We start from the raw sequence: 57671 nt of genomic DNA, 5'->3' as shown, positions 1-57671 counted from the left end.
CGTGGACGGCAGTGGATACCAGGAGCGTGAGCAGCGCGAGAATCTTCAACATGGGTCTTCCTTCACGGAATGCAGGATTCGCGCAAGAGCCTAACACTGGTCAGTAGGGCAGGAACATCTCAGGCGCGTCTGATGCCGCCTTCGCGAGCAAGCTCGCTCCTACAAGGATTGCGCAATCCCTGTAGGAGCGGGCTTGCCCGCGATGAGGCCCTGACGGGCAATGAAGATTCCGAAGTCAGTCGTTAATCAACTTCCCCACCCGAATCGGCTCACGCCCCGCCACCTTCGCCTGCCAACTGCCCGGCTGGGTGTAGCGCCCACGGTCGATGGCGAACAGCACGCCGCTGGTGCCGGCCTGCACGGTGGTGACCTTGTCGCTCAACGGGTCAACTACCTCGAACAGCGCATCGCCCTTTTCCACCCACTCCCCGGCCTCACGCAGGAAGCTGACCACGCCGTGATGCGGGGCGAACAGGTATTGGGTACCTTCGAATGGCATGCCTTCACAGCAGTCGGCCGGTGCCGCCGGCCAGATGCCGGAGATGAAACCCTGCTCGGCGAGGAACCCGAGAATGGCCTCGCAATTGGCCTGGGCCTGATCGACGCGGGTGTCTCCCATGCTGCCCAGCTCCAGCGTGGTCGCCAGGTTGGCCGGTGGAATCGCCGCCGTCGGGAACGCCCTGGCCAGGCGCAACCATGGCGAAGAACAGGATTCATCGAACGAACTGCCGCCGGAGTCTTCACACAACAGCGCCACGCCGGCCTTCAGGCGCGCCGCCAGAGATTGCCATTGCGGCCAGTGCTGCGGCAACGCGTAGATGTGGATCGCGGCGTCAAAGTCGCAATGCAGGTCGAGGGTGATGTCGGCGTCGCAGGCATGGCGCAGCAACAGACGGTGCATCGCCTCCAGCTGCGATGTCGCGGCCGGCAAACCGTCAAGGACCTGGCCCATGGCCTGGCGGATCAGCGCGATGTTGGCCTGGGCATCGCTGCCGAGACGATCACCGATCAACGCGGCCACCGGCGCACTGAGTTCGACGAACGAGCGGTTGAAGTTCTTGCCGCTGCCCAGCTCGAAGCGCCCCATGTGGCTGCCTTGCAGGTGCTGATCGAGGCCAATGGGATTGGCCACCGGCACCAGTTCGATCACAGCGTTCAATTGTCCCTGTTGTTCAAGTTCGGTCAGGCGTTTCTTCAACTCCCAGGCCGTGCGCATGCCCGGCAATTCGTCGGCGTGCAGGCTGGCCTGGATGTACACCTTGCGCGTCCCCGCGCCATAACGAAACACGCTGAGGGTGCGCTCGGTGCCCAGGTGGCTCCAGGGAAGTTTATGGTCGATGCGTTGCATGGGAAACTCCTACAGAACCTGTAGGAGCGAGCTTGCTCGCGATGGGCTCACCGGCGCCGCGTTTATCCAATGACAACGCGTCATCGTTAACGTCCATCGCGAGCAAGCTCGCTCCTACAGTTGGGATATGTGTCAGGCAGGATAGATCAGGAACACAAAAAAAATGGCAACCGCGCCAACGGTTGCCACTTTTTCAACCCGCTCGCTTACTCGCCGTAAACGTCAAACTTGAAGTACTTGTCCTGCACTTGCTTGTACTTGCCGTTGGCGCGGATTTCGGTGATGGCGGTGTTGAACTTGTCCGCCAGTTCCTTATCACCCTTGCGCACGGCAATGCCGGCGCCGCCACCGAAGTATTTCGGATCGTTGTACTCAGGGCCGACGAAGGCAAAACCTTTACCGGCATCGGTTTTCAGGAAACCGTCGTCCAGGTTGACCGAGTCGGCCAGCAACGCGTCAATGCGGCCGGAGACCATGTCCAGGTTGGCTTCCTGCTGGGAGCCGTAACGCACCAGGACAATCCCCGCCGGTTGCAATACTTCAGTGGCGAAGCGGTCGTGGGTACTGGCGCGCAGGACACCGACTTTCTTGCCCTTGAGCTCGGTCAGCGGGTCCTTGACGTCACTGCCTTCCTTCATCACGAAGCGCGCAGGGGTGTGGTAGTACTTGATGGTGAAATCGACGTTCTTCTTGCGGTCGTCAGTGATGGTCATGGACGACAGGATGGCGTCGATTTTCTTGACCTTCAGCGCAGGGATCAGGCCGTCGAACTCTTGCTCGACCCAGGTGCACTTGACTTTCATCTGCTCGCACAGCGCGTCGCCGATGTCCACGTCGAAACCGGTGAGTTTGCCATCAGGGGTTTTCATCGAGAATGGCGGGTAGCCGGCTTCGATGCCGATGCGGATCGGCTTGGCGTCATCAGCCACGGCGGTCAGGGACAACATCGACAGTGCCAGGGCACCGAACATCACTAGCTTCTTCATTTATAACTCCTGTGTGCGGAGGCTTTTATTGGCAGCTTCGATTGGCAGCGTTCGGTCATCGCTTTGTGAGCGGGAACCGAAGTGGCCGGCAGTCTAGAGCGGTGACAGGAGGGCAAATTACGCTGAGGCGACAAATATTTACAGAAAAATGGCGGCGGGATGGATGTATTGAGGTGCTCGCGCCATGACGGGGCAAAGTCTGTCAGACAAGTCGCGTTTTCAGCACAAACCTGCAGCGTTTGCGGCTGCATCCGACGGAATGAGCCGACTGGCGATGCTGGATGTTTTACGGCACATTGAGTGCCCTTGCGTCCCATCGAGACTAGCGTAATGCCCACGTTGAACCTGATCCAGCACCACCCCGCCGAAGGTCCGGGTGCCATCGCCATCTGGGCCGAATCCCGAGGGCTGACGCTGAAGGTGTTTCGCGCCGACCTCGGCCAATTGCCGCCCGTCAGCGCCGATCCCGTGATCCTCTTGGGCGGGCCTTATGAATCCAATGCCGGTCCGGCCTGGCTGGAAGCCGAACGGCAATGGCTCGCAGGCAGTCTCGATCAGGACGCGGCTGTGTTCGCCATTTGCCTGGGGGCACAGTTGCTGGCGTTGAGCCTGGGCGGGAATGTACGGCGGATGGACCGGACCGAAACCGGATGGACTACCGTGAGCTTTATCGATGGGCAAACGCTGAAGGTGCTGGAGTGGCACGAAGACGCCATCCACCTGCCGCCTGCCGCGCAGCTATTGGCCAGCAGCGAGCACTGTGTGCAGCAGATGTACCGCGCCGGGCCGACGCGGCTGGGGTTGCAGTTTCATCCGGAGTGGAATGCCGAATCGGTGGCCTTGCTCAATGCGCATTTTGGCGATGAGTCACCGTTGCCACGGGGTGAGCAGGAGACTGAGGCTTACGCAGCGGTGGCCAAGTGGTTGGAAGCGACACTGGATGAGTGGTGGGCGGCCGGAAATCAATAAAAAAGATCAAAAGATCGCAGGCTGCGCCAGCGCCTACAGGCACCGCAATCCAATGTAGGAGCTGGCGTAGCCTGCGATCTTTTTCGGTTACATCAACACTCGCAACCGACCACGCTGCTGGCTTGCCGCTGTACCCCGACACTCAACTCAAACCCTTCATCCAGCCACCCGGTCACGCCGCCAATCATCTCCTTGACCGGATACCCCAGGGCCGCCAGTTTCACCGCCGCCTTGTTGGCGCCGTTGCAATGAGGCCCGGCGCAATACACCACAAACAGGCTGTTTTTCGGATACCCGGCCAAACCTTCGGCGGTCAGCAAGCGACCGGGAAGGTTGATCGCTCCCGGCACATGCCCGCGTTCGAACGCCAGCGGGCCACGAACATCCACCAGAACGAAATCGACTGCACCGCCCTGCTGGCTGGCGTGGACGTCGGAACAATCGGTTTCGAAGGTCAGACGGTTGCTGAAATGCATCAGGGCGATGGCCGATGGGGCGGCGGGAATTTCGCGAACCAGGCTGGTCATGTTGTGTACTCCAAGGTATCGGTGGGTGCAGGAAGACTTTATCCGCCAGCCACTTGCGGCTAAAGTGGCGCATAAGACACTCACCGGGAACTTTCCGCCAAATGCACCCCACCCCAGGAACGGTCGCGATTCTGGCCTACGACGGCCTCTGCACGTTCGAGTTCGGCATTGCCGTGGAGATCTTCGGCCTGCCACGACCTGAATTCGATTTTCCGTGGTACGAGCATCATATCGTCGCGGTCGATCAAGGCCCGATGCGTGCCATGGGCGGCATCCAGGTCCTGGCCGATGGCGGCATGGAAATGCTCGCCGACGCGCGGACCATCATCATTCCCGGCTGGCGCGACCGCAGCGCCGCAGTGCCTGTGGAGTTGATCGCCGCACTGCGCCAGGCCCATGCGCGGGGGGCGCGGTTGCTGTCGATCTGCTCCGGTGTTTTCGTCCTCGCCGCCACGGGCTTGCTCGACGGGCGCGGCGCGACCACGCACTGGCGCTATACCTCAGAACTGGCCGAGCGGTTTCCCGGCATCCTGGTGGACCCGGACGTGTTATATGTCGATTCCGGCCAATTGATCACCTCCGCCGGCAGCGCGGCAGGCATCGATGCCTGCCTGCATCTGGTGGCACGGGATTTCGGCGCACAGGTGGCCAACTCCGTGGCCCGACGCCTGGTCACGTCGCCGCAACGCAGCGGTGGCCAGGCGCAATTCATTCCGACGCCGGTTAGTCCCACACCGCGCAGCGATCTTTCCCGCGTCATGCAGTGGGCACGTGAGCGTTTGCACGAGCCGCTGGAGGTGCGCGACCTGGCCAGCGAAGCCGCCATGAGCGAACGCACGTTCCTGCGCCGCTTCACCGAAGCCAGTGGCCAGTCACCAAAAACCTGGTTGCAGCACGAACGTCTGGGCCGCGCCCGCGAACTGCTGGAAAGCAGCGACCAGAACACCGAGCAGATAGCCGAACGTTGTGGTTATCGTTCGGTGGAAAGCTTCCGGGTGGCCTTTCGAACGGTGGTTGGCGTGCCGCCGTCGGTGTATCGGGAGCGGTTTGGGCGTGGGGGCAATGCTATTTCTTGAAGTGTTCTCAAGGGCCTCTTCGCGGGCAAGCCCGCTCCTACAGCGAAGGCGTCAGACCGGGCAATTCAGTGCTCAAGGCTTGCGCAATAAATAGGTATCCATGATCCAGCCATTGGCCAGCCTTGCAGCCTTGCGCACTCGTTGGATTTCATCCGCCACATCCTTGAGCTTGCCGCTGATCAGGATTTGATCCGGCGTCCCCAGATAGGCCCCCCAGTAAATCTCGGTGTCCTGATCCACCACCTGACGGTAAGCATCCTGAGCATCGAGCATCACCACCAGGCTGTCGGCATCGCTCACCTGCCCTGCCGCCAGACGCCGGCCCGTGGTGATTTCAACCGAGCGGCCAATCTGGTTGAGCGGCACCTTGTGCTGTGCCGCCAACGCCTGGACGCTGGTAATGCCGGGGATCACCTCGAACTCGAACGCACAGGCGCCTGAGACCTGGATCGCCTGCAAGATGCGAATGGTGCTGTCGTACAGCGCCGGATCGCCCCACACCAGAAAACCACCACTCTGGCCGTCGGACATTTCATCGTTGATCAGCCGTTCGAAGGTCTGCTGCCTGGCCAGGTTCAGGTCGTCGACACTGGTTTTGTAGTCCACTTCACCGCGCTCGCGCTCCGGGTTGTGGGCTTCGACAAAACGGTAAGCGTGGTGGGTGATGTAGCGTGAACAGATTTCGCGGCGCAAATCGATGAGTTTGTTCTTGCTCTCGCCCTTGTCCATGAGAAAAAAAACGTCGACCTGATTCAGCGCCTTCACCGCTTGCATTGTGATGTAGTCGGGATTGCCAGCACCGATACCGATGACCAGGAGCTTTTTCATCACAGCAAGTCCTCGGGCCCGGTGCCCGGCAAGCGCAGCCGCCAGCGGCCATGGAATCTCAACTCGACCGCCGACAGGGGTTCGACGTCGATCAGGCCGGACGATACGCCTTGCAACACCTGCGTGAGTGCGGCGCGGATGACGAAGGGATGGGTAATGGCAACGATGTGCCCTGGCGTCGACTGCAACGTGGTCAACCACGCGCCCACGCGCTCGCCCAGTTGCACCAGCGACTCGCCACCGTGGGGTGCCGAAGCCGGGTCGCCCAGCCAATGCTGGAGCGCTTCGGAATCGTTTTTTTGCAGATCGCCGATGCGCTCACCGCCCCAGCGCCCGAAGTCGCAGTCCTTCAACGCGTCAACAATCTCCGATGCGCTGCCGAACAGTTCAGCGGTTTGCCGAGTGCGCAACTCCGGGCCGCAGACGAGGCGTGGAGCGCCCTTGAACTGATTGCCACGGGAAAGCCTGAGCGCTTGCCAATCCATCTCCAAAGGCTCGTCCAGAGGAAAACGCGCCAATTTCTGTGCGACGGTTCGAGCATGACAAATCAGGGTTAAACGGGTCGCCTGCACCAGCAATCACTCTAAAGATGGAAAGGAACGACGGCGTCAGGTGACCGCCATCGCGCAATTGTGCCGCAACAAAGCAGCCCTGGGTGGTGTTTAATTTTCCTGCCTGAAACGGATCCTTCAGTCATTTCCTGCCAGGTTTTCTGTTATGGCTGACCGCAACCAAGGCAATCACCTACAAGACTTTACGACATCGGCGTAGTCCCTTGGTACAGGCACTTCGCCCCTTTTTCGGGCACGGCCAGACCACGCGAAAATTCACTAGACAGGCAGGACGCGATAATTAAATACTCCTTTCAACGGACTGTTAAAACATGTTCCACACTCATCCAGCAGGAGCCCGGATGCCCTTTCTCGAATACCCGATCAATGCGCCTGGCCAGGCATCGCCTGCGGCCGAATCGCCCGTTTCTTGTTTAACCCGGTCCATTCCAAAAAACATCTGACAAGAAAAAGAGTGGCGCCTGACAACGTTCAGACGACCACCGATTGAATATGTGGAAAAACCGACAGTGAAAGTCAGGTTAGGCTCAAACCGCCGAATCGTTTAATACAGGAGTGTCTCCATGCTGGTCTTGCGTCCAGTCGAGTCAGCCGACCTGCCCCAGTTGCAGAGGCTGGCTCGTGAAAGCCTCGTGGGCGTTACATCCCTGCCTGACGATAGCGAACGGTTGCGCGGAAAAATCCTCGATTCGTGTGCGTCGTTCGAAAAGGACGTTGATGTTCATGGCCCGGAAAACTATTTCTTTGTACTCGAAGACCTGACGACGCAGCACCTGGTCGGCTGCTCGGAAATCCTCGCCACGGCGGGGTTCAACGAGCCGTTCTACAGCCTGCGCAACCGGCACTTCACCAGTGCCTCGAGGGAACTGAACATCGAGCACGGCGTACCGGCCTTGTCGTTGTGTCACGATCTCAGTGGCCACACCTTGCTGCGGGGCTTCCATATCGATGCCGCGCGTGTGCGCAGCGCGCATTCCGAACTACTGTCGCGGGCGCGCCTGTTGTTCATCGCCACCCACGCCCGGCGTTTTTCCGAAACGGTGATCACCGAAATCGTCGGCTACAGCAGTGATGAAGGCCACTCGCCATTTTGGGATGCCGTGGGCAAGCATTTCTTCGACTTGCCCTACGTCGAGGCCGAACGGCTTTGCGGCCTGCAGAGCCGCACCTTTCTCGCCGAACTGATGCCGCAGTATCCGATTTACGTGCCCATGCTGCCCCAGGCAGCACAGGACTGTATCGGCAGCATCCACCCCGACGGCCAGGAAGCCTTCGATATCCTCGAGCGTGAAGGCTTCGAAACCAACAGCTACATCGATTTGTTCGATGGAGGCCCGACCCTGTATGCGCGCACGTCGGGCATTCGTTCCATCGCCCACAGCCAGTGCGCTATCACGCGGCCGGGACCTGTGATCGATGCCCGCGGCAGCTTTCTGGTGAGCAACGAGTCCTTGAAGGATTACCGAGCCATCGTCGCCGATCTTGATTACATCACCGGGCAACCCGTCACGCTGGACGCAGCCATGTGCAAGGCGCTGAAGGTGACCGAGGGCAGCCCGATCAGGCTGATCGCCCTGTGAATAGCCGCCCGCGACGTCACCGCCCGAGCACACACGAACAAGGAACAGCCGCATGATTGTCCGTCCGGTCCAGATCACCGATCTGCCCGCCCTGTTCACGCTGGTGCGTCAGGCCGTTCCGGGACTTACCAGCCTGCCGGCCGACGAAGAACGCCTGGCCCACCGGATCCGCTGGGCCCAACGCACTTTCGCCGGGCAGGTCGATCGGGCCGATGCCGATTATCTGTTCGTGCTCGAGGACGACGAGCAGCAAGTGGTGGGCGTCAGCGCCCTGACGGGTGGCGTCGGCCTGCGCGAGCCCTGGTACAACTACCGGGTCGGACTGACGGTCAGTGCGGCACCGGACCTGGGTATCGAGCGCCAGATCCCGACCCTGTTCCTGAGCAATGAATTGACCGGGCAATCGGAAGTCTGCTCGCTGTACCTGCGCCCCGATCAGCGCCAGGGAAGCAACGGCCGTTTGCTTTCGCTCGGGCGTTTGTTGTTTGTGGCCGAGTTTACGCAGCTGTTCGGCAACCGGCTCATCGCCGAGTTACGCGGCAGTGCCGACGAACAAGGTGGCTCGCCGTTCTGGGACAGCCTCGGCCGGCACTTTTTCAAGATGGACTTCAGCCACACCGATCACTTGTCCGGGCTGGGCAACAAATCGTTCATCGCCGAATTGATGCCGCGCCAGCCGCTGTACACCTGCCTGCTGACCGAACAGGCCCAGGCGGTGATCGGCAAGGCCCACCCGAATACCGGGCAGGCCCTGAAAATCCTCAGCGCCGAAGGGTTTGCCCACAAGGGCCACATCGATATCTTCGACGGCGGACCGGTCCTTGAAGCCCCGGTTTCCGGGATCCGCACCGTGCGCGATAGCCAACCGCTGTCACTGGCCATCGGCTCGCCGGACGATAAAGCGCCCCTCTGGCTGATCCACAATCGCCGCCTGGAAAGCTGCCGCATTACCTGCGCCCCGGCACGACAGGAGGGCAACAGCCTGGTGGTTGACCGCCTGACCGCCAAGCGCCTGCAACTGCAACCCGGCGACTCGGTGCGCGCCGTGCCGCTGCTTGACCAACGGCAACAAGCCGAGGCGGCGTGACTTTTCAGCTCCATCGTTGCGACGTCAATCTGCCTGACCCGGCAAATTCGTCATCATTCTCCTCCTGTGCGCGTGATAGCCTTTTATTTCTTCGGCGTTGACACTTTTGCTCAAGCCCCTCCATTCCATTGGTGGAACTCATATGTCCAGGCTTTCCCATCAAGATTTGCGCCGCAATTTTCGCCAATTGTTCGCCTCCGACACCTGCTACCACACAGCCTCGGTTTTCGACCCGATGTCGGCCCGCATCGCCGCCGACCTGGGCTTCGAAGTCGGGATCCTTGGTGGTTCGGTCGCCTCGTTGCAAGTGCTGGGCGCCCCTGACTTTGCCCTGATCACCCTCAGCGAATTCGCTGAACAGGCCACCCGCATCGGCCGTGTCGCCCAGTTGCCGGTGATTGCCGACGCCGACCACGGCTACGGCAACGCGCTCAACGTCATGCGCACCATCGTCGAACTCGAACGGGCCGGCGTCGCCGCGCTGACCATCGAAGACACCCTGCTGCCTGCGCAGTTTGGCCGCAAATCCACCGACCTGATCACGGTCGCCGAAGGTGTCGGCAAGATCCGCGCGGCACTGGAAGCCCGCTGCGATAAGGAAATGGCGATCATCGCCCGCACCCATGCGGGGATTGCGCCGGTGCAGGAAATCATCAGCCGCACCCGGCAATACCAGCGCGCCGGGGCCGACGGTATCTGCATGGTGGGCGTAAAGGACTTCGACCATCTGGAGCAGATCGCCGAGCACCTGAGCGTGCCGCTGATGCTGGTGACCTACGGCAACCCGCTGCTACGCGATGACAAGCGCCTGGCCGAACTGGGTGTGCGCGTGACCATCGACGGCCATGGCGCTTACTTCGCCGCGATCAAGGCGACCTACGACAGCCTGCGCGAGCAACGCCAGATACTCACCCAGACGTCGGACCTGAACGCCACCGAGCTGACTCACACCTACACGCAACCCGAGGAATACATCCGCTACGCGGAAGAGTTCATGAGCGTGAAGGAATGACGGTTTAAACCGACGCGCCGCCATCGCGAGCAAGCTCGCTCCCACAGTGGATTTTTGTTGAACACAAATTTTGTATTCACCCAAGATCCTTGTGGGAGCGGGCTTGCCCGCGAAGGGGTCAGCACATCCAACACCACTGCCGCCTGACACGCCGCTTTCGTCGGATCGCCGCCCGGAGCAAGCTCGCTCACACAGGTCTTGCGCTGGACAGTCACACCGAGTCGAGCAGTTCGCGATGGGGTTTGCCATTGCCGCAACAGATCACTCGATTACGCCCGCTGGTCTTGGCTTCGTATAGCGCATGGTCGGCGTCATTGAGCCAGAGCATCGCGTCGGCGTGGGCCGGGTTGAATGACGCCAGGCCAATGCTCAGGCTGACTTCCAGCGCCGGGTTCTGCTCGTCCCCCAAGGTGGCGAATCGATCGCGCAGGGCCTCCATGACGGCGGCGGCGCGGTTCAGGGGCAGGTCCGGAAGGATCACGCAGAACTCGTCACCGCCGTAGCGCCCTGCAACATCGGTCGCTCGCAGGCTGTGCCTGAGCATTTTGCTCAACTGACGCAGGACGATGTCACCGGCAACATGGCCGTAGGTATCGTTGATGGCTTTGAAATGGTCGATATCGATCAGCGCAATCGCCCCGCCTTTTTGCTGACGTTTGCAACGCTGGAACTCGACCTCCAGCTGGTCCTTCCAGGTGCCATGGTTCAGCAGGCCCGTCAGGCTGTCGGTGCGGCTCAGTGCCAGCAGTTCACGTTTCTGACGGCCGAGGGTATGGGCCTGGCGGAAGCAGATCCAGCCCAGCGCCAACGGATACAGGCACAGCAATGGCAAACAGGCATAGAGCTGCACCGGGCTGGTGGCAGGAATGAACGCCGGGGCGAACATCTGCAAGCCAACACCGACGCCCAGCACTTGCGCGGCCGTCCCGGCCAGCAGGAAGCGCAGGCCGCCGATGGCCACGTTGTTCATGGCCATCATGGAAATGGTGGTCGCGCTGGGCAGTGGATTGAAATGCATCGCGGCAATCCAGAAACCGCCGAGAAAGGCATCGATCAGCAGATTGCGGTGTTCGGCGTGATAAGGCGTCCTGGCCCGGCGCGTCCATTGGTAAGCCAGGTGCGGCCAGACCAGGCCGTTGAACCACATGAATCCCCAGACCCAGGGCGCAGGATCGAGTGGATACATCGCCACACTCACGCACACCAATCCCAGGGCCAACCCGAGGATTCGCGATGTATAGAGCCTCCTGGCCAATGAAACCCCCTTTCCTCCCGATTTTGCCATAGGGCCTCTGTGCCACTCGACGGAATGCGAAAACAGCCTGTGCCTGTGTGCTGGAGTCTATCAGGGTGAGATCAAATAGCCATCACCGACTGACAGGCTGAATATCGCGACATCACGCTCGTGTAAAAGCAAAAGCCTCGTCTCCAGAAACGGCTATACATGAAAGAAGGGTTGATCAATGACCATAAGAGGAGGCCCATGCAGACCTTTCAAGTATTGATCATCGGCAGCGGGTTTGGCGGCCAATGTGCTGCAATCAATCTGCTCAAGGCCGGCATCGACGATTTCCGCCTGCTGGAACGACGGGATTTCTTCGGCGGCACCTGGTGCCAGAACACCTATCCCGGCGCGGCAGTCGATGTGCCCTCGCCGCTTTACTCATTGTCTTTCGCCCCTTATCGCTGGACGCAAATGTTCGCCGGACAGGCCGAACTGCGCCGCTACACCCGCCATGTGGTGGAACACTTCGGCCTGCGGGACAAGGTAGAACTGAGCGCGAATGTCGAGCGCGTCGAATGGGACGACGCCAACAAACGCTGGACGCTGTACACCGCCGACAAAGGCACGTTTTGCGCGCAGTTCCTGATCAACGCTACCGGGCCGCTGAGTCAACCAGTGGTGCCGCACTTCGACGGACAGGAACGCTTTCAGGGCAAGACTTTTCACACCAACAACTGGGATCACGGCTACGACTACCGGCAAAAATCCGTGGCCATCGTCGGCAGCGGCGCCAGTGCGGCCCAGGTCATTCCGGCCATTGCCCCGGACGTCGGGCACTTGCATGTGTTCCAGCGCACGCCCCACTGGGTATTGCCCCGGGCTGATCGCAGGTTTGGCCGCTTCGAGCGCTGGCTGCTGGGGCTCAAACCCGCCTACAAGTTGCTGCGCTGGGGTATCTACTGGCAATTCGAAACCCGGGTGTTTGGCTTCAAGTATTCGAAGCCGGCGGTGCACATGGTCCAGCGCCAGGCCCTGCGTTTTCTCAAACACCAGGTGCCGGACACCGAACTGCGGCGCCAGCTGACGCCGGACTACACCATCGGCTGTAAACGGGTAATTCTGTCCAGCACGCTGTACCCGGCCCTGGCCCGTAGCAACGTGACGCTGCACAGCCGCGAACAAGGTATCGCGTCCATCGACGAAACCGGCATCGTTACCCTCGATGGCCAGCACATTGACCTGGACCTGATCGTCTGGTCCACCGGCTACGACGCCACCGACGGGGTGATTTGCTACCCGGTAACGGGCAAAAACGGCACATGTCTCAAGGAGGTCTGGGCGCAATACCCGCGGGCCTACCTTGGCACCGCCCTGCCCGACTTCCCCAACCTGTTCATCGTCACCGGGCCGAACACCGGCATCGGCCACACCTCGGCGCTATTCATCATCGAATCCCAGATGAACTACATCCTCGATTGCATTCGCACCTTGAAGACTCAAGGTTTACGCAGCATTGAAGTTCGCCATGAGGCGGAACGTACCTACACTGAAATGATCCACCGGGAAATGGAACGCACCGTGTGGAAGTCCGGTGGTTGCCACAGTTGGTATCAAAGCAGGAGCGGTCATGTGATTGCCATGTTTCCGGGGTTCAGCTTCAGCTTTCATCGCTTGACCCGAGCGCTGAAACCCGCCGATCACATTTTGTCCTGAGCAGATACAAGGGAGACGCGTGATGCTTTTGTTGTTCGTCGTTCTCGCAGTGTTCGTCGCCTGGAGCTGGCTGACCTACCCGGCCATCGGCTACTGGCTCTATGACTTGAACATGGCGGCCGAGGCCAAGTTGTACCGGCTGCACAAAATCGTCGTGCCCATCCCCGAGATGACCGTCTCGACCTGGCAAGGCGGACCGTACGAGGCCACCAGCAATGTGCTGATGCTCCATGGCTTCAGCGCCGACAAGAACCTCTGGCTGCGTTTCGCCCGGCACTTTGTCGGCAGCCACCGGGTGATCATCCCGGACATCGCCGGCCATGGCGAAACCGGCTTCAAGGCCGGCGGCGGCTATGACATCCCGCTACAGGCCAAGCGCATGATCCAGCTGCTGGACGTGTGCGGGGTGGAGAAAGTCCATGTCATCGGCAATTCCATGGGCGGCTACATGGCGGCATGGCTCGCGGCCACGTACCCCGAGCGCATTGTGTCCGTGGCGCTGATCGACCCGGCGGGTGTCACCGCGCCCGAGCCCAGTGACCTCGAGCGGCATTTGGCCAAGGGCCACAACCCGTTTCTGATTCACTCGCGCGAAGAATTCCAGCGCTTCTACGCCATGACCATGGCTTCGCCACCCTGGGTACCGAAGCTGGTTCTCGATGCCGTCGCCCAGCGCTATGAACAGTCCCGCGAGGAGCTGGAAGAAATCTTCCGCGAAATGCGCGCCAGTCCGCCGATGGAACCGCATCTGCCCGACATCACCGCCCCGGCCCTGTTGTTGTGGGGGCGCAAGGACCGGCTGATCGATGTCAGCAGCGTGGCGGTCTGGAGCAAGGGCATCGCCGACCTGCGCGTGCATATCTGGGACGCCGTCGGGCACATGCCCATGGTGGAAGCCCCCACCGGTTCGGCGCGACTGTATCGGGAGTTTTTGGCATCGCTGCGCTCGGAGAGCCCACAGGATCAACGACTGCACTAGGCATGCAGTCCTTTGCAGAATGAAGTTCGTCAGAAACTTCGTTTGTCGGCGTCGCGCAAGGCTGCGATCTTTCGTCCATCCTTTACGTCACCGCGCCAGGAATCCTGTTCATGAACCACCCGAACTTCGTCAGCCCTGACCTGATCCGCCAACGCTTCTCCAAAGCGATGTCCGACATGTATCGCGAGGAAGTGCCGTTGTACGGCGCGTTGATGGAATTGGTGGAACAGACCAACCGCCGCGTGCTGGACAGCGACTCGCAAGTCGCACAACAGCTCACGAGCACCGGCGAAATCGAGCGCCTGGACCTGGAGCGTCATGGGGCGATCCGCGTCGGTACGGCCGCTGAACTGGCGACTCTCGCCCGCCTGTTCGCGGTGATGGGCATGCAACCGGTGGGTTACTACGACCTGACACCGGCCGGCGTGCCGGTGCATTCCACGGCTTTTCGCGCGGTGCATGAAGCATCGTTGCAGGTCAGCCCGTTTCGGGTATTCACCTCGCTGTTGCGCCTGGAATTGATCGAAGACCCGGAGCTGCGAGCGTTCGCCCAGTCGATGCTCGACCAGCGCTCGATCTTCACCCCCACGGCCCTCTCCCTCATCGAACGTGCCGAATCCCGGGGTGGCCTGACCGAGCAGGAAGCCCTGGCGTTCGTCGAACAGGCCCTGGAGACGTTTCGCTGGCACCACAGCGCCACCGTCACTGCCGAGCAGTATCGACAACTCAGCGCCCAGCATCGTCTGATCGCCGATGTGGTGGCGTTCAAGGGCCCGCACATCAACCACCTGACACCACGGACCCTGGACATCGACATCGTCCAGGCGCAAATGCCGGCCCATGGCATCACCCCCAAGGCAGTGATCGAAGGCCCGCCCCGCCGCCAATGCCCGATCCTGTTGCGCCAGACCAGTTTCAAGGCCCTGGACGAGCCGATTGCCTTCACCGATCAAAACCAGGCTCGCGGCAGTCACAGCGCCCGTTTCGGCGAAATCGAACAGCGCGGTGCCGCCCTCACGCCCAAAGGCCGGGCACTGTACGACCGCTTGCTCAATGCCGCGCGGGACGAACTCAAGGACTTCCCCAACGAAGCCAACGCCGAGCGTTACAACGCGCTCATGGCGCAGCACTTCAACGAATTCCCTGACACCTGGGAAGACATGCGCCAACAGGGCCTGGCTTACTTCCGCTACTTCGTGACGGAACAAGGCCTGGCGGCGGGTAACCTGACAAACGTCGCCCTGGAAGACCTGCTCGGCAGCGGTTGCCTGCGGGTTGAACCGCTGGTGTACGAAGACTTCCTGCCGGTCAGCGCGGCGGGGATTTTCCAGTCGAACCTTGGGGATGCGGCGCAGACCCGTTACGGCGTGCACTCCAACCAGCAAGCCTTCGAACAGGCTCTGGGGCGGCCGACGATCGATGAACTGGAGCTGTATGCCGACAGCCAGCGGCGTTCGATCGAGCAGTGTTTCGCGGCGTTGGCCGATGTTGTTCAAGTCAATAACAAACATGACTGAACGATGTCTCACCGTTCAATAAAAAACGGGCGACCTGTTGGTCACCCGCTTTTTATATCCGAAACTTTCAATACAGCAAAAAAGTGTTCGCCCAGTGCACTGGCCTCGGCAATCCATGCACTGGTAAAGAGCCCTGCACTGGGCGAACGGAAAGTATTTTAGTAGAAGTGGCTAAATATGTCCGTGCGGTAAAGATGAAATTTATCGACACCATATGTAATAAAATGTCGATATAAATCCTATCCCGCACCGAGCCACAAACTCACCAGTTCGACCATACGAGTTGATTATTCCTATACAAAACCTGCACAAAAACAATCAACCCGTTCAGAGCCAATATCAGTGCCTGCTGGTCACCGTCAATACATCGGTATAAACCACATTCACGCTTTGCCCGACTTTCAAGTCCTTGAGTTTGGCCTGGACCTCGGGTCGTTTGACGTCGACGGTCTTGGACTGGCCTTCCGGGTTTTCGAAGGTCACCTTGTGCTTTTTCACGTCAATGTGGGTGATTTTCAACTGCACTTTCACCTGACGATAAGCTTCGCCACCGGGGTTGGCGCTACCTGGCGCTGCGCGCATTTCACCGGTGGCTTCGGCGGTGCCCGGCAGGCCTTTGTCGACATCGGTGTCGAGGTAGGCCGCAACGGCGCTGGTAACCCGGATATCGACCGTATCGCCGACCTTGAGGTTTTTGAGGTTTTTCGCCTTGTCGGTCAGTTGCACAGGGAACTCATTACCCTGCGGACCTTTAAGGACCACGGAATGATTCGCGGTATCAACCGAAACGACTGTGGTGGTGACCTGATCAGCCACCACGACTTCGGACAGCGGAATATCGGCGGCAACTGCGCCAAAACTGGCGGCAGACAGCAAGGTTGCGAGGGTGATGGCTTTGGTCAGTGCGTGGCGTTTCATAGACAGTACTTTCCCTGTGATTGATGGCAACAAACGGCGTTGAAACCGGGCTCAACGCCATGTGTGCGATGAGCATAGACGCTGTTCGGCGAGTGGTCGCCGCGGGCCTCTGATTTTCGTGGCTAGTACCCGGTCATTTCCAGATATCCGATCCCTGCATGGCTGCCACTGAGGCGCACCGGGCCTTCCCAATACGCAATGCGCAAGTCCATCCAGGCCTGGGGATTGAGCGCGGTGATGGCGATATCGAGGTGTCTGGCGGGGATCTTGATCGACCAGCGCACGGGCATCTCGCGTCCTGCCACGCGCGCGGTGTCTTGTGGCGTGAGGCTGATGTCGCTGGCGTGCAGCATTTGTGTCTGGCCCCGGGCGTCGATCCAGGTGCCGATGAGGTAAGGCTCGCCGTCCTTTTGCCGCATGCGATACAGCATCACCTGCTCGCCGCTGTCCAGGTGCAGGGAGAACCAGTCCCAACCGGTCTGATTGCCTGTCAGGGGCTGGCTGCTCCATTCGCGGTCAAGCCAGGCCGGGCCACTGACCTGAAAGGTTTGGCCGTCGATGTCCAGCGTACCGCTGGCCTGGAAAAACGGCTGGCTGTAGTAATACGAGGCCTGACCCTGCTCGGATTTCCTGCTGAATCCCTGGTCCCCCTGAAGCACCAGCGGACCTGTCGAGGTCAACCGCAACCGGTAGCTGAAACGCCGGTCACGAGCACTGAGTTGCAGATCGGCTAAAGGGTCGTCGGCAGTCGCCTGACTGCGCAACTGCCAGTCGTCGATCCACGCATTGAACGGCGTGAGGCTGACACCGGCCTGACCGACGCCACCACGGGCATAGCGTTCAGCCGCGTGATGCACCGTCGCCGACGTCACCGCCGCGTGACCGAGCCAGATCGTCTGATTCTGCCAACCCGCCACCTCGGGGGTGGCATTCAAGGCACTGCGGAACAACGTCCATTGCGCGCCGAACTCATGCCCCTGATCGTCCTTCAGGTTGGCCGTGACGTACCACCATTCGATGCGAAAGCCGTCGTGCGGGCCGTGATCCGCCGGGAAGCTGAACACCCGACCGGGCACCACCTTGGTGAACGCAGCGGCCTGGTTGCCCAGCCCGGCAAAACCCTTTTCTACCGGTGCCGGTTGATCGCAACCGCTCGCCAGCAGCGCCAGGAGCAACACGCCGAGCTTAATCTTCATGGGCGAACGTCCGCAGCAGGTCCGCCGGTTGCGTGCGGTACAAACGGTACAACGGCCAGGCCGAAGCCAGCAGCGTCGCCACCAGCGCCAGCCCCATCAATTGCAACAGTTGCCATGGAAACACCCGCAACGGCAGGCGCCAGCCAAAGGCCTGCACGTTGATCACCGTGTCCAGGCACCACGCCAGGGCGATGCCCAGCGGCAACGCCAGCACCAGGGTCAGCAGCGCCAGCAACCAGGTTTGCCCGAGGTTGAGCAACATCAAATGCCGACGTGTCACCCCCAGTGCCCACAGCGGCGCCAGTTGCCCGAGACGGCTCTGGCTTTGGGTCAACAGACTGATGAACAGCGCCACCCCGGCCACGCACAGCGTCAGGCTATTGAGCGCGGCGGTGGCGGCAAAAGTGCGTTCGAAGACTTGCGTGGACCAACCCTTGAGCCGCGCCTGATCGACGATGCGGCTGTCGTCGAGGGTAAAACGCGCCTGTAACGCCGCGACGAACGCAGGGATCGACGCCGGCTCGATGCGCAGGTTGAAGCGGCTCGGTGCCAATTGCGGCCAGCCGCGCAGCAGTTGATGGATATTGACCAGAATGTGGCCCTTGGGATTGCCGTAGTCGGCGTAGATCCCGACGATCCGTGGCGACCACGGGCCGGTTGGCGTCGGCAGCGTCAGGTGATCGCCGAGCTGCACGCGCAGGCGCCGGGCCAGTTGCTCGCTGAGCATCACCGCATCGTCCTTGGCCAGCCGCTCCCAAGGGGTGTCGCCCAAAGCTTCGAGCAGCGGCCAGTGCTGGCGATAGGTCGGATGGTCGATGATCCCGGACAGGTCCGTCGGCCAGCCCTGCAACTGGATCGAAACCTGCCAGTTGGGCAGCACCGCCGCCAGTTGCGGTTGCTGGTCGAGCCAGCTGTGCAGCTCCCGGGCCTGGGCCGGGTTCTGGGGATTGAGGTAAAGCTCGGCCGTCAGCCGTTGTTCGAGCCAGTCGCTGAAGGTCTGGCGAAAGCCTGCGGTCATGCTGCCGGCACCGATGTTCGCCGCCATGGCCAGCAGCAGCGCCATCAACGCCAGGCTCAGGGCCGGCAGTTGTTGACGGCAATCGGCGACAAACCACTGGCCGAGCACCGAGCGACTGCGCTGCGAACCGAGACTGAGCAGCGAACTGAGCACCACCGGCAGTGCCAGTGCGGCACCGATCAACAGCGCCGCCATCAATACGAAGCCAATGACCAGGCTGTCGCCGAAAATCAACGCCAGCAGCGCAATCACCCCGGCCATTGCTGCCACCCCGCCCTGGCGTCGCAACCAGCGGGCATGGGCCTGATGCCAGGCCTGCGGGTCGGCCAGCGCCAGCAAGGGCAAGCGCGCCGCCCGCAGCAGGCTGCTGGCACCGGCCAGCAACGCGCCGACCAGGCTCAAGCCGATACCGCTGAACCACCACGACAGGCTTAGGCTCAACTGCCCCGCCACTTCGGCGCCGTACAAGCCACGCAGGCTGGCGGCGACATCGGGCAACAGCACGCCGGCCAGCAGGTAGCCGCTGACCACCCCGGCCACACCGCCGATCAGGGCCAATCCACCCAATTCGACGGCGAGACAAGCGATCAGCATCCGCGCACTCACACCGCAGGCACGCAGGGTCCGGAGCAGGCTTCGCCGTTGCTCCAGCGCCAGCCCGATGGCGGCGTGCACGATAAACAGGCCGACAACGAACGACAGTACCCCCAGGGCATCGAGGTTCAGGTGAAAGCTTTCGGTCAGGCGCGCCAGGTTGTTTTCTTCATCGGCGCTCTTGAGTTGCAGCTGCCCCTTGAGCGAATCCGGTAGCGGCGCAGTGAAGTCCTTCGGCAACAGCAGACGCGACAACTGATCCGGCAACCCCAGAATCTGCTGGGCAAAACCGATGTCCACCAGCAGCACACCGGGCGCCATATCAGCCTGCACATGCAACGGCGGCAGTGCCGCGCCAGCCAGGTTCAAGGGCCGGTCACCCTCACGCAAATCCAGTGCCTGCAAGGTTTGCGACGATATCCAGGTAGTGCCCGGCGGGCTGAAAAAATCGACCACCTGTTCAATCGCCAGCGCCTGCCCGGCCACCGCCGCGCCCGCCGGCAGCGACACCGGCTCGATGCCCATCAACTGCAAGCGCTGCTCTTCATGGCCCTTGAGCGTGACTCGCCCTTGCAGTACCGGTGACACCGGCCACCCCGCTCGGCGCAGATCGATAAACCATTGCTGTGGGAACGTGCCGCCGCCGGGCGCACTGAGGCTGGCCTGAGGTTCGCCACCGATCAACCGACTGGCGCGGGCATAACTGTCGCGGGCCTGGCTGTTGAGTGCCTGGACGCCGGTCAACAGACTGGTGGCCAGCCACAACCCGGTCAGCACACTGAAAAACTGTACCGGGTGCTGCCGCCAGTGGCTGAGCAGGGCGCGCAGGGTTTCGCCGAAAATGCGCATGTCAGCGCGCCCCCACACCGGCAAGACGACCACCGCACAGCAGCGCTTTTTCCGCCAGCCGCGCCGCCACGCCGGGACTGTGGGTGACCATCAACAGGCTGGTGGGACTGTCGTCGAGCAATTCCAGCAGCAACTGCAACACCTCGGCGCCGGTGGTTTCATCGAGGCTGCCGGTGGGCTCGTCGGCCAGCAGCAGTTGCGGGCGCGACGCCAGCGCCCGCCCCAGCGCGACCCGTTGCTGCTGGCCGCCGGACAGTTGCTCCGGGTAGCGCCGCAGCAGCTCGCCCAAGCCCAGGCGCTGCACCAGGTGCGCCTGCCAGTGTGGGTCATGGCGCCCGGCCAGACGCGCCTGAATCGCCAGGTTGTCTTCGACCCGCAGGCTGCCGATCAGGTTGAATTGCTGGAACACCAGGCCGATTTCCGTACGGCGCCAGTTCGCCAGTTGCCCTTCATTCATCTGTTCCAGACGATGCTCGCCACTGCGGATGCTGCCGCGATCGATCCTGTCCAGCCCGGCGATCAGGTGCAGCAAGGTGCTTTTGCCACTGCCCGACTCACCCATCAGCGCCAGGCTGCTGCCGGGCCTGAGCGTCAGGTCGACGCCTTGCAGCACCGGCAGCGGCCCCTGCGGTGTGGCGTAGCTTTTGAACACGCCATGGACTTCAAGCATGGGTCAACCTGCTGGATATGCCTGGTCCAAGGATAGCGGCCCTGAATGTTTTTTGTCCGTTGCTGATGATCGCCCTGCCCGAGCCCCGCCCTACCCTCGAAGCTGGTCTGACCATAACGATAAAAACGGAGACGCCATGCCTCGTTTCACCTTGAGCCCTCGTGGGCTGCTCGCTTGCCTGATCACTGCCTGCCTTGCGCAATCGGTGGTCGCCGCCGACGGACCGGTCGCGGCCAGCCCGCAAACCACGGCCAGTAACGCCGCCGTGCTGCAACAACTGCCCTTCACCGACCGCACCGACTACGAGTCGGTCACCAAGGGCCTGATCGCGCCGTTCAAGGGCCAGGTCAAGGACGCCTCGGGCAAGGTCATCTGGGATATCCAGGCCTATGACTTCCTCGCCAGGGATCAGGCCCCGGAGTCGGTCAACCCGAGCCTCTGGCGCCTGGCCCAACTCAGCGCCCATGCCGGACTGTTCGAAGTCAGCCCTCGACTGTATCAAGTGCGCGGCCTTGACCTCGCCAACATGACCATCATCGAAGGCGATGACGGGCTGATCATCATCGACCCGCTGACCATGGCCGAAACCGCCAGGGCAGCACTGGACCTGTACTACCAGAACCGTCCGCACAAACCGGTGGTGGCGGTGATCTACAGCCACACCCACGTCGACCACTTCGGTGGCGTGCGCGGGGTCATCGACGAAGCCGACGTCAAAGCCGGCAAGGTCAAGGTGTTCGCCCCCGCCGGGTTCATGGAACACGTGATGAGCGAGAACGTCTACGCCGGCAACGCCATGAGCCGCCGCGCGCAGTTCCAGTTCGGCAGCCTGCTGCCCCGGGGCGAAAAAGGCCAGGTCGATGCCGGCCTGGGCAAAAGCACGCCGAGCGGCGGCACCGTCACCCTGATCCCGCCCACCGACCTGATCGACAAGGAACTGGAAACCCGCACCATCGCCGGCCTCGACGTGGAGTTCCAGTTGACCCCGGGCACCGAAGCACCGGCGGAAATGAACCTGTACCTGCCGCAGTTGCGCGCCTTGTGCATGGCAGAAAACGCCACGCAAATGATGCACAACATCCTCACCCCGCGCGGCGCGCAAGTGCGCGACGCCAAGGCCTGGGCCGAGTACCTGGACAGCAGCCTGGCGCGTTACGGTGACAAGAGCGATGTGTTGTTCGCCCAGCACAACTGGCCGACCTGGGGCGGCGAACGCATCCGCACCTTCCTCGCCGACCAGCGCGACATGTACGCCTTCCTCAACGACCGCACCCTGCACTTGCTGAATCAGGGCCTGACGTCGCTGGAAATCGCCGATTCGATCAAGAAATTGCCTGGCACCCTCGACCAGAAGTGGTACACCCGTGGCTACTACGGCTCGCTGAGTTTCAACACCCGCGCGGTGTATCAGCGCTACATGGGTTTCTATGACGGTAACCCGGCCAACCTCAATCCACTGCCACCGGTAGAAACGGCCAGGCGTTCGGTCGAAGCCATGGGCGGCGACGCGGCCGTGCTGGGGAAAATGCAGGCGGCAATGGCCAAGGGTGAATACCGCTGGGCCGCGCAACTGGGCAATCAGTTGCTGTTCGCCAACCCGGACAACGGCGATGCGCGCAAAGCCCAGGCCCAGACGCTGGAGCAAATGGGCTATCAAAGTGAAAACGCCACCTGGCGCAACATGTACCTGACCGGTGCCATGGAACTGCGCGATGGCGTGCCACCCCAAGCGGGCACGTCGGTATCGGTGGACATGGTTCGGGCGATGAGCCCGCAGATGTTCTTCGACTTCCTGGCGGTTCGCCTGGACAGTGAAAAGGCTGTAGGCCATGACCTGACCCTGAACTGGACCTTCGAGGATCAGAACAAGGACTTCAACCTGACCCTGCGCAATGGTGTGCTGACCCACCGTGCCGGGCTCAATCCTCAGGCGGACGCCAGCGTGACCATGAGCAAGGCCACCCTGGAACAGATCAGCCTCAAGCAACTGGATATCCCGGCGGCGATCCAGAAAGGCCTGATCAAGTTGCAAGGCAATGGCAAGAAGCTTGGGGAGTTGATGAGCAGCCTCGATACCTTCGCGCCGCAGTTCAATATCGTCACGCCTTGAACCGGTGACGCGGCAAACCGCGTCGCCTCTATCTCGAGCAGGTCGGATCGCCGCACCGTCGCTCCCACACTGGATCTGTGTCATTCACAAATACTGTGAACAGCCTGGATCCCTTGTGGGAGCGACTGACGGGTCTTATTTGGCGGTAAATTTGGTGTAGCTATTGATCAGGTTGCGATAGTTCGGCAAGCGCTCAGACAGCAGGTTGGCCAGGCCTTCCATGTCGTTACGCCAGTCGCCTTGCAGCTCGCAGGCCACAGAGAACCAGTTCAGCAGGTGCGCACCGGCGGCCGACATGCGTGCCCAGGCCGCTTGCTGCACGGTGGTGTTGAAGGTGCCGGAAGCATCGGTCACCACAAACACCTCAAAGCCTTCGGCAATGGCCGACAGGGTCGGGAACGCCACGCATACGTCGGTCACCACACCGGCGATGATCAGTTGCTTGCGTCCGGTGGCCTTGATCGCCTTGACGAAGTCTTCGTTGTCCCAGGCGTTGATCTGGCCCGGGCGTGCAATGAACGGCGCGTCCGGGAACTGCGCCTTGAGCTCCGGCACGATCGGACCGTTCGGACCGCTGTCGAAACTGGTGGTTAGAATGGTCGGCAATTTGAAGAACTTGGCGATGTCACCCAAGGCCAGCACGTTGTTCTTGAACTCGTTGGGCGAGAAATCCTGCACCAGCGAGATCAGACCGGTCTGGTGGTCGACCAGCAATACCACGGCATCGTCTTTGTTCAGGCGCTTGTAAGGTACGTTGCTCATTGGAAACTCCTTGGTGGATGGTTGTCGCAGTCAACGCCGACCTGTTGGGCCGGCGCTTTTTTAAATGGGTCAGAAGGCAAAACACGAGCAGCCAAAGGCGCCCCAGAAACCGGCGAAATCGCTGACCGGCGCGTTCGACAGGCGCGCCCGTTCATGACTGTGGGAATGCACCGCGCACGGGCCGCTGCAATGGTGAACCTGGGCCTGCATCGGCGACGTCGGGCGCCAGTGGCCCGGGACCTTCACCACCGGCGACCAGTCCGGCAGCACCGGTACGCTGGCCGGCCCGAGCTTCTCGAAGTCACCGGCGCCGTACACCACCTTGCCGCCGACCACGGTCAGCACCGACTCGATCCACTTGATCGCCTCTTCGTCGACGCTGAAAAAGTCCGCGCTGAGGGCCGCGACGTCGGCCAATTGCCCGACCTTGATCTGGCCTTTCTTGCCTTGCTCCGACGAGAACCAGGCGCTGCCATGGGTGAACAGTTCCAGTGCAGTCAGGCGCGAAAGGCCTTCGGCGTGCAACTCCATGCCGCCGACGGTGCGACCGCTGACCATCCAGTACAGCGAGGTCCACGGGTTGTAGCTCGACACCCGGGTCGCGTCGGTACCGGCACCGACCGGTACGCCCTCGGCCAGCATGCGTTTGATCGGCGGCGTGGCTTCGGCCGCTTTGGCGCCGTAACGCTCAACGAAGTATTCACCCTGGAACGCCATGCGATCCTGAATTGCGATGCCGCCGCCCAACGCCCTCACCCGCTCGATGTTCTGCGGAGTGATGGTTTCGGCGTGGTCGAAAAACCACGGCAAGCCGTTGAACGGAATGTCGCGATTGACCTTCTCGAACACGTCGAGCATGCGGCTGATGGATTCGTTGTAGGTAGCGTGCAAGCGGAATGGCCAGCGTTGCTCAACGAGATGGCGCACCACTGGCTCCAGTTCCGCTTCCATGGTTTGCGGCAGGTCCGGGCGCGGTTCAAGGAAGTCTTCGAAGTCCGCCGCCGAGAACACCAGCATTTCCCCGGCACCGTTGTGCCGCAGGTAATCGTCGCCCTGGTGCAGCTTCACGCTGCCGGTCCAGTTCTTGAAGTCGGTCAACTCTTCCTTGGGTTTTTGGGTGAACAGGTTGTAGGCGATGCGCACGGTCAGTTGCTCATCCTTCGCCAACTGTTCGATCACCTGGTAATCGTCCGGGTAATTCTGGAAACCGCCGCCGGCATCGATGGCACTGGTCAGGCCCAGGCGATTGAGTTCGCGCATGAACTGGCGGGTCGAGTTGACCTGGTACTCCAGCGGCAGCTTCGGCCCCTTGGCCAAGGTCGAGTACAGAATCATCGCGTTGGGCCGCGCCACCAGCATGCCGGTCGGCTCGCCATTGGTGTCACGCACGATCTCGCCACCCGGCGGGTTCGGCGTGTCGCGGGTGTAACCGGCTACGCGCAACGCGGCGCGGTTGAGCAAGGCGCGGTCGTACAGGTGCAGGACGAACACCGGTGTGTCCGGTGCGGCCTGATTGAGCTCTGCAAGCGTTGGCATACGTTTCTCGGCGAACTGGAATTCGTTCCAGCCACCGACCACCCGCACCCACTGCGGAGTCGGCGTGCGGTCAGCCTGATCCTTGAGCATGCGCAAGGCATCGGCCAGTGACGGCACACCTTCCCAACGCAGTTCCAGGTTGTAGTTCAAGCCACCACGGATCAGGTGCAAGTGCGAGTCGTTGAGCCCGGGAACCACACAACGGCCCTTGAGGTCGATCACCTGGGTGGTCGAACCACGCAGGGCCATGGCCTGGGCATCGCTGCCCACCACGACAAAACGACCGTCGCTGATCGCCACGGCGCTGGCGAGCGGTTTTTCGCGGTCAACGGTGTGGAATTGACCATTGAACAGAATCAGATCGGCGTTCATCACGGTTCCTCGTGCAAAGTAGCGGGAGACAGCCAGGGCGCAAACAGACGCGTCGCCATGGGCATGAAGATGTAAACCACCGACAGCACGATGGTCAGGGTGATCAGGAACGTGGCAACCACGTAGTTGGAGAGCAAGGCGTTGAGCCGCAACAACGGCCCCCAGAGCAGCGGCACCAGCAAGGTGTGCGGCAGGATCACCAGCAGCGTCACCACTGCTTGCTTCCAGCGCGGCGGTGGCGTCCCGGCTTCGGCCTGGGGCGAAAACCAGAACTCGTTGACCGGATTGACTTCGGTCTGGTCGCCATCGGCGAGCATCGGCGCGGCTTCGTCGACCAGTGCCTGGCGTTGCGGTGAATCGAGCCAGTTCTGCATCGCTTCGGTCGAGCAAAAACGCAGCACGCAGGTGTAGGTATCGAGGCCGGTGTGCTTGCCACGCACCACATCCACGCCCAAGTGCCCGACGTTCTGTGCGGCCACCTTGACGATGTTGCGCAGCCAGGCTTCATAAGGCACTTCGAAACCGGCCTTGACCCGGTGTTTGACGATCAGGGTCACCACCTCATCAGGCCCGGGACTTGCCGGCTCACGGCGATTGGATTCAGACATAACGCAAGGCTCCGGCGAAACGGACATTGAGCGCCAGCCGTCCCGGCCCGGCGATGAAAATGCTGGTGAAGACAATCAGCAACAGCCAGCCGAACTGGCCTTCGAAGAGGGTCCACTGCGGATGCACGATCAACATCGACACCCACAGCACAAACAGAATAGGCAAACATGCCAGACGCGCCAGCAACCCGCCGACGATCAGCAGCGGGCACACGACCTCGGCGAAAATCGCCAGCACCAGCGTCAGGTTCGCGCCCAGGTGGAAAGGGTCTTCGATGTTTTGCAACTCGGCACTGTAGTGCAGCAGCTTGGGCAAACCGTGCACCCACAACAGGAACAGCCCGCCGCTGACCCGCAGGAACAGCAGCCCCCAGTCTTGCGCCCGATCATCGCGTCGCGAAGCGTCCATGGCCTACCCGCACAAATGAAAAAACACCGGCGCCGATGCGCCGGGACTGGATTCGATAGTGCCGGGACGGGGGCAGGAAAAATTGAATGTACGTGCTCTGTTTGCGGGAAGACCGAGATCGACCAAACGACATGGAACCCTGTGGGAGCGAGCTTGCTCCCACAGGTTTATTTGTTGTTGCCTCTACCGGGTTATTCCTGCGGGTCGAGATTATCCAGCGCCCGATTCACCGCCAGCTCACCAAGCATGATGATCTGCGCAATCCCCAGCAGCGCGTTGCGATGAGGGCTTTGCAGAAATCCCGCAAGGTCACTGGCCATGATGCTGGCCGAGGCCAGGGATTCGCAGGCGTGGGCCAATAGCGTTTCGGTATTGATGTCGGGGGCGATGACAAACATCGTGCTGGGTTTGTGCGATGGAGCCGGATCTTTCGGGGGATTGAGGTAGTGATCCAGTGCGCGGTCGGCGGCTTCGTGGAGCTTTCTGGAGTCGAGCGAATCGTAGGGGGAAACGTCGTCGGATTGCGGGGGATTCGGGGTTGGTTTGAACATGGCGGAGCTCCTTTATACCTGGTAAAACCACCAAAACCCGTCGCTAAACAAGTAAGGGTGGCAGCTGTACGCAGGTTAGCGAACCGGGAGGTATAAGACCCGGCAGACCCGAAGGTCTCCCGCGCACAGCCACCATGTCGAAAATTGCAAACACACGAATATGTGCAATAGAGACTGGAGCCTTGTTGCGCTTATACCTGGTCGGGTCGCTAAACCCGGTCGCTGAAGTTACAGCGACAGGGAAACGATAAAGACCGAGTACAAGACTCACAAGCCGGCGGATTCTGGCGTAGTTGTAGGCAACGACGCAAGGCGGTGTGGCTTTCAGGAATAGAGGCTGACGGCTTTTAAACAGGGCTGTCAGAACGCGGCACATTCCCTGTGGGAGCGAGCTTGCTCGCGATGGCGGCATTACATCCGGCATTGGTGTTGACTGATCCACCGCTATCGCGAGCAGGCTCGCTCCTACAGTGGATCAGCGTATGTCTGTGAGAGATTGGTCGGCTGGCAGGCCGCCTTCGCTGGCAAGCCAGCTCCTACAGTTGATCGGCGTACACAGACGCTTCTCACCACTCATCAGGCCGAGCGTTAGCTCGCCTGCAGCTCTTGATCTTGATCCACCCGCCCCCTCGGMAGGCTGAGYGGAGGTGTTCATCCGGGGATGGGCGCGCAGCGCCGTTCGACGCAGTCGAACTCATTGCATGTAGGTCGAAGCGAAGCCGACCGGAGGGCAATGCCCCCGGATGAATACCGGAGCGAAGGAACGCCGAGCCTTAGCGAGGGGCCGTACGTTCGGGGCGAGCGTTTTTTTGGTTACTTTTTTTAGGCGCTTGTAAAAAAAGTGACTCGCCGTCAGGGCGAAACCGCCAGCCGCCGTTACCGAAAAAACGGATATGTACTCAATCAAAAAAGCAGCCTGGTCGGCCCATAGGCCGCCAAGGTCTACAGCTACGGAATATCCAAAGTCACCGACATGAACTGACTGATCCGCGACCGCAACCACCGCTCCGCCGGATCATTGTCATGCACCCCGCTCCAGGCCATCGACAACTGCGCCGCCTCAATCTCGAACGGCGGATCCTCGGCCCGCAACCCACACCCCTCGACCAACGCACACGCCGCATAATCCGGCACAGTGGCAATCATCTCGGTCCCGGCGAGCAACGCCCGCAACCCACTGAACTGCGGCACCCCCAGCACCACACGACGACTACGCCCGACCTTCGCCAGATCCAGATCGATATTGCCGCTCAAGTCCCCCGAGAACGACACCATCGCATGGGGCCGCTCGCAGTACTCATCCAGGGTCAGCGTCCCCGGCCGGGTGTCGCCGCGCAGCACCTTGCAGGGAATATCGCGCAGCTTCTTGCGCTTGGCATTGGCCGGCAGATCCGTGGTGTAACTCACACCCACCGAGATTTCCCCCGACGCCAGCAGCGCCGGCATCAACAGATAATTGGCCCGCCGCACGACCACGACGATGCCCGGTGCTTCCTCTTGCAACTGACGCAGCAACGGCGGAAACAAACCAAACTCGGCATCGTCCGACAGACCGATGCGGAACACATCGCAACTGGTCTCCGGATCGAATTCCTTGGCCCGGCTGACCGCGCCGGAAATGGTGTCCATCGCCGGCTGCAACTCCTTGAGAATCGCCAACGCACGCGCCGTCGGTTCCATGCCGCGACCGTTGCGCAACAGCAACGGGTCGTCGAACAGATCGCGCAAACGCCCCAACGCGGCGCTCACCGCCGGCTGACCCATGAACAGTTTTTCGGCGACGCGGGTCAGGTTCTTTTCGAACATCAGGGCTTCGAAAATCACCAGCAGGTTCATGTCGACGCGACGCAGATCGTTACGGTTCATAGGCTCGGGTTCCTTGTGTGGTCGGCCAGGCGCGAGAACTGCCGACTTTACTCGATCAACGGCACGTTCGCCGCTCGTTTGTACGGTCCGTATTCCACCGGCACCCACTGGAAATGCTTGCCTTCGGCGGTGATATGACCGATGCCGGGGAATGGCAGGTGCGCCGCCGTCACCCAGGTCTTGCTGGTGGCAGCGGCACTGAACACCTGGTTGCGGCTTTTGATCGCATGCTGGCTGTCGACGTCGAAACCGATCGATACCTCAGGGTGCAGGAATTGCACAGCGAGGTTGTGCACCAGGTCGCCCATGAACAGGATGCTTTGCCCTTGCGAGGTGAAACGGTACGTGGTGCTGCCCGGCGTGTGTCCGGCTTCCAGTTGCGCCTCGACCACGCCCGGCAGCGGCGACTGGCCGGGGGTGAAGGTCTTGAATCGGCCGGCGGCCACGTAAGGTGCAATGGAATCCTGGGCGATTTTGAAGTAGCCCTTGGCCGCTTCCGGTGCCTTGGCCAACGCCTGCGGGTCGAGCCAGTAGTCGGCTTCGGCCTTGGCCGCGTACACCGTGGCATTGGCGAACACCGGTTGCTGCTGGCCATCCACCAGACCGCAGACGTGATCCAGGTGCAGGTGGGTGATCAGGATGGCGTCCACCTGCTCGGGCTTGTAGCCGGCCGCTTGAAGGTTGGCCGGGAGCTGGCCGGCGGTAGGACCGATACACTGCCCTGCCCCGGTATCAATCAGGACAAGCTGTTTACCGGTGTTGACCAGAAAGGCGTTGAAGGCGGTCTGCACACCCGGGGTTTCAATCGAACGACGGGCCAACAGCGCGCGGATCTGGCTCTGGCTCATGCCTTGCAACAGCTTCGGCGACAGGTCGTTATAGCCGTCGAACAGCGCCGTCACTTCATAATCCCCCAGTGCCAGCCGGAAGTAACCGGGTACTTGCGTGCCCACCTGCGCAGGCGCCTGGGCCAGCGCGTTGGCGGATATCAGAACCAGGCCGATGGTGCCCAGCGTTCCCTGCCATGTCCGTTTCATCTGTTCACCTTTTCAAACCAATCGGCGGTCCGTTGTGGCCCGCTCCATATTGCGCATCTTGTGCCCATCAACGTCGCCCGCACTTGCAACGATGTGCTGTGTTCACAACCTCGGGCATGGAATTAACAACGTTTAACTCGTCAGCCACAGCGGGCGCCGCCAACAATGAAGCCCTCAGCGCAGAACTGTTTTTCCAGAGTAACGGTGCTGATCGCTCAAACCGGGCGCCAGTGCTTTTCCTCCCCCGACCGGACAATGGCCATGGCTTCCCCACAGCACACCACCGCCCGCGCACTTGCCAGCGAACCACGCAAGACCCACACCGGCGGCCTCAGCCCGCAGCGCGAACGGCTGGTCAAACAACTGATCCTCGAACGCCTGGGCGACAGCCTGGAAGTCACTGAACTGGCACAGGCCTGCGCCCTCTCGCGCAGTCACTTCTCCCGCGCGTTCAAGTGCAGCACCGGCCTCTCGCCCCAGGACTGGATTCGCCAGCAGCGCATTGTCCTGGCCAAGCAATTGATCCAGTACACCGACATGAGCCTTACGCAGATCAGCCTTGAATGCGGCTTCTGCGATCAGGCGCACTTCTGCCACATCTTCACCCGCAGCGAAGGCATCAATCCGTTTGCGTGGCGCAGTCAGGTGGTGCATGGCCTTAAAAGCAAAAGATCGCAGCCTTCGCCAGCTCCTACGGGCATGCACGCAACCCTGTAGGAGCTGGCGAAGCCTGCGATCTTTTGATCCGGCTTTTTAACCTTTCAAGAACGCCAACAGATCCGCGTTGAGCTGATCCTTGTGGGTGTCCGTCAAACCGTGAGGGGCGCCCGGGTAAATCTTCAGGGTTGAGCCCTTCACCAGCCTGGCGGAGGCGACGCCCGCCGCTTCGTACGGCACGACCTGATCCGCGTCGCCATGCACCACCAGGGTCGGCACGTCGAACTTCTTCAGGTCTTCGGTGAAGTCGGTTTCCGAGAACGCCTTGATGCAGTCATAGGCGTTCTTGTGGCCGGCCATCATGCCCTGCATCCAGAACCAGTCGATCATGCCCTGGGACGGTTGCGCGTCAGGTTTGTTGAAGCCGAAGAACGGGCCGCTGGCGAGGTCGATGTACAGCTGCGAACGGTCGGCCAGCGAGGCCTGGCGGATGCCGTCGAACACGTCCAGCGGCAGGCCGCCGGGGTTGGCTTCGGTCTTGAGCATCAGCGGTGGCACCGCGGAAATCAGCCCGGCCTTGGCCACGCGCCCGGTGCCGTGGCGACCGATGTAACGTGCCACCTCGCCACCGCCGGTGGAGAAGCCGAACAGCACGGCGTTTTGCAGATCGAGCAGCTCGATCAACTGCGCCAGATCGTCGGCGTAATGGTCCATGTCATTGCCCGACCACGGCTGGCTGGAACGCCCATGACCGCGACGGTCGTGGGCGATGACCCGGTAGCCCCTGGAGGCCAGGAAAATCATCTGCGACTCCCAGCTGTCGGCGTTCAGCGGCCAGCCGTGACTGAAGACAATCGGCTGACCGGTGCCCCAGTCCTTGTAGTAGATCTCGACGCCGTCGCGGGTAGTGAAGGTGCTCATGGGTGATGCCTCCTTAACGAGGGTTGGGGTGTGAATCAAACCGGTAGCGGGTTCATGCGATCCGCCAGGCGCGCCACACGCTCGCCCAGGTGCGCGGCGGTGCAGCGATCCTCGGGCGGAGGGGCATCGTCGGGGGATTGTTCGACATTCGACTGGGCCATGGCGCCCAGTGAGCTGCCCAGGCGATTGAGTTGGCCGTTGAACGCGCCGGTGCTGGAACGCGCCGGCAGCAGGTCGAGGCCGACCCAGATCATCGAGTGCTGGGCGGCGAATACGGCCATTTGCAACAAGGTGCTGAGTTTGTCGCCGCACAGGCAGCCGGAATTGGTGAAACCGGCCGCGAGTTTGTCGCGCCAGGGCTGGGCCAGGTAGAACGCCGCCGTGGCCTCCATGAATGCCTTGAAGGCCGCCGAGGCGCTGCCCATGTAGGTCGGCGCGCCGAAGATGATGGCGTCGGCGTTGTGCAGCCGCTCCCAGTGCTCGTCCACGTCCTCGACCGGAATCAACTGGCAGGTGCTGCCCAGATGCCGTTCCACGCCCCCGGCCACGGCTTCGGCCATGACCCGGGTGTGCCCGTAGCCACTGTGATAGACCACCACCACGTTGCTCATTGCTCTGTCCTTGCGATGGATTGAATCCCTTTGTAGGAGCGAGCTTGCTCGCGATGGTGTGTCAGCCGCATTGGTGTCGATTGATACTCCATCGCGAGCAAGCTCGCTCCTACAGGAAGAGAGTTTTGGGCTAGACCGGACGCGCGACGAGTTAAACGTTGTTAAATTTCCATGGCGCGCAAAAAGCCTCGGCAACTGCTGTCCGTCTGTCGCGCCCAATGATCACGGGACCGACAGCCATTGGCCGATACGTTAGAGTCAATGCCTGCCCCTTCAGTCACCCGGGCGGCGCATTGCGCTGGGTAAAAAACCTGAGGAATATGCTCGAAAACCGCGTATTAGACGGATGCAGCAGGAGCGACTCGTTGACCCTTTCCCCCGAACAGGCTGTTCATTTCGGCCCCTACCGGGTCTACCCCGGACAACGCCTGGTGATGGAGGCCGACCAGCCCTTGCGCCTGGGGCGGCGCGCCATGGACATTCTGTTGATCCTGCTTGAGCACGCCGGCAACGTGGTCAGCAAGCAGCAGCTGATCGCCCGGGTCTGGCCCAGCAGCGTGGTCGAAGACATCAACCTGCGGGTGCACATGGCCGCGTTGCGCAAGGCGCTCGGCGACGGTCAGGCCGGCCAGCGCTACATCGTCACCGTGGCCCAGCGCGGGTACAGTTTCGTCGCACCGCATTCACTCGAGCAGGCCGAGCAAGCGCCGGAGCCCGCACGTACCGCGTCGAGCCGGCATAACCTGCCGGTGCGCCGCACGCGCATGATCGGCCGGCAGACCCTGGTCGACAACCTGATGGAGCAACTGCCCCGCCAGCGCTTCATCACCCTCCTCGGCCCCGGCGGCATCGGCAAGACCACCGTAGCCCTGCGGGTCGCCGAACAAATGATCGGTCGCTACCGGGATGGCATACACCTGCTGGACCTGGCCCCGATCAACTGCCCGCTGATGATTGACGGTCATCTGGCGACGCTACTCGAACTGGCCCTGCACGACGACGCTCCCCGGAGCGGACTTGCAGACTCTCTGCGCGATCGCCACATGCTGCTGATCATCGACAACTGCGAACACTTGGTCGACGCCATTGCCCAGCTCAGCGAAGACATTCTGCGCAGTGCGCCGCACGTGCACATCCTCGCCACCAGCCGCGAGAGCCTGCGGGCCGAAGGGGAATTCGTCCAGCGTCTGGAGTCACTCGACTGCCCGCCGCCCATCGCCGTCCTCGACCGCGCCCAGGCCATGACCTTTTCCGCCCTGCAACTGTTTGTCGAGCGGGCCATGGCCAGTCATGACAGCTTTGAACTGACTGATGATGAACTGCCGCTGCTGATAGACATTTGCCATCGACTGGACGGCATACCGCTGGCCATCGAACTGGCAGCGGCGCAAGTCGGCAACTTCGGATTGCACGGCTTGCTGGCGCAGTTGCAAAGCAGCTTCCGGTTGCTGAACCAGTCCTGCCAGACGCCCCTGGCACGCCATCAGACCTTGCGTGCAACATTGGACTGGAGCTTTGAACTGCTCACTGCCTGCGAAAAGACCTGCCTGCGCCGACTGAGTGTGTTTTGCGCTGGCTTCACCCTGGAGTCGGCAGCGGCGGTGATTGTCGGCGAACATATAGAACCGCGCGAGGTGTTCGGTTCAATCACGCAACTGGTCGCCAAGTCGTTGCTGAACGTGGAAGTGGGCGACGAAGACGTGTACTACCGTCTGCTCGACACCACCCGCGGCTACGCCCAGGAAAAACTTGCGCAAACCGCCGACCTGCCCGGCACGCGGGAACGCCATGCCGAGCGCTGCCTGGTGCTGATGCAACAGGCGCAGGACGACTGGGAGAAAACCTCGACCGACCTGTGGATCGAGCGCTATGGCCGGGCTCTGGAGGACATCCGTGCGGCCCTCGATTGGGGTTTGCACGCGCAAGGGCCGCAGGCACTGGCGATACGCCTGGCCGCGAAGTCCACTCCCCTGTGGCAGGAGTTGTCACTGCTCAAGGAACACGGCGGTTATGTGCGCAAGGCCCTGGCCTTGCTCGAGCAGTCACCCGAGCCTTGCCCGCGCCTGAAGATGGCCCTCATGCTGGCCCTGGGCAGCGCCTGTTATCACGCGCAGGGGGGTACCGACGAAACCGTCGGCGCCTTCGTCAGCGCCCACCGCCTGGCCCGACAGTGCAACGATGTGGCTGGCCAGTTACTGGCGATTTCCGGTCACCTGGCGGTCAATCTCTGTTGCGGTCATTACCGGATGGCCCAGGAGCAGAGCCGACAATTCGATCAACTGGGGCTGCATGACGACGCCCTGATGTCCCTGAGCATGCATCGATTGCGGGTACTGGCCCTGCACTTCTGCGGCGACCAGCATCAGGCTCGGGAGCATGCCGAACAGGTGCTGCAACGCATGGCCCACAGCGGTCATCTCAACCGTTTCACCCATGGTTTCGGCGTGCAATACGACCAGAGCGTTGCGGCGCTGACCATCCACGCGCGCATCCTCTGGCTGCAAGGCCAACCGGAGCAGGCCTGGCGCGCGGCCCGGCAGGCACTGGACATCGCATTGCAGATCAACCACGGCACATCGATCTGCTACACCCTGGCGCTCTCCGGCTGCCTGATCGCTTACTACAACGGCGACACCCGCAGCGCCCGCGAACTCCTGCGCCTGCTCCTGGAACAGGCGCAGAAACACTCGGTTCCACTGTTCTATCACTGGGCGCAACACTACGCGCAGGTTATCGGCGGCACCGATGTTCGACCGACCGGCCGCCAAAGTGTCGGTTTGATCAAAGACATCATGGTCACGCTGGATACGGCATACGTCGACGATGGTTTGCTCGAACGCGCGCAAAACGGTGCGTCGGGCTGGAGCACGGCAGAGATTCTGCGGGCCAGGGCCAAGACATTGCTGGCAACGGATTGCCCGGTCAAAGCCGCGACGGCCGAAACCGTGCTGCTCAAGGCACTCAACGTAGCCAGGACTCAGGGTGCACTGGCCTGGGAATTGCGCAGCGCCACCTCACTGGCGCAACTGTGGCAGCGCCAGGGCCGCCATCAACAGGCGCATGAACTGCTGGCACCGATCTACCAGCGCTTCACCGAAGGTTTTGCCACGCCAGACCTGATCACGGTTCGCCGACTACTCGACGAGTTGCAATGCCACCTGCCCGTCTGAAGGCCAGCGCGCTTGACTGATGTAGCCGGCATAACGCATTTCAAGGGCGCGCAAATCGCCACTGAGTTCGAGTTTTTCCAGTGCGTAGGTGCGGGTGGTATTGAGGAAGCGGTAACGGGTCACACCGCCGCCCTGCTCCTGGGACAGCAGCGACTTGAGAGCGAGGTTCTCCATCGCCTCGATCAGCTCGGCCACCGGCAGCACGTCGCAGCTGATCACGCCAATCGCTGCGTCCTGGGTAAACGCCATTTTGAACACCGCCAGACGCTGCAACACGGTTTGCTCCACGGCAGTCAACCGTTCGTAGCTCCAGTCCAGAGCGGCTTTGAGGGTCTGATGTCGGGGAACGGCTGTGCGGCGGCCCTGAGTCAGCAGCTGAAAACAGTTGTCGAGTTGCGCTTGCAACCCCACCAGCGCCAACGCATCGATTTGCGCCGCGGCCAGTTCAATCGCCAGCGGCAGGCCGTCGAGGCGTCGGCAGATATCCCGTACGGTCCTGAGGTCTTGTTCGCGCAGGGTGAACCCGTGCAATCGAGCCCGGGCACGGCTGACGAACAACTGCACCGCCGAATAGCCCATGACCTCGGCGACGCTGCGCAGCCCTGACGCCGGCGGCACCGCCAGCGGTGGCAGACGCAATACGGTTTCGCCAGACGCCTTGAGTGGCTCGCGGCTGGTGGCGAGGATCGACAGCCGGGGCATCGAGTGCAGCAGTGTTTCGATCAACGTCTGGCAGCGTTCGAGCAGGTGTTCGCAATTGTCGAGCACCAACAAGGCATGCCGCTGCGCCAGCGTCTCCAGCGTGGTGCCGACCTTCAGTTCAAGGGTTCGAGTGAGGTGATCAGTCACTTGCGCCGGGTCATCGATCGCCGCCAGGTCCACCAGCCACACGCCATGCCGATAGTGCTGCAACAACAGTTCGGCCACGCGTAGCGCCACGGTGGTCTTGCCGATCCCGCAAGGCCCGACCAGGGTCATGAATCGGCGCACCGGCAACTGCCGCACCAGACTGCCGACAACCGCATCGCGCCCGGTAATCGACGTGAGCCGCGCCGGCAGGTTGTGCAGGAGCTTTTGTACGGTCCCGCTCGGGAACGCTACAGGCTCTGGCGAAAGCTGCACCGGGGCGACAAAACTGTAGCCGCGCTGGGGAATGTTGACGATGTAGCACAGGCCGTTCTGCCCATCGCCCAGGGCACGACGCAGGGCGGCAATGTGCACCCGCAGGTTGATCTCTTCGACCACGGAGCGCGGCCAGACCTGCGCAATCAACTCTTCCTTGCTGACCACTGAACCTGCGTGCTCGACCAGCACCTGCAACACGTCAAGGGCACGGCCGCCCAGGCGCAGCGGTCGATCGCCCTCCAGCACCAGTCGCTGACTGAGGTGGAAAGCGTAGGGCCCGAATTGCAGCACCGCTTCGCTGTTTATATCTCTGAGGCTGTTCATGGGCCGTCACCCGCTGGAAACCTGGCTTCCAGCCCAGGCCCCGCACCGTCCTTGCAATGAGTTCAGCGGTATCTTGGCAGGCCTCGGTGACGGTACAACTGCCACGGGGGGAGCGTCACGGCCATTGCGGTGCGCACGACGGACATGCGCGCTAGCTGAACTGCTCGCGGTATTGGGTCGGGGTCAGGCCGAGCTTTTCACTGAACAGAAAACGCATGTGCCGCACACTGCCGAAGCCACTTTTGAACGCCACGGTCTTGAGCGGCAACTCGGTGGTTTCCAGCAGGTTCCTGGCGCAATCGATGCGCGCGCTTTGCAGAAACTCCATCGGCGTCATGTTCACTTCCCGGGCGAACACCCTGGCGAAGTGGCGCGGGCTCATGTTGGCCAGACCCGCCATGCGCTCGATGCTGTAGGTTTCATCGAGATGTTCAAGCACATGGTTCTGCACCCGGGTAATCGCCGTTTCGTGAGGCGCCACCGCCGCCATCAACGGGCTGAACTGCGCCTGTCCGCCCTGGCGCTTCATCACCACCAGCAACACCTTGGCCACGTCCTGGGCGACTTTTTTGCCATGGTCCTGGGCAACCACCGACAAGGCCAGGTCGATCCCGGCAGTGACGCCACCGGAGGTGATCAGGTTACGGTCCTGGACGAAGATCTGATCGGTCTCGACGGTCGCCTTCGGAAAGCCCTTGATCAGCCGTTCGGTGTAGTGCCAGTGGGTGGTGACGCGATAGCCGTCGAGCAAACCCGCATGGCCCAACACGAACGCGCCGGTGCAGATCGAGCCATAAGCGGCGGACCGGCTGATGTTGTGCCTGAGCCAGTCGAGCAATGGCGGATGCCGTTCGTTGTAGGCACCGGGGCCACCGGGCACCAATAGCAAATCAAAACCTTCGCAGGCCTGATCGATGTGCAGGTCAGCGTGCACGCTCACGCCATTGGACGCCCGCAGTGCGCCGTGCTCGGTGCCGATGGTCGACAGCACATAGTGATCGTCGGGTTTCAGATAACGATTGGCGATGGAAAACACTTCCATGGGCCCGGCCATATCGAGCAGGAGAAAGTCGGGAAACAGCACCATTGCCACGGTTTTCATGGATTGGAATTCACTGGGATCAAATCAGGAAGCATTGACTGACATTGAAACCTGTGGGATCGCCGCACCGCCGCTCCCACAGGTTTGGTCGTCGGGAGTTAGGGCGAATTATGCCTCAAACACCGGCGATTCATTTCACAAAAAACCGTCAACCACAACGAGACAGTATTTCAATTTCTACCTACTTATTGCATCAACCAGTAACCATTAACCTTCTCCTCAGTCGGACGAATTCACGTCCCCACAGGAGATTTCATCATGCTGACTCTTCGCAAAGCCTCGGATCGCGGCCTGGCCAATCACGGCTGGTTGAAGTCGTTCCATACCTTTTCCTTCGCCAGCTATCGCAACCCGAAAGAGCAGGGTTTTTCTGATCTGTTGGTGATCAACGACGACCGCGTTGCCGCCGGTAAAGGCTTCGGCCAGCACCCGCATCGCGACATGGAGATTTTCTCCTATGTGCTTGAAGGTGCCCTGGAACACAAGGACACCCTGGGCACCGGTTCGGTGATCCGCCCCGGCGACGTGCAACTGATGAGCGCAGGCAGCGGCGTGGCCCACAGTGAGTTCAACCACTCCAGCACCCGGCCGGTGCACTTTCTGCAGATCTGGATCGTGCCCGATGTCAGTGGCGCCAAACCGCGTTATCAGCAAGAGCACTTCAGCCCCCAGAAAAAACGTGGGCGCCTGCAACTGATCATCTCGCCGGACGGCGCCAAGGGTTCGTTGAAGGTGCGTCAGGACGCACGGGTGTATGCCGGACTGATCGACGGCAAGGAAAGCGCCACCCTGGAACTCGCCGCCAACCGCTACGCCTATGTACACGTGGCCCGGGGCAGCGTCGAACTCAACGGAGTGTTGTTGCAGGAGGGCGACGGTGTGCGGGTTCGTGATGAACAGGCACTGACCTTGAGCAACGGCGTGGATGCTGAAGTATTGGTCTTCGACTTGCGCCCACAGGAACTGCCGGAAATGCCATGACAAAACCCTGTGGGAGCGAGCTTGCTCGCGATAGCGGAGTGTCAGACGACATCAATGTTGAATGACACAACGCCATCGCGAGCAAGCTCGCTCCCACAGGATTTGTGTTGTCTGGAATTATTCACCAGTCCCGGCAAACCCCGCGACAATCTCATCGATCACCGCCCGGACCCGGGCCGTATGCCGCAGGTCGGCATGGGTCACCAGCCAGATGTCATAGGGCAACGGCCGCGAGCGCTCCGGCCACAACCTGACCAGCCCCTCCTTCTCCCCGATGTACACCGGAATTTCCCCGACCCCTATTCCCGCAGCAATCGATCGACGTACCAGCAGGCTGGAACTGAGGCTCGCGACAATCCGCCCGCGCGCCACCGGTTCCGAGACCAGCGTCAGGTCCTTGTTGCCCTGCAAGTACGGTTGATACACCACCAGGTCATGCCCGGCGAACGCCGATCCGGGCTCCGGCACGCCGAGGGCATCGACATAAGCTTGCGAGGCGAACAGACCCACCGGCCAGCGGGCGATTCGGCGAGCGATCAGGTCCGGGTTGTCCGGTCGGGTGTTGCGTACGGCGATGTCCGCCTCGCGTTTGGCCAGGCTGAGGATCTGCGTGGTGGCGTCCAGTTGCACCCGTACATCCGGGTGTTGTCGATGCAGACGAGCGATCGCCGGGATCAGGAAATCGATCGCCAGGGAGTCGGTGGTGCTGACGCGAACCGTGCCGGTCAGGCGATCGTCCAGGCCCTGGATCTGGCGTTCCAGCTCCAGCGCCGAATGCTCCATTTTCTCTACGGCCTTGAGTGCCGCTTCGCCGACAACCGTCAGCGCATAACCTTCGGAGGTACGCAGGAACAAGGTCGCACTCAATGACTTTTCCAGCGCCGTGATGCGCCGGCCGACCGTGGCCTGGTCGACCCCCAACACCCGCGCCGCACCACGCAACGTCGATTCACGGCAAACCGCGAGAAATACCCGGGCGTCATCCCAATTCACAGCGCTCTCCTGATGATGCATTTGCGCATCAGCATAGCGCGTAATCGCTTCATTAATGCTTCGAAGAAGCTCGCTATGCTGAAGGCCTGAGTTCCCCACAGGACAATGCACATGCACCGCTCATCTGCTCCCCTTACTCCTGCACCCAGTGCGATCTGGCTGCCGATCTTCGCCGGCCTCTGCGCCAGCCTGGTCAGCATCGGCCTGGCGCGTTTCGCCTACACGCCGTTGATTCCCTCACTGATCCAGGCCCACTGGTTTTCCGCCAGCGACGTGGTGTACCTCGGCGCCGCCAATCTGGTGGGTTACCTGATCGGCGCACTGATTGGTCATCCACTGGCACGCCGGACCTCGAACAAAACCGCCCTGCGCCTGATGATGCTGGCAGTGACGCTGGCGTTTTTCGCCTGTGGTTTTCCGTTGTCGATGAGCTGGTTCTTCGGCTGGCGCCTGCTGTCGGGGATCGCCGGTGGCGCGATCATGGTGTTGGTGGCGGGAACCGTATTGCCTCACGTACCGGCGACCCGCAGGGGCCTGGCCAGCGGTGCGATATTCCTTGGCATCGGCTTGGGCATCGCCGGCTCGGGGACGCTCGTGCCGCCGCTGCTGAGCCTCGGCTTGCAGCAAACCTGGTTCGGCCTTGGCGTGTTGGCCCTGGTCCTCACCGCCGCCAGTTGGTTTGGCTGGCCAACCGCTGCGCACCTGGTCGCCGCTGCGCCGTCGGATACCTCGTCGCCTGCCCCCGCCGACCCGAGCGTTTACCTGCTGTTCGCCCAATACGCGTTCATGGCCACCGGACTGGTGCCGGCCATGGTGTTCCTGGTGGATTACGTCGCCCGCGGGCTCAATGCCGGGGCGCATGTCGGCGCGCTGATCTGGGTGATGTATGGCCTTGGCGCGATTGTCGGGCCAGTGAGCTACGGTTTTCTGGCCGACCAACTGGGCGCGAAAACAGGGATCCGCATCGTGCTGGTCATACAGGCGTTGGCGGTTGGCCTTTTATCGATCAGCAGTTCGTTCGCGGCCCTGGCTTTACTGGCGGTGATCCTCGGCTCCTTCCCGCCCGGCATCGTGCCGCTGGCGTTGGCCCGGGTGCATGAATTGATCCCCAACCATCACCAACAGCAGATTGCCTGGAGCCGCGCCACCGTGTCGTTCGCGACGTTCCAGGCCCTCTCGGGGTTTGCTTATTCGGCGCTGTTCAACGCCAGTGGTGGCCATCATGCCTTGATGTTCGTGATTGCCGCCGGGGCCATTGTGGTAGCGCTATTGCTGGAACTCGGCAGCCGATTGCTCAGTCGTTCGAGCGAATCATTGACACTCGATACAGGTATTTGAAATGACACTGCCCCAGACCATGACCCTGATCGAAATCACCGAACCCGGTGGCCCTGAAGTCCTGCAACCGCGCCAGGTGCCTGTGCCCGTTGCAGGGGCCGGTGAAATACTGATCCGCGTGCACGCCGCCGGGGTCAATCGCCCGGACGCGCTGCAACGGGCCGGCAAGTACCCGATGAAACCCGGCATGAACCCGAACCCAGGGCTGGAAGTAGCCGGCGAAGTGATGGCGATTGGCGCGGGCGTCAGCGAATTTGCCCTGGGCGACAAGGTCTGTGCCCTGACCAATGGCGGCGGATACGCACAATACTGCGTGGTCCCGGCCAGTCAGGCGCTGCCGATCCCCGCAGGCATGGACTGGCTGCAGGCGGCGGCCGTCCCGGAAACCTACTTTACGGTTTGGGCCAATCTGTTCGGCCTTGGCGATGCCCGTCAGGGTCAGCGCGCCTTGATCCACGGTGGTACCAGCGGCATCGGCACTACCGCGTTGATGCTGTGCCGCGAGCTCGGCATCGAAGCGTTCGCCACCGCCGGCAGCGAAGAAAAATGCGCCGCGATTCGCCAATTGGGCGCCGAGGCGATCAACTATCGCGACCAGGACTTTGTGCAGGTCATCGCGGAAAAAACCGCAGGCCAGGGCGTCAACGTGATTCTCGACATCATGGGTGGCTCGTACCTCAACAACAATGTAGCCGCCCTGGCCATGGAAGGTCGCCTGGTGATGCTCGGTTTCCTCGGTGGAGCTCACGCCAGGGACGTCGATTTGCTGGCGATCATGGCCAAACGCGCCGTCGTCACCGGCTCCCTGTTGCGCTCGAGGACTCAGGATGAGAAAGCCGCCATCGCCCGCCAACTGCACGAACACGTATGGCCCGTGCTGAGTGCCGGTCGCTGCCTGCCGATGATCGACCGGGTTTACCCGCTCACCGAAGCGGCACAGGCCCACGCCCGGATGGAAGCGGGTGATCACATCGGCAAGATTGTCCTGCGCGTGGACTGATTCCAAGCCAACTCCCGAAGATAACTATTGCGTGTCAACGATGGTCGGAAAAGTCCCCCTGACCCAGGGCCACATCTGTTAAAACCCGTGTTTCACGTTCTGTTGGACCGTCCAATGCCTGCTCCCCTCCTCGCTCACCTACGCCGACGCTGGTTGTGCATGGCCGTGCTGGCCGTCGGCTTGCCGGTGAGTTGTGGGGCGCTCAGATATAAAGAGCGCGAGTTGCTGTTCCGCATCGAACCGGGCACGGCAGGCTGGTATCGCGGCCTGCCGCGATGCGCCGTCAATCCTCTACCTGCATGGTTTGCGCTGGAACCTTACGGGCCAGGCGTTTCGCATCGAGCAATTGCGGGCCTTGAGCTATTTGGTGCTGACCATCGATTACCGTGGCCTCGGTCAGAGCAAAGGGGATGTGCCCTCCTAAGATAGAGGTCGTGGGTTCAAATCCTGCCTAGTGCACCATATAGCACTAGATTTAAATCCCAAAAAGCTCGCCCTGTTCAGGCTTACTTGTTTCTGGCTATCCAGCCCAGCGAAAAAACCTCGAACCAAAACCAACACCCAAGCCTGGCCGCGCATGGGTGAAAGCGAAATCGACCGAGGCATTTTTGTAACTCGCGTCGATGCTGAACGCACCGCCCCTCATCAACCCATCAATCGCTACATTGGCGCATAACTCACAAACCACATGCCCCGGTAGATTGCTCACCGGAGCATAGGTTTTTTGCAATCGACCGCACCGCGAGCTGTTTACAGCTTTACTGACCTGCTCGCAGCTCGCAGGCTGCGGTAAATCTCTCACTATTCCTATCTTTGCAGTAGCAAGATAGAGGCCTTCCAAAAGCTAACTGATGAGCTCCACAAGCACATCCGTCGACCACTTCTGCTCTGAGTTCTGTACTTTGGCTGTTTCTATTACTTTAGCCATGTGCATAAGTTGATCTTGGGCCTCGAGATCAAAGTTAAACCACATGTCGGTATGGGAACGGAAACGCACTTGCCAATAGGCAATGCCTTGGTCGAATCTGATCCTCAGAGACCGGCCGTCTTCAAATTCCAGATCAAGCCTACGCCGGTGAGGGACATCACGATTCGAAGCCTCAACAACGAGTTCAACTGACTGGCCGGCCATTACAGAAAGCCACTTACTGACAAAAAACTCAAAGTTATCCTGCCTTGACCAGTCATCGTAGACCTTACGCCCCTGTGGTCGCCCGGACTTAAACAACGTACAGATTTGTACCTCAGCACCAGCAGAAATACGTGTTTTAAGATACTTGAGGACCGTACCCAGAATCGTGATAACGGCAGGATTCTGGATATAACGATCTGAATACTTCACCCTGCAAATGGTTGCACTTTCCAGCACCCCTGCAATTTGCTGATTTTTGGAGAGCAGCGCCCAGAAGCGATCACCAAACGACTGCAGCGGCCCATTGAGCTCCTCCTGAATCGGCAAATCAAAGATCACCCCATTTCCAGAGGGCGGGCTCACTACACTTGCCAGGTCAAATGCACTCCAACTGAGCGCAGGTTGAGATCGCGAGATCACCACCAGTGCGTCACTCTGATGCCAACTACTACCCGGAATCGTAGCCACAGTTGCCCTGGAAGCGAGCGTCACAATCTCACCTCCTTTGAAAGCCTGCACAACGATATGAGCCTCATCGTCAGGCGCACGACAACCGATACTTACGCCAAGAAGTGACAGGCGTTGTAAATCCTGCAGGAGATCTACATCGGTAATTGCCGGAGGTACTAGGAGCTCGACGGTCAAACTGTCAGTCAACACATAGTTCTGAATTGCTTTGCGAAACTGGGGAGCTAGGAGGTCCCACTCATCAGGATCTCCCGAGGCTACAAGGGTGATTTTTTCTACGCCTTCATTGATTAGTCGGCGCAGAACACTCTCAATATTGCCCGGTGAATATTGGCCATCGATTAAGGAAAGCTTGTCTTCGATAGGCAGGCCAACGTAGTGGTTGAAGTCATCACCCAGCCATTCAAGTGCAAGCTTGCGATCCAATTTGTCGTGGTCATGGCGAGTCTGGGAATCCAATAGGCATTCACTGCAACCGCTTTCACAATGAGAACAATGCAGCGTTTCAACCATCTTTCGCAGGAGGGATTCAATATGGAGGGGGGCACTTGAAGCAAACCCCGCTCCGCCGCTGATCACATCATAAAGCTGCAATACTCTGATTGACTGGCCATTTTCCAGCTTGCTTGGCCGGGTTGCATAGCCAAGCTCAGAAGCCGAAATGCCGAGTATTTCGGAAAGAGCAGATCGCAGCGCAACGGCCAAAGTCATTGAAACACAGCGCCCCAACTCGGTATCTGAAATGTACTCTCCACGCACGGGATGATGCAGCATCAACTCAAATACATCAGTGAGGGATGTAACGCCAAGGCTTACGTTGGGAACAATGCTCCCACTCCCCTGGCAAGGCAGCCTCTTGTTGCTCTGATCTTTATCCTCTTTGGTCGGCCGAGGTGGAAAGTGGTCACCAGTTGGAGACAGACCTTGTGGAAACTCATCAGCAGTCAGCATTGACTCGGCTCGACCGCAGCTCATACAAAGTGCAAAACCAGCACCGTTTTCACCCGAGCTATGGTGGAAAACTTGACCATCCGTGCCATAGGCCATCTTACCTACCACTGGATTTGGCAACGGCGTCTTGCCCGCCTTCACAAAAACCCAGGCAGATTCAACTGGTACAAACTTCTGATGCTGGATGTTGTTCGAGGCTTCCTGATAAGCATCTGTAACGAAACCAGAGGGCTGCAGTACCTTGCGGATATTTGATGGTTTGATGAGGGAAAGGCATTCGCTGTTAGTACAAATTAATTCATCAGTTTTGACTAACCCCTCCTCATAACCTAGCCCACCACAGACGTCGCAACGCCAGGCAAAGTCCATTTTCTGAGCTTCTTTGGTATCTGCATTAAGATTATGCCAATGCAGCGAGACACCAGCGGATCGGAAGACACGACCGTCTAGGACGATCTCTGCCCCCGGCGCATACTCACGAATGGCAATCGATAGGTTGCGAGAGGGAAGCCCCTTGTAGCGCGACACATTGTCTTCACGGTCGCGCTTTACCTTGCTTTCAGCTCCTTTCTCGCGAATGTAATCTTCAATTGTAAAATTATCGAAGCTAACGACATCCGTGGGGAATCCATACCCTGGCAGGAAAGTGCGAGCAGAGAGATCACGTAGCAGGTACTCCTTGCAGTGACGACTCTTCTCAACTTGAAGGCGTTTCATGTAAGGGCTATTTGGCTTCGCCTGCTGCTCTTCTGAAAGCAAATAGCGGTAGCTTGCCAACCAACGATTCTGCAAACTTTTTAACTGTTCCATTGATCGCCGACGAAGCTGATCCGGAGCCACTCCTGCCAGAGCAGTACCTTTCACCAATTGCGACAGTGCGTCATCAATGCTCGAAACGGCCAGCCCTAGCGCCTCTAACAAGCGATCACACTGCGAGTTCCCGTTCTCATCGGCATAGAACCACTGCGCATTGAGATTGGTTTTTTCGGTTTGAGTAGGGCCAACGACATTGCAGAGGTAGTCCGCCAACAGCAATGAGTTCACATGCCGCTGGACAAGCCGGGCAGAGTTCAAAGCAACGGCCGGGGCCGGAATCTTTGTCTCAAAAGGCCAGCTGGGATTGGCAAAAACCTGCTGATCGTGCGGATTGTTTTTACAGAGCGTGTAAGCGAGTGCTCTGGACTCTTTACTTCGACCCGCTCGGCCGGCACGCTGAAGATAATTAGCCGGATGTGGCGGCACATTGTTCATAACCACAGCGGAAATACCGCCAATATCTACGCCCATCTCCATGGTGGTTGAACAATTCAGGACATTGATCTGCCCCTTTTTGAACATCTCCTCATAGGAGCCGAGGCGCTCGGAGGACTGCTGGGCCGAATGCTCCGCCGTACGATAATAGAATCCGCCCTCCACAGACCTATCATTGATATCTGTCCATAGATTACGAGCGCGCAACTCCGAAACCTCATGATCAGCGGCTACCTGCGTTCTGATTTTCGTCAATCCGGGTGCATAGTCTTCCTGGGAGCGATCAAGCTCCCAAATACTAGGTAACTCTACTACTTCAGATGAAAAGCTCTTGCGCTGTTCATCGGTCAACTGGGAAAAATCCAGGTGAGTGGGTAGGTACGGCGTGAATCCTTTGAAGGTGGTATCGAGCAATTTATTAGTAATAGGGCAAACGTATGCTCTGTCAACCAACGAAAACAGCATGTGCTCTCTAGGCAAGAAGTAGCGGTTCTCATCAGACTTCAGTGCTGATCCTGGCTTAGTCAACTGCAACCAGGCGGCCCTTAACCAGGCATTGACCAAGTCAACATCAGACGTGTTTGCTGGGCTCAAGTCGGCACCTAGCAGCAGCAACTTAATCAGGCGCTGGGAGTAATTGCCATTACGAATCTGCGGCCAGCGTTTTACTCGAGTCTCGTCTAGCTCTTTTGATTCTGGATTGCGTAGAGTTTTGGCAGAAAAACGGCTTCCGATCCAGCCCTTCCACTCCTCAGTCATAACGATGAAGCTGTTTTCTCGAACATGGAAGTCCAGTGCAACTTTCAAAAAGTCACGCCAATCTTCCAACTTCAGGCCCTTCTGCACCCAATAGGTTGGTGTGTCTTGGATTTTATCCAACCCGAGATAGACGACCTTCACCAACCCCTGAGTTTCCAGACTATTCTGACGTTTTGGACGACGCATAAACTCACGAAACAGCAGCATCTCGGCCAGTTTTTGCGGACCATCCGACTCTTTGAAAATTTCTGGCTTTTGATATTTATTGGCAAGCAACATAGGACCTTTCTCTTGCAGATCAGCCCGTTGCTTGAGCTCATTTACAAGCTCTGGCCACGCCAGCGAAACTAGCGACGGCTTTATCTTTGCCCCACTGAGTGAGGCAAGCGCTGCAGTAAGACGTGCCACCTTTTCCTCGGCGGCCCTGACCTCCTCCTTGATATCGAGACTGCGATACAGCTCCACCTCTTCCTGTGCTTTATTGATTAGCTGCTTCAGCACTTCAGGTTCAATGTTGCTTGATACCGTGTGGGAGTTGCCGTAGCTCTTTTGATGCCAGCTCAAGATCTCTACAACAAGTCCGCGCAGTCTGCTGCGCTCAGCTTCCTGCTGCATACGCACAGCCATACGCGCTGTTCCCTGCCGGCTATCAGTGAACGTAATGAGCCTACGCCCCCTTCCCGGTAGCGACTGAGGCCCATATTCCGGTTTATGGTCTTCGTCCTGATAGTCTTGGCAGTACTCAAGAACTGTCGGTACGGCATTAGTCACATAAAAAGGTGCGCCCAACATAGCGCGTCGAAATGGAAAAGCCCCCTGAAACCCTTTGTAGCCACAACATTTACGGCTGCAAACAGTATCTTGATCATTCAACCGCAGTTTCACACGCTCACCAGAAACAACCGAAAACGACCCCGCATACTTGTCGAACTCACACGCGAGGTATGCTTTACCGTCATTTTCAGCGGCCCCCAGTACTAAAGGAATCTTACTCAGCAACTGCCCATCTGGGCCGACGCCAGCGTCCTCCTCACTAGGTGTTTCAACCTGCAGTGAAAACTCATCCCCACTTGAACTGTCCCACTGGAACAGTTTGCCTCCTTTATCCCGCGCCAGCAGATGGGGCTCATTGCAGTCGTTGCAGAACGCTAACTCGAAAACCGGACTACCACAGGTGCAGGTTTGCCGCTGAATGGCATATACGTAGCCAAAAGGCCAATTTTCTTGCAACGGAGTTTTCAGCTTGGCCGAGCAGCACCTATCAAAACAGGCCCAAAGACCATGAGTGGTGCGTTGGAAAAAGTGAGCACGCAGTTTCAAGAACGCTGGATCAGACTCATTGGGGCGAGTCCCGGAGCAAAGATCCAGCCAGCGCAAAATCTCGTTCTGCGTTGGCAACCAGCCCCCCTCCCGACTCATATGGCTGACAATCTCGGTCAGCTTCATCGGCTTAGGGGCTTCCACTAGAAAGCCTCTCAGAGCGCGAGCCTCGGGAGAGTGCACAAGAGCCTCATAACGGGCGGGATGAATCTCCGGCTCGTCCTCGTTTACTGCCGGCATGGACTCCAGTTTTTCCAGAGAAATTTCTATGTGCTGACAAAGCTCAAGGTCAGGTATGACTCGTTGACCACCCCAGACATCAATCTGAGTGACCGGAACGCCTGAAAGATCCGAGAGGAACTGCTTCAGCTGCTCCGCTGCATCATCGCCGGCAATAGTTGCCGACGTGGCCACAAAACGGACATCCTCGGGCGTAACACCAAAGGCCGTCATCACACGTCTCAACTGCAGAGCCAACTCAGCAGCTTGGGATCCTACATAGCTGTGGGCCTCATCTAAGACAATCCACCGTAAAGACTTCTGATCTCTGGATTTCCGCACGATGGGGGCATCAACCTGCCGCACCATCATGTACTCAAGCATTGTACCGTTGGTAACCAGTATCGGCGCGGGCTGCTCTCGCATGAGCTCGCGCGACAGGATCTCGTTGGGTTTCAGGCTTTGCTCAGTGCGTACCTTGGCCTGCAGTTCTTCAGTGTTCCCGTTGTACAAACAGTAACGAATCCCAGAACCAAAGCTTTGCGTCCAAGCATTCAGGCGTTCTCGTTGCGAGTTAATCAGTGCGTTAAGTGGATAGAGAAACAATGCTCGCACACCAACCAGAGGCTTGTTGCCAGCATCGCGGTACTCCCGGTAAAGATCGTCTAGCACAGGAACCATAAAGCATTCAGTCTTACCCGAACCGGTACCACTAGTGACAACCACGGAATGCTTCCTTTGCAGCAAGGAGCGCCAACTGGCTAGCTGGTGCGTGAATGGTTTCCAGGTCTCTCCAAACCGGTAACGCCCGTTTGCCTTACCATCAAGCGAGGCGACAATCTCCTTGCTCAGCAACTGTTCCTGGGTTGCCAGCTGCGCCATCGTGAAAGACGACTCCTCCCAGCCGAAGGTCTGCTCGAACAATGGTGGAGCCAGGAATGAACCTTCCTTGCCACATTCCGAGCGCATGAGATCACCTAGATGCTCACGCAGCCCCGGATCAGTAATACTCAGAACACTTAAGGTTGATTCTGTTGTGCGAGACAGTGCTTGTTCGACAAGGGCGGAAAAATACTTATCCATTGATTGGTACTGCCTTATGCATGTCCATAACACTGTTCAACAAGCAATATTGATAAATTGAGTTGAACCACTTTGAGTCGAAATCACGGACCTGGCGTAAAAAAAAGATCGCCTCAACACTATTATCAAAAACATCGGAGAATCGCGCCTTGCCACTGGCAACAGCCGCTGCGAAAACAGGCAGATAGACCACCGCATTGCGGTAATCCATTTCCAGTCTGAAAGAAATCACCGAATCAGTCTGTCTGTTGTGCCAGCGCTCCAATCTTTTGCCGCCAAACTCCGGCCAAGTGGCTTCACTGCGGTCACGCATCAACTCAAGATACCAATCCTGAAGAACACTCTTGAAGGCTTCTAGAGGAACATGGATCTCGGGACCTACTGGTTTGCCTGATAGGTAACGTTGCACGCTCTCACCATACGTAGGGAAAGTTTCGCCCAATCTAGAAAACATCCTGCTGATCAATGCTCCTACGGCTTCATCGGCAACGCCCTTATCCTTTAGGAAGGCACCAAATTGCTTGGCAGCCTGATGAATTTCGGCAACAGGTAGAAACTCCCAAAAAATGGGGAACTCTGCCTCAATCCGGTCAAGAAACTTCGGATTCATTTCAAACTTGAAAAGCGCCATCGACAAGGCACGGGTATGGCCGACAAGCGATTTCCAGACCTCGAATGTAGCTAGCGGAAGATAGTCGTAGCCCTCATACAGGGCTCGCAAAAACTGCCAACCACTGTGCATTGGATTAACCGCCATAGCATCCAGAACGGATGTAAAGGAACTGGTTGGCGAGGCATGATCAAAAGTCAGCACCGCTTTCTGCAGGCTCTGAACCTCGTAGCTCTGTGGCAGCAGCTCCCACCCGCCGGCAATAAAAAGAGGCCGGAATGACATGGATGACGCTGATTTAGGGACGACCAGCCAAGGGCCATTCTTTTCAACCAATGCGGGCAGCTCAAACTCCCCGGTTGGCACACCCTCGCTAGCGCGTGAGTGGAGGGGAACAGCACCGCGCATAGGCTCATGAAGTAACATCAAAACAGGTTCCGGCAGCACTGCATCGCAATCGTGCAGATTGCTAGCGCTCAACACCTGCCGGTCTCGCTCCAGCCGCATCTCAGTCGAATACTTACGAACTCGAAAATTGGCATCCTGGCCGTGACCGAATACTCGCAAACCTACAACCTGATCAATGCCGGACTGCAGTGAAAGCAAATCAACAATCTGTTCTCGGATACTGAACAGACTGATTTCCAGGGGTTTCTCAGTAGCGATATAGGACCAGCTGTAACAGGCGTTCTTGGCGGTACTACCTTGGAGGGTCAACTCAAGCCCAAACTTAGTTGGAGCGCCGTTGCGGGCAAACAGATAAATACGAGCGCCCAGCAGGTCATCAACACAAACATCGCGCTTTAGGTTTTTTTCATTGCAGTCAAAAGCCAGGCAACCGGAATTGGGAAACGGTAGTTCAATCTCAATCGGATCAGACAGCAAGCTTGCCGTTACTGAAAAACGCAAACTGATTGGCGGAATGCCGTCAGACGACATTTTGAGTTCAGTATGGCCCTCTCGCTTTATTTGTTGCACCCGAAGATCGCCGTTCATCACCTGAAATAAGCAGCGTTGCAGGGTATGCACCAAAATGCTGCCCTGCCCCGGCCTTTCACCACTTCGTAACTCAACGCGAAAATCAGCTGGCAAAACACCGATCTTACGGCGCAATAAAGTATCGCCGCTACGGTTTCGTACCGAGACATACTGGGCACCCAGCATCTCTTGAATAACACCGCTGCCGGGTTGTTTTCCACCGACGTAGAGGTCACCACCCTGCTTATGTAGATCACCATTGGCACCGGGCCATTGCACTCTGGGTAGTCCTACAAATGTAAGCGTGGGCTTGGTTGCCCAACCTAATAGTGTCCCTCCCAGCTCGAGCCCGAGCCCCATACCGACCGCATGCCCAGTGCGTATCCTGTAGACTTCTTCGCAATCGACTCGCAGCTGGGCTTTACCCTGGACCTTGAGCGTCGGCAGCGAACATACAGAAGACATCTCAGTGATGCAGGCTTCACCAGAATCATCTACTTGACTCAACGCATTATCGGCAGGCAGTACCAATAGGAGTTCTTCATTCGCAATGTTGAACGAAGCCTGCCCGCAGAGCTGCCAGCGATCATTGACAGGTTCAAAGCCCACCGGCACCTCCCCCAGCGCCACGGCACTGCCCTCTATGGGGATTGACGCGATAACCATACCGCCTGCGATAGCAACCAAACTCAGTGAAGAGGCGTAGTCGTGCCGCAACCCCATCGCCTCTCGCTGCCGCAGCCTGATCCTCGCAGTACCATTGTCGATAACGGCATAGCCAGGACCGAGTGACGCAATCGACCGTCCCCCTTCCACAATCGCTAATTCAAACCGTGTCGTAGAAGGTTGCACAGCTAATCGAAAGATAACTTCAGCTGGCATCGAAACCTGAACCTTGAGCGCATCAAGTTGTGCTTCGTGCAAAAAGTGCCGACACCCCCAGCCGCCGAATTCCTTGCGACGTCTTCTGCTCTCGACCGTTGCAGTTTTCAGCAGGCCATTGAGTAATTCATTACCAGTTTCGTTATCAAGCGGTAATGGAAACAGTTCGCGCCACTTTGGATTCATGGCATCCAAGTGCGCGACTGGTTCATCTGCTTGAACCAGGCCATAGTCACGTACCAGTGACACTAACTGATCCGCCATGTGTGCGATCAGCTCTACTGAGGTTTGCGAGGCAAATACCTGAGGTAGGCTTGCCTTTTCAAGCTGCTGCTCTACTTGTTGGGAAGTGCTATGGCCCATTAGATGCCACTGGTCATACTGTTTGAGCACTCGATCAAACAACGTCTGAAAACGGCTGCCTCCCTCGCGCAATATCTGGAAAGGTAGCCCACCCTCACTGAAGAGGGAGCCGAGAAAATCCCTGCGTTCCGACTCGTAAAAGTGCATGGGGCGTTTCCAATAGCCCTCCAAACCCTTAGGAATAGCTTTTCCCAAGTCTGTGGGCGACAGGCTGAAGCCCAATGCTTGCCATATCGGCTCCCAGCTCCAGCCGTGCTCGCGCAAGTATTCACGGCGATACCACTCAGAGCAAAAGAGCACCAAGCAGGAACAAGCTGCCGTGTCTTTAATTACCGCATCAAACGTAGCCAATTCTCTGAGCAGATGCTGCAGGTCGTGGTACTCATCAAGACTACAGTGGTACTCATAGAGCCCACGCTGGTCTGGGGCCTGCAGCCCTCGCCTCTGTAGAAACGCTTTGAGCCAGCTGGAGCATTTGAATACCGATTGAGGCATGAGCAACTTCCTTGAATGAGCATCCAGGACCGAAAAACGGACTCAAAAAACCTGCTGAGTAACCTTAACTACCTGATAAACCGCCCTACCACTCAGGTCTTAAGCATCCTGAGCCAAACAAAATTGTTGAAAGAGAGCGTACCGCACCCAGCAGATCAACACATTTTGCTTGCTACCATCCCTGAGTTCCAATAAGTCCGCGGCCAGCGAGAAAGCCACTATTTCATGAGTCGCTCCACCGCTAAGGTTGAGCGCCGCCGGACGCTGAGTCTTATGTCTTTATACTTAAAAAGTAGCTATTTGACATCTATCTCAAAGAAGTGCGGGGCGCTATTGCAGCCTATCGCCCACAAGTTGAGGGTTCTGCGCCGAAGCTCGCTCCGTTTATGCCCTCACGATTCAGCCAACAACTCTTCAATGCTGCCCATGAACCCATGCGCCTGCTACTGGTGCCCGGCGGTACACACAACAACAGCATAAGCCTGGCCGGCAGTCAGTATCATCACGCCCTCGATGGCTTGATGAGGGCAAGCCCACATCAAGTGGCCAGGTCGGCGATGGCTCAGGGCTCGCAGGACTCCTGAAGGGTGGCGATCAGTTCGCCCTGCTCCCCCTGATGGCGGGCCCGATAGCGCCCAGGGCTTTCCCCGGTCCACTTCTTGAACGCCCGATGGAAAGCGCTGGGCTCCTGGAAACCCAGTCGCTCGGCGATATCGCTGATGCTCGCATCGCTCTGACGCAATTGCTCAAAGGCCACGCCACGGCGTACTTCGTCCTTGATCTCCTGATAGGAACAGCCTTCACGCTCCAGTTTGCGGCGGAAGGTGCTGGGGCTCAGGTGCTGTTCCAGGGCAAAGGCCTGCAATGTCGGCCATTCGCTGTAATGACTGCCGCGCAAGCGCTGATGAACCTGTGACGCCAGGCCATGCTGGTTACGAAAGCGGATCACCAGCCATTGCGGCGCGGTGCGCAGAAACACCTTTAGCGAAGCCAGGTCCTGCGCCACGGGCAGGCGCAAGTAGTGGCTGGCAAATTCGATTTCGGTGCGCTCGGCACCAAAGGTCAGGTTTGGGCCCCAAAGCAGGCGATCGTCACCCAGCGACAGGCGCGAATGGCGGAAGTCCGCGCGATCAATGGGAATGCGCCGGCCACCCAGCCAGCACAGCAGGCTGATCATCAACACCAGGAACGTTTCTTCACCAAACCGACTGGCATCGTTATCCGTCGAACGGGTTTCCAGGCTGATCACCGCACGCTTGCCACGCACGGCCAGCGAGCCGCGAAAGTCGCGCAGGAACAACCCGAAGTTGGCCAGGCATTGGCGCATGGCCTTGTGCAGATCGGGTTCCTGAATCAGGGCACGGCAAATCAGGGCGAAACTGCCCGGCGGCATGCCATGGGAGTCGAGCCCGAAAAACTCGTCGTCGAGTTCGCGAATCTGTATCAGCCACAACGCCGCAAACGCGTTGGCCGGCACCCGCGCAGTGGGTTGGTGCATGACCGCCGGATCAATGCCCGCCTGTTCGAGCACCGCCGTCACGCGCTGCGGGTCATCCCTCAGCCCATGGATCATTGCCTGCACGAAATAGGCGGCAACCGAGTCCTTTTCCCGCATTGGTACGCTTCTCTCTCATCACCCGAATGGCAAAAAACATCATTGCCGTTGAACAGTTTTGGCATAGGACAACCGCCCTGCCGGCTCTAGACTCGCGGCAATAGTACGCCTTCGGCTGCAGTCGCGGCCAAGGTATCGCAGGGTTTGATCGAAGGATGGGAACATGAATCTGCAAAACATCGGGGTGATCGGTGCGGGCACCATGGGCAACGGCATCGCACAAGTCTGCGCCATGGCCGGTTTCAACGTGACCTTGCTCGACATATCAGAAAGCGCGTTACAAAAAGCCGTCGCAACCGTCGGTAAAAACCTGGACCGGCAGATCGCCAAGGAAACCCTGACGCTGGAGCAGAAACAGGCCACCCTCGACAACATCCGCACCAGCACCGATTACAGCAGCCTGCAAAACGCGCAGCTGGTCATCGAAGCAGCGACGGAAAATCTCGACCTGAAACTGCGTGTACTGCAACAGATCGCCGCGCAAGTCAGCAGCGAATGCGTCATTGCCTCCAACACCTCGTCGCTGTCGATCACCCAACTCGCCGCCAGTGTCAGCCAGCCTGAGCGCTTCATCGGCCTGCATTTCTTCAACCCGGTGCCGGTGATGGGCCTGATCGAAGTCATCCGCGGCCTGCAAACCAGTGACGCGACCCACAAACTGGCGCTGGACATGGCGACCACCCTCGGCAAAACCGCGATCACCGCCGGCAACCGTCCGGGCTTCGTGGTCAACCGGATCCTGGTGCCGATGATCAACGAAGCGATCCTGGTGTTCCAGGAAGGTCTGGCCAGCGCCGAAGACATCGACGCCGGCATGCGCCTGGGCTGCAATCAGCCTATCGGCCCGTTGGCCCTGGCGGACCTGATTGGCCTGGATACCCTGTTGTCGATCCTCGAAGCCTTCTATGACGGCTTCAACGACAGCAAATATCGCCCGGCGCCGTTGCTCAAGGAAATGGTCGCCGCCGGTTACCTGGGACGCAAAACGGGGCGCGGCTTCCATGCCTATGCCTGAGCGTTGCTCGCGCTTTGCCGAGTACCGGGACAAGGTCCTGGAGCTGTTTGCCTGCAAGGGGTTCGGCCAGGTCGGCATGCGTGAGCTCGCGACGTGCCTGGGGCTTTCTCCAGGCTCGCTGTATCACCATTACCCGAGCAAACAGCATCTGCTGCTCGACCTGATCGAGGAGTTCTACGAGGAGTTGCTGGCCACCCTGGGGCGTATCCAGCAAAAAGCTCCGGGCAAGCGCGACAAGCTCAACAGCCTGATCCGCGCCCATCTGAATCTGCATCGGGAGATGCCCTGGCATTTCCGCCTGGTGGAGCGCGACAGCGGTTGCCTGAACGAAGAGCAACAGGCTCGGGTCCGGCAATTGCGCGAGCAATACGAACGCACGTTATTGAAGATGCTCGGTGCGAAGTCTCGTTTCAGCGAGCAAGGCCTGCTGGCCGCCGGGCATGCCATTGGTGCCCTGCTCAACAGCGCCCCCAGCTGGCTGACGCCCCATGTGCTGGACGAGCAGGAACGTGAGGAGCTGCTGGAAAGCATGGTCAGCGGCGCCATCGAACGTGTGCTTGCACCACGGCGTGTGCCGGAGGCGATAAGCCTCGCGCGTCCTATCGAAAAAACATCTAAAGAAACACAAGCTTCGACAAAGATTTAGCGCTTTGCTTGTCGGCTCGACACAATCGGAATTCGCCGAAAAAACCGGCGTCCAAACCGATGTATGTACTCGAGCACCTGGAGCCGACCATGAAAATCAATCCCTACCTTATCTTCAACGGCGACTGCAAAGCGGCCTTCACGTTCTACGCGCAGTGCCTGCAGGGCCAGATCGAAGCCATGTTGACCTTCGGCGAAACGCCGGCCGGTGAGCATTTCCCCAAGGATCTGCACAACCTGATCATCCATACCCGCCTGATCGTGGGCGATCAGGCGATCATGGGGTCCGACACCACACCGGATCGCCCCGTGGATAAAATGAGTGCCTGTTCGATTTCACTTAACGTCGACAGCATTGCCGAGGCCGAGCGGGTCTTCAATGCCCTGTCGGACGGTGGCAACGTGCAAATGCCGCTGGAAACCACGTTCTGGGCGGCGCGCTTTGGCATGCTGGTCGACCGTTTTGGTGTGTCGTGGATGGTCAATTGCGAAAAGGATCAGTAAACGGCCTTTGTCGAACGACAGTATTGAAGGCACAAAAAAGCCCAACCTGAAAAGGTTGGGCGTTCTGGCAACTCCCGGTCTGTCTGCTACCGTCAACTAGCCACATGGATAGCGGCGCAAACTCAAAGGCATCGTGATCAAGTACCAATAGTTTCCCCCACGCCCCGGAGACACCGTCAGCGGAGGTTGAATTTGAATGATGTGGTGATCGCCCTCATCGTTTTCGCCTGCCTGTTCGGCAGCGCACTACTGGGCTCGTACGTAAGGGAGCGATTACCTAGCCATCATCTGAGCGATGACTCCGTCGCGGTGGTAAAGCTGGCTACCGGCCTCATCGCAACGATGTCGGCGCTGGTTCTCGGCCTGCTCGTTTCCTCTGCCAAAGGCACATTCGATACGGCTAATGCCGAACTGGAGGGTGCGGCGGCGAAAGTGGTTCAATTCGACCGCATGCTGGCCCGCTACGGTGCCGGCACCCAGGACATCCGCACCGAGCTCAAGCACAACTACGCCGAAGTCACGGAAGTACTCGCCTCTCGCGATCACCGTCAGATTGCAACGCTCGATAGCCCCGAAGTCATCCGTCGCTCTGAAGGTCTACAACGCCAGGTCGAATCACTGTCGCCGGGCAACGATGATCAACGCTCACTCAAAGCCGCGGCATTGCAAGACATGGACACGGTTTTTGCCACCCGCTGGTTGACCCTGCTGCAAGCCAATCAATCGATCCCACCGGTGATGCTGGTGATCCTGGTGTCGTGGCTTGCGATTATCTTCGGTTCCTTCGGCCTGTTTGCACCACGCAACGGGACCATTGTCGTCGTGCTGTTGATGTGTGCCCTGTCGACCGGGGCAACAATCTTGCTGGTGGAAGAGCTCAATCGGCCGCTTGATGGTTTTATCTGTGTGTCTCTGGAACCGCTGAAGCACACGCTGGAGCGGTTGGGGCAGTAGGAGCGAGCTTGCTCGCGATGAGCTTCAGCACGGCGCGGGGCATCAGTAAGTTAGCGTCAGCGTTGACGAGCATCGTCGGAACGCCGCCCGGAGCAAGCTCGCTCCTACACGGCGGACAAAAACAAAACCCCTACCTGCATACGCAGATAGGGGTTTCGGAATTTAATCTTGACGATGACCTACTCTCACATGGGGAAACCCCACACTACCATCGGCGATGCATCGTTTCACTGCTGAGTTCGGGATGGGATCAGGTGGTTCCAATGCTCTATGGTCGTCAAGAAATTCGG

The 57671-nt window shown here is 59.6% G+C and carries 44 protein-coding genes, 1 rRNA gene and 2 pseudogenes (1 of these 47 running past the window's edge); 20 read left to right on the top strand and 27 right to left on the bottom strand.

Annotated elements, in window-relative coordinates; all coding sequences use genetic code 11:
- The 3 genes from AC1DKH_RS24455 to AC1DKH_RS24445 form a co-directional block, all read right to left on the bottom strand.
- A protein-coding gene (locus AC1DKH_RS24455; RefSeq protein WP_477799556.1) for an alpha/beta hydrolase crosses the window boundary here: on the bottom strand, nucleotides 1–52 show its beginning. 665 nt of this gene lie to the left of the window's left edge; only the first 52 of its 717 coding nucleotides appear in the window; it begins with the start codon at nucleotides 50–52; its stop codon lies beyond the left edge, outside the window.
- A 183-nt stretch (nucleotides 53–235) separates the two neighbouring features.
- Nucleotides 236–1348 carry a succinylglutamate desuccinylase/aspartoacylase family protein gene (locus tag AC1DKH_RS24450; protein ID WP_477799555.1) on the bottom strand — a complete coding sequence of 371 codons (1113 nt, stop codon included), beginning with the start codon at nucleotides 1346–1348 and terminating at the stop codon, nucleotides 236–238.
- Between the two features lie 206 nt (nucleotides 1349–1554).
- Nucleotides 1555–2334: an ABC transporter substrate-binding protein gene (locus AC1DKH_RS24445; RefSeq protein WP_477760334.1), complete on the bottom strand. Its 780-nt coding sequence runs from the start codon at nucleotides 2332–2334 to the stop codon at nucleotides 1555–1557.
- Nucleotides 2335–2664: 330 nt separating this feature from the next.
- Between AC1DKH_RS24445 and AC1DKH_RS24440 the strand changes: the two genes are divergently transcribed.
- Nucleotides 2665–3303: a type 1 glutamine amidotransferase gene (locus tag AC1DKH_RS24440; protein ID WP_477799554.1), complete on the top strand. Its 639-nt coding sequence runs from the start codon at nucleotides 2665–2667 to the stop codon at nucleotides 3301–3303.
- 92 nt (nucleotides 3304–3395) lie between these two features.
- Here the strand turns inward: AC1DKH_RS24440 and AC1DKH_RS24435 are convergent, their stop codons facing one another.
- Nucleotides 3396–3830 carry a rhodanese-like domain-containing protein gene (locus tag AC1DKH_RS24435; protein WP_477799553.1) on the bottom strand — a complete coding sequence of 145 codons (435 nt, stop codon included), beginning with the start codon at nucleotides 3828–3830 and terminating at the stop codon, nucleotides 3396–3398.
- Nucleotides 3831–3931: 101 nt separating this feature from the next.
- Between AC1DKH_RS24435 and ftrA the strand changes: the two genes are divergently transcribed.
- Nucleotides 3932–4906 (top strand): transcriptional regulator FtrA, encoded by a 975-nt coding sequence (gene ftrA, locus AC1DKH_RS24430; RefSeq protein WP_477799552.1) that lies wholly within the window; start codon nucleotides 3932–3934, stop codon nucleotides 4904–4906.
- 72 nt (nucleotides 4907–4978) lie between these two features.
- On the opposite strand, the gene cobF is transcribed toward ftrA, so the two are convergent.
- Nucleotides 4979–5734: a precorrin-6A synthase (deacetylating) gene (gene cobF / locus AC1DKH_RS24425; protein ID WP_477799551.1), complete on the bottom strand. Its 756-nt coding sequence runs from the start codon at nucleotides 5732–5734 to the stop codon at nucleotides 4979–4981.
- On the bottom strand, nucleotides 5734–6306 hold the full coding sequence (locus tag AC1DKH_RS24420; protein WP_477756546.1) for a histidine phosphatase family protein: 573 nt from the start codon (nucleotides 6304–6306) through the stop codon (nucleotides 5734–5736). The genes cobF and AC1DKH_RS24420 overlap by 1 nt, the downstream gene beginning before the upstream one ends.
- A gap of 563 nt (nucleotides 6307–6869) precedes the next feature.
- On the opposite strand from AC1DKH_RS24420, the gene AC1DKH_RS24415 reads away from it, so the two are divergent.
- From AC1DKH_RS24415 to AC1DKH_RS24405, 3 genes are all read left to right on the top strand, one after another.
- Nucleotides 6870–7886: an arginine N-succinyltransferase gene (locus tag AC1DKH_RS24415; protein ID WP_477799550.1), complete on the top strand. Its 1017-nt coding sequence runs from the start codon at nucleotides 6870–6872 to the stop codon at nucleotides 7884–7886.
- A gap of 52 nt (nucleotides 7887–7938) precedes the next feature.
- Complete coding sequence (gene astA, locus AC1DKH_RS24410) at nucleotides 7939–8973, top strand: arginine N-succinyltransferase (RefSeq protein ID WP_477799549.1); 1035 nt, start codon at nucleotides 7939–7941, stop codon at nucleotides 8971–8973.
- Between the two features lie 142 nt (nucleotides 8974–9115).
- Nucleotides 9116–9985: an isocitrate lyase/PEP mutase family protein gene (locus AC1DKH_RS24405; RefSeq protein ID WP_108219687.1), complete on the top strand. Its 870-nt coding sequence runs from the start codon at nucleotides 9116–9118 to the stop codon at nucleotides 9983–9985.
- A 211-nt stretch (nucleotides 9986–10196) separates the two neighbouring features.
- Here the strand turns inward: AC1DKH_RS24405 and AC1DKH_RS24400 are convergent, their stop codons facing one another.
- A complete protein-coding gene (locus tag AC1DKH_RS24400) occupies nucleotides 10197–11270 on the bottom strand; it encodes a diguanylate cyclase (protein WP_477799548.1) in 1074 nt (357 codons plus the stop codon).
- Nucleotides 11271–11468: 198 nt separating this feature from the next.
- On the opposite strand from AC1DKH_RS24400, the gene AC1DKH_RS24395 reads away from it, so the two are divergent.
- From AC1DKH_RS24395 to hglS, 3 genes are all read left to right on the top strand, one after another.
- Nucleotides 11469–12923: a flavin-containing monooxygenase gene (locus AC1DKH_RS24395; RefSeq protein ID WP_477799547.1), complete on the top strand. Its 1455-nt coding sequence runs from the start codon at nucleotides 11469–11471 to the stop codon at nucleotides 12921–12923.
- 22 nt (nucleotides 12924–12945) lie between these two features.
- Nucleotides 12946–13902, top strand: coding sequence for an alpha/beta fold hydrolase (locus AC1DKH_RS24390; RefSeq protein ID WP_477756766.1), 957 nt, complete (start codon nucleotides 12946–12948; stop codon nucleotides 13900–13902).
- Nucleotides 13903–14012: 110 nt separating this feature from the next.
- Nucleotides 14013–15419, top strand: coding sequence for a 2-oxoadipate dioxygenase/decarboxylase HglS (gene hglS, locus AC1DKH_RS24385; protein ID WP_477799546.1), 1407 nt, complete (start codon nucleotides 14013–14015; stop codon nucleotides 15417–15419).
- Nucleotides 15420–15758: 339 nt separating this feature from the next.
- Here hglS and AC1DKH_RS24380 read toward each other — a convergent pair whose 3' ends face one another.
- The 4 genes from AC1DKH_RS24380 to AC1DKH_RS24365 all read right to left on the bottom strand — a co-directional run bounded on the left by AC1DKH_RS24380 (nucleotide 15759) and on the right by AC1DKH_RS24365 (nucleotide 20664).
- Nucleotides 15759–16337, bottom strand: a complete 579-nt coding sequence (locus tag AC1DKH_RS24380; RefSeq protein WP_477755074.1) for a hypothetical protein — start codon at nucleotides 16335–16337, stop codon at nucleotides 15759–15761.
- Between the two features lie 122 nt (nucleotides 16338–16459).
- On the bottom strand, nucleotides 16460–17533 hold the full coding sequence (locus AC1DKH_RS24375; protein WP_477799545.1) for a lipocalin-like domain-containing protein: 1074 nt from the start codon (nucleotides 17531–17533) through the stop codon (nucleotides 16460–16462).
- Nucleotides 17523–19994, bottom strand: coding sequence for an ABC transporter permease (locus tag AC1DKH_RS24370; RefSeq protein WP_477799544.1), 2472 nt, complete (start codon nucleotides 19992–19994; stop codon nucleotides 17523–17525). The genes AC1DKH_RS24375 and AC1DKH_RS24370 overlap by 11 nt, the downstream gene beginning before the upstream one ends.
- Before the next feature lies 1 nt (nucleotide 19995).
- Nucleotides 19996–20664 (bottom strand): ABC transporter ATP-binding protein, encoded by a 669-nt coding sequence (locus AC1DKH_RS24365; RefSeq protein ID WP_477755077.1) that lies wholly within the window; start codon nucleotides 20662–20664, stop codon nucleotides 19996–19998.
- 136 nt (nucleotides 20665–20800) lie between these two features.
- Between AC1DKH_RS24365 and AC1DKH_RS24360 the strand changes: the two genes are divergently transcribed.
- Complete coding sequence (locus AC1DKH_RS24360; protein ID WP_477799543.1) at nucleotides 20801–22774, top strand: alkyl/aryl-sulfatase; 1974 nt, start codon at nucleotides 20801–20803, stop codon at nucleotides 22772–22774.
- A 135-nt stretch (nucleotides 22775–22909) separates the two neighbouring features.
- Here the strand turns inward: AC1DKH_RS24360 and ycaC are convergent, their stop codons facing one another.
- The 7 genes from ycaC to AC1DKH_RS24325 all read right to left on the bottom strand — a co-directional run bounded on the left by ycaC (nucleotide 22910) and on the right by AC1DKH_RS24325 (nucleotide 29915).
- Nucleotides 22910–23536, bottom strand: a complete 627-nt coding sequence (gene ycaC, locus AC1DKH_RS24355) for an isochorismate family cysteine hydrolase YcaC (protein ID WP_095942850.1) — start codon at nucleotides 23534–23536, stop codon at nucleotides 22910–22912.
- Nucleotides 23537–23605: 69 nt separating this feature from the next.
- Nucleotides 23606–25444 carry an amidohydrolase gene (locus AC1DKH_RS24350; protein WP_477799542.1) on the bottom strand — a complete coding sequence of 613 codons (1839 nt, stop codon included), beginning with the start codon at nucleotides 25442–25444 and terminating at the stop codon, nucleotides 23606–23608.
- A complete protein-coding gene (locus AC1DKH_RS24345; RefSeq protein ID WP_477755080.1) occupies nucleotides 25444–26052 on the bottom strand; it encodes an antibiotic biosynthesis monooxygenase in 609 nt (202 codons plus the stop codon). Before AC1DKH_RS24345 ends, AC1DKH_RS24350 begins: the two co-directional genes overlap by 1 nt.
- Complete coding sequence (locus AC1DKH_RS24340; RefSeq protein ID WP_218432098.1) at nucleotides 26045–26461, bottom strand: DoxX family protein; 417 nt, start codon at nucleotides 26459–26461, stop codon at nucleotides 26045–26047. The genes AC1DKH_RS24345 and AC1DKH_RS24340 overlap by 8 nt, the downstream gene beginning before the upstream one ends.
- Nucleotides 26462–26652: 191 nt before the next feature.
- The gene (locus AC1DKH_RS24335) at nucleotides 26653–27012 is read right to left on the bottom strand and encodes a DUF6124 family protein (protein ID WP_477755081.1); all 360 of its coding nucleotides are present in this window, start codon (nucleotides 27010–27012) and stop codon (nucleotides 26653–26655) included.
- 948 nt (nucleotides 27013–27960) lie between these two features.
- Nucleotides 27961–28878, bottom strand: coding sequence for a LysR family transcriptional regulator (locus AC1DKH_RS24330; protein ID WP_477799541.1), 918 nt, complete (start codon nucleotides 28876–28878; stop codon nucleotides 27961–27963).
- Nucleotides 28879–28925: 47 nt separating this feature from the next.
- Nucleotides 28926–29915, bottom strand: a complete 990-nt coding sequence (locus AC1DKH_RS24325; protein WP_477799540.1) for an MBL fold metallo-hydrolase — start codon at nucleotides 29913–29915, stop codon at nucleotides 28926–28928.
- A gap of 261 nt (nucleotides 29916–30176) precedes the next feature.
- On the opposite strand from AC1DKH_RS24325, the gene AC1DKH_RS24320 reads away from it, so the two are divergent.
- Complete coding sequence (locus AC1DKH_RS24320; protein WP_477799539.1) at nucleotides 30177–30632, top strand: helix-turn-helix domain-containing protein; 456 nt, start codon at nucleotides 30177–30179, stop codon at nucleotides 30630–30632.
- A 36-nt stretch (nucleotides 30633–30668) separates the two neighbouring features.
- On the opposite strand, the gene AC1DKH_RS24315 is transcribed toward AC1DKH_RS24320, so the two are convergent.
- A complete protein-coding gene (locus AC1DKH_RS24315) occupies nucleotides 30669–31493 on the bottom strand; it encodes an alpha/beta fold hydrolase (RefSeq protein WP_477799538.1) in 825 nt (274 codons plus the stop codon).
- A gap of 35 nt (nucleotides 31494–31528) precedes the next feature.
- The gene (locus AC1DKH_RS24310; protein ID WP_477799537.1) at nucleotides 31529–32104 is read right to left on the bottom strand and encodes a flavodoxin family protein; all 576 of its coding nucleotides are present in this window, start codon (nucleotides 32102–32104) and stop codon (nucleotides 31529–31531) included.
- A gap of 365 nt (nucleotides 32105–32469) precedes the next feature.
- Between AC1DKH_RS24310 and AC1DKH_RS24305 the strand changes: the two genes are divergently transcribed.
- Nucleotides 32470–35274, top strand: a complete 2805-nt coding sequence (locus AC1DKH_RS24305) for an ATP-binding protein (protein ID WP_477799536.1) — start codon at nucleotides 32470–32472, stop codon at nucleotides 35272–35274.
- Here the strand turns inward: AC1DKH_RS24305 and AC1DKH_RS24300 are convergent.
- Both AC1DKH_RS24300 and AC1DKH_RS24295 read right to left on the bottom strand, forming a co-directional pair.
- The gene (locus tag AC1DKH_RS24300; RefSeq protein WP_477799535.1) at nucleotides 35239–36723 is read right to left on the bottom strand and encodes an ATP-binding protein; all 1485 of its coding nucleotides are present in this window, start codon (nucleotides 36721–36723) and stop codon (nucleotides 35239–35241) included. The two genes, AC1DKH_RS24305 and AC1DKH_RS24300, sit on opposite strands and share 36 nt — an antisense overlap.
- A gap of 151 nt (nucleotides 36724–36874) precedes the next feature.
- The gene (locus AC1DKH_RS24295) at nucleotides 36875–37825 is read right to left on the bottom strand and encodes a GlxA family transcriptional regulator (protein WP_477799534.1); all 951 of its coding nucleotides are present in this window, start codon (nucleotides 37823–37825) and stop codon (nucleotides 36875–36877) included.
- A 258-nt stretch (nucleotides 37826–38083) separates the two neighbouring features.
- Between AC1DKH_RS24295 and AC1DKH_RS24290 the strand changes: the two genes are divergently transcribed.
- The gene (locus AC1DKH_RS24290) at nucleotides 38084–38806 is read left to right on the top strand and encodes a pirin family protein (protein WP_477799533.1); all 723 of its coding nucleotides are present in this window, start codon (nucleotides 38084–38086) and stop codon (nucleotides 38804–38806) included.
- A gap of 117 nt (nucleotides 38807–38923) precedes the next feature.
- Here the strand turns inward: AC1DKH_RS24290 and AC1DKH_RS24285 are convergent, their stop codons facing one another.
- Entirely contained in the window at nucleotides 38924–39799 is an 876-nt protein-coding gene (locus AC1DKH_RS24285; RefSeq protein ID WP_477799532.1) for a LysR family transcriptional regulator, read from the bottom strand.
- A 111-nt stretch (nucleotides 39800–39910) separates the two neighbouring features.
- Between AC1DKH_RS24285 and AC1DKH_RS24280 the strand changes: the two genes are divergently transcribed.
- The 3 genes and pseudogenes from AC1DKH_RS24280 to AC1DKH_RS24270 form a co-directional block, all read left to right on the top strand.
- Nucleotides 39911–41137 (top strand): YbfB/YjiJ family MFS transporter, encoded by a 1227-nt coding sequence (locus tag AC1DKH_RS24280; RefSeq protein ID WP_477799531.1) that lies wholly within the window; start codon nucleotides 39911–39913, stop codon nucleotides 41135–41137.
- 1 nt (nucleotide 41138) lies between these two features.
- Nucleotides 41139–42137 (top strand): NAD(P)H-quinone oxidoreductase, encoded by a 999-nt coding sequence (locus tag AC1DKH_RS24275; protein ID WP_477799530.1) that lies wholly within the window; start codon nucleotides 41139–41141, stop codon nucleotides 42135–42137.
- 114 nt (nucleotides 42138–42251) lie between these two features.
- A pseudogene (locus AC1DKH_RS24270) lies at nucleotides 42252–42558 on the top strand (alpha/beta hydrolase); the annotation flags it as partial.
- Between the two features lie 423 nt (nucleotides 42559–42981).
- On the opposite strand, the gene AC1DKH_RS24265 reads toward AC1DKH_RS24270, so the two are convergent.
- On the bottom strand, nucleotides 42982–49320 hold the full coding sequence (locus AC1DKH_RS24265; RefSeq protein WP_477799529.1) for a DEAD/DEAH box helicase: 6339 nt from the start codon (nucleotides 49318–49320) through the stop codon (nucleotides 42982–42984).
- Entirely contained in the window at nucleotides 49313–52648 is a 3336-nt protein-coding gene (locus AC1DKH_RS24260) for an STY4851/ECs_5259 family protein (protein ID WP_477799528.1), read from the bottom strand. The genes AC1DKH_RS24265 and AC1DKH_RS24260 overlap by 8 nt, the downstream gene beginning before the upstream one ends.
- Nucleotides 52649–53031: 383 nt before the next feature.
- Between AC1DKH_RS24260 and AC1DKH_RS24255 the strand changes: the two are divergent.
- Nucleotides 53032–53232, top strand: a pseudogene (locus tag AC1DKH_RS24255) (alpha/beta hydrolase); the annotation flags it as partial.
- On the opposite strand, the gene AC1DKH_RS24250 reads toward AC1DKH_RS24255, so the two are convergent.
- Nucleotides 53211–54263 carry an AraC family transcriptional regulator gene (locus tag AC1DKH_RS24250; RefSeq protein ID WP_477799527.1) on the bottom strand — a complete coding sequence of 351 codons (1053 nt, stop codon included), beginning with the start codon at nucleotides 54261–54263 and terminating at the stop codon, nucleotides 53211–53213. The pseudogene AC1DKH_RS24255 and the gene AC1DKH_RS24250 overlap by 22 nt on opposite strands.
- Nucleotides 54264–54426: 163 nt before the next feature.
- On the opposite strand from AC1DKH_RS24250, the gene AC1DKH_RS24245 reads away from it, so the two are divergent.
- The 4 genes from AC1DKH_RS24245 to AC1DKH_RS24230 all read left to right on the top strand — a co-directional run bounded on the left by AC1DKH_RS24245 (nucleotide 54427) and on the right by AC1DKH_RS24230 (nucleotide 57381).
- The gene (locus tag AC1DKH_RS24245) at nucleotides 54427–55278 is read left to right on the top strand and encodes a 3-hydroxybutyryl-CoA dehydrogenase (protein ID WP_477799526.1); all 852 of its coding nucleotides are present in this window, start codon (nucleotides 54427–54429) and stop codon (nucleotides 55276–55278) included.
- Nucleotides 55265–55924: a TetR/AcrR family transcriptional regulator gene (locus AC1DKH_RS24240; RefSeq protein ID WP_429492070.1), complete on the top strand. Its 660-nt coding sequence runs from the start codon at nucleotides 55265–55267 to the stop codon at nucleotides 55922–55924. The genes AC1DKH_RS24245 and AC1DKH_RS24240 overlap by 14 nt, the downstream gene beginning before the upstream one ends.
- 89 nt (nucleotides 55925–56013) lie before the next feature.
- Nucleotides 56014–56427 (top strand): VOC family protein, encoded by a 414-nt coding sequence (locus tag AC1DKH_RS24235; RefSeq protein WP_477799525.1) that lies wholly within the window; start codon nucleotides 56014–56016, stop codon nucleotides 56425–56427.
- A gap of 201 nt (nucleotides 56428–56628) precedes the next feature.
- A complete protein-coding gene (locus tag AC1DKH_RS24230; protein ID WP_477799569.1) occupies nucleotides 56629–57381 on the top strand; it encodes a bestrophin-like domain in 753 nt (250 codons plus the stop codon).
- Between the two features lie 166 nt (nucleotides 57382–57547).
- On the opposite strand, the gene rrf is transcribed toward AC1DKH_RS24230, so the two are convergent.
- A 5S ribosomal RNA gene (gene rrf, locus AC1DKH_RS24225) occupies nucleotides 57548–57663 on the bottom strand.
- Nucleotides 57664–57671: the final 8 nt, after the last annotated feature.

This window comes from Pseudomonas sp. 05L36 (genome assembly GCF_056398125.1).
This window is presented reverse-complemented; position numbering and strand designations above follow the sequence as displayed.

What these genes read in the sequence shown, in the direction of transcription:
- AC1DKH_RS24390 (WP_477756766.1), top strand. Translation starts at nt 12,946, where the DNA reads ATGCTTTTGTTGTTCGTCGTTCTCGCAGTGTTCGTCGCCTGGAGCTGG.
- AC1DKH_RS24275 (WP_477799530.1), top strand. Translation starts at nt 41,139, where the DNA reads ATGACACTGCCCCAGACCATGACCCTGATCGAAATCACCGAACCCGGT.
- AC1DKH_RS24350 (WP_477799542.1), bottom strand. Translation starts at nt 25,444, where the DNA reads ATGAACGCCGATCTGATTCTGTTCAATGGTCAATTCCACACCGTTGAC.
- AC1DKH_RS24295 (WP_477799534.1), bottom strand. Translation starts at nt 37,825, where the DNA reads ATGAAAACCGTGGCAATGGTGCTGTTTCCCGACTTTCTCCTGCTCGAT.
- AC1DKH_RS24365 (WP_477755077.1), bottom strand. Translation starts at nt 20,664, where the DNA reads ATGCTTGAAGTCCATGGCGTGTTCAAAAGCTACGCCACACCGCAGGGG.
- AC1DKH_RS24400 (WP_477799548.1), bottom strand. Translation starts at nt 11,270, where the DNA reads ATGGCAAAATCGGGAGGAAAGGGGGTTTCATTGGCCAGGAGGCTCTAT.
- AC1DKH_RS24260 (WP_477799528.1), bottom strand. Translation starts at nt 52,648, where the DNA reads ATGCCTCAATCGGTATTCAAATGCTCCAGCTGGCTCAAAGCGTTTCTA.
- AC1DKH_RS24300 (WP_477799535.1), bottom strand. Translation starts at nt 36,723, where the DNA reads ATGAACAGCCTCAGAGATATAAACAGCGAAGCGGTGCTGCAATTCGGG.
- astA (WP_477799549.1), top strand. Translation starts at nt 7,939, where the DNA reads ATGATTGTCCGTCCGGTCCAGATCACCGATCTGCCCGCCCTGTTCACG.
- AC1DKH_RS24395 (WP_477799547.1), top strand. Translation starts at nt 11,469, where the DNA reads ATGCAGACCTTTCAAGTATTGATCATCGGCAGCGGGTTTGGCGGCCAA.
- AC1DKH_RS24415 (WP_477799550.1), top strand. Translation starts at nt 6,870, where the DNA reads ATGCTGGTCTTGCGTCCAGTCGAGTCAGCCGACCTGCCCCAGTTGCAG.
- AC1DKH_RS24315 (WP_477799538.1), bottom strand. Translation starts at nt 31,493, where the DNA reads ATGAGCACCTTCACTACCCGCGACGGCGTCGAGATCTACTACAAGGAC.
- AC1DKH_RS24340 (WP_218432098.1), bottom strand. Translation starts at nt 26,461, where the DNA reads ATGGACGCTTCGCGACGCGATGATCGGGCGCAAGACTGGGGGCTGCTG.
- AC1DKH_RS24290 (WP_477799533.1), top strand. Translation starts at nt 38,084, where the DNA reads ATGCTGACTCTTCGCAAAGCCTCGGATCGCGGCCTGGCCAATCACGGC.
- AC1DKH_RS24435 (WP_477799553.1), bottom strand. Translation starts at nt 3,830, where the DNA reads ATGACCAGCCTGGTTCGCGAAATTCCCGCCGCCCCATCGGCCATCGCC.
- AC1DKH_RS24375 (WP_477799545.1), bottom strand. Translation starts at nt 17,533, where the DNA reads ATGAAGATTAAGCTCGGCGTGTTGCTCCTGGCGCTGCTGGCGAGCGGT.
- cobF (WP_477799551.1), bottom strand. Translation starts at nt 5,734, where the DNA reads ATGAAAAAGCTCCTGGTCATCGGTATCGGTGCTGGCAATCCCGACTAC.
- AC1DKH_RS24335 (WP_477755081.1), bottom strand. Translation starts at nt 27,012, where the DNA reads ATGTTCAAACCAACCCCGAATCCCCCGCAATCCGACGACGTTTCCCCC.
- AC1DKH_RS24310 (WP_477799537.1), bottom strand. Translation starts at nt 32,104, where the DNA reads ATGAGCAACGTGGTGGTGGTCTATCACAGTGGCTACGGGCACACCCGG.
- hglS (WP_477799546.1), top strand. Translation starts at nt 14,013, where the DNA reads ATGAACCACCCGAACTTCGTCAGCCCTGACCTGATCCGCCAACGCTTC.
- ftrA (WP_477799552.1), top strand. Translation starts at nt 3,932, where the DNA reads ATGCACCCCACCCCAGGAACGGTCGCGATTCTGGCCTACGACGGCCTC.
- ycaC (WP_095942850.1), bottom strand. Translation starts at nt 23,536, where the DNA reads ATGAGCAACGTACCTTACAAGCGCCTGAACAAAGACGATGCCGTGGTA.
- AC1DKH_RS24250 (WP_477799527.1), bottom strand. Translation starts at nt 54,263, where the DNA reads ATGCGGGAAAAGGACTCGGTTGCCGCCTATTTCGTGCAGGCAATGATC.
- AC1DKH_RS24440 (WP_477799554.1), top strand. Translation starts at nt 2,665, where the DNA reads ATGCCCACGTTGAACCTGATCCAGCACCACCCCGCCGAAGGTCCGGGT.
- AC1DKH_RS24280 (WP_477799531.1), top strand. Translation starts at nt 39,911, where the DNA reads ATGCACCGCTCATCTGCTCCCCTTACTCCTGCACCCAGTGCGATCTGG.
- AC1DKH_RS24235 (WP_477799525.1), top strand. Translation starts at nt 56,014, where the DNA reads ATGAAAATCAATCCCTACCTTATCTTCAACGGCGACTGCAAAGCGGCC.
- AC1DKH_RS24450 (WP_477799555.1), bottom strand. Translation starts at nt 1,348, where the DNA reads ATGCAACGCATCGACCATAAACTTCCCTGGAGCCACCTGGGCACCGAG.
- AC1DKH_RS24405 (WP_108219687.1), top strand. Translation starts at nt 9,116, where the DNA reads ATGTCCAGGCTTTCCCATCAAGATTTGCGCCGCAATTTTCGCCAATTG.
- AC1DKH_RS24265 (WP_477799529.1), bottom strand. Translation starts at nt 49,320, where the DNA reads ATGGATAAGTATTTTTCCGCCCTTGTCGAACAAGCACTGTCTCGCACA.
- AC1DKH_RS24445 (WP_477760334.1), bottom strand. Translation starts at nt 2,334, where the DNA reads ATGAAGAAGCTAGTGATGTTCGGTGCCCTGGCACTGTCGATGTTGTCC.
- AC1DKH_RS24320 (WP_477799539.1), top strand. Translation starts at nt 30,177, where the DNA reads ATGGCTTCCCCACAGCACACCACCGCCCGCGCACTTGCCAGCGAACCA.
- AC1DKH_RS24370 (WP_477799544.1), bottom strand. Translation starts at nt 19,994, where the DNA reads ATGCGCATTTTCGGCGAAACCCTGCGCGCCCTGCTCAGCCACTGGCGG.
- AC1DKH_RS24240 (WP_429492070.1), top strand. Translation starts at nt 55,265, where the DNA reads ATGCCTATGCCTGAGCGTTGCTCGCGCTTTGCCGAGTACCGGGACAAG.
- AC1DKH_RS24245 (WP_477799526.1), top strand. Translation starts at nt 54,427, where the DNA reads ATGAATCTGCAAAACATCGGGGTGATCGGTGCGGGCACCATGGGCAAC.
- AC1DKH_RS24345 (WP_477755080.1), bottom strand. Translation starts at nt 26,052, where the DNA reads ATGTCTGAATCCAATCGCCGTGAGCCGGCAAGTCCCGGGCCTGATGAG.
- AC1DKH_RS24360 (WP_477799543.1), top strand. Translation starts at nt 20,801, where the DNA reads ATGCCTCGTTTCACCTTGAGCCCTCGTGGGCTGCTCGCTTGCCTGATC.
- AC1DKH_RS24330 (WP_477799541.1), bottom strand. Translation starts at nt 28,878, where the DNA reads ATGAACCGTAACGATCTGCGTCGCGTCGACATGAACCTGCTGGTGATT.
- AC1DKH_RS24380 (WP_477755074.1), bottom strand. Translation starts at nt 16,337, where the DNA reads ATGAAACGCCACGCACTGACCAAAGCCATCACCCTCGCAACCTTGCTG.
- AC1DKH_RS24325 (WP_477799540.1), bottom strand. Translation starts at nt 29,915, where the DNA reads ATGAAACGGACATGGCAGGGAACGCTGGGCACCATCGGCCTGGTTCTG.